Origin of the sequence: Sphingopyxis granuli NBRC 100800 (assembly GCF_001591045.1) — a bacterium.
GTDB lineage: Bacteria > Pseudomonadota > Alphaproteobacteria > Sphingomonadales > Sphingomonadaceae > Sphingopyxis > Sphingopyxis granuli.
In genome coordinates this window covers 1-40966 of sequence record NZ_BCUA01000032.1, presented here as the reverse complement: position 1 = coordinate 40966, position 40966 = coordinate 1, and the positions used below count along the sequence as shown (strand labels likewise).

General features: G+C 68.1%; 37 protein-coding genes. 16 read left to right on the top strand and 21 right to left on the bottom strand.

The window, feature by feature from the left end; all coding sequences use genetic code 11:
* The first annotated feature begins 222 nt into the window (after positions 1–222).
* From nhaA to SGR02S_RS09555, 3 genes are all read left to right on the top strand, one after another.
* Positions 223–1500, top strand: a complete 1278-nt coding sequence (gene nhaA / locus SGR02S_RS09565; protein WP_067108503.1) for a Na+/H+ antiporter NhaA — start codon at positions 223–225, stop codon at positions 1498–1500.
* Positions 1501–1774: 274 nt separating this feature from the next.
* Positions 1775–2542, top strand: coding sequence for a tryptophan 2,3-dioxygenase family protein (locus SGR02S_RS09560; RefSeq protein WP_067108501.1), 768 nt, complete (start codon positions 1775–1777; stop codon positions 2540–2542).
* Positions 2539–3666: an aminotransferase class V-fold PLP-dependent enzyme gene (locus SGR02S_RS09555; RefSeq protein WP_067108499.1), complete on the top strand. Its 1128-nt coding sequence runs from the start codon at positions 2539–2541 to the stop codon at positions 3664–3666. The genes SGR02S_RS09560 and SGR02S_RS09555 overlap by 4 nt, the downstream gene beginning before the upstream one ends.
* A 5-nt stretch (positions 3667–3671) precedes the next feature.
* On the opposite strand, the gene SGR02S_RS09550 is transcribed toward SGR02S_RS09555, so the two are convergent.
* Positions 3672–5420: an N-acyl-D-amino-acid deacylase family protein gene (locus SGR02S_RS09550; RefSeq protein ID WP_067108497.1), complete on the bottom strand. Its 1749-nt coding sequence runs from the start codon at positions 5418–5420 to the stop codon at positions 3672–3674.
* Positions 5421–5689: 269 nt separating this feature from the next.
* Between SGR02S_RS09550 and SGR02S_RS09545 the strand changes: the two genes are divergently transcribed.
* Positions 5690–6001 (top strand): alkylphosphonate utilization protein, encoded by a 312-nt coding sequence (locus tag SGR02S_RS09545; protein WP_067108495.1) that lies wholly within the window; start codon positions 5690–5692, stop codon positions 5999–6001.
* 103 nt (positions 6002–6104) lie between these two features.
* Here SGR02S_RS09545 and SGR02S_RS09540 read toward each other — a convergent pair whose 3' ends face one another.
* The 11 genes from SGR02S_RS09540 to SGR02S_RS09490 form a co-directional block, all read right to left on the bottom strand.
* Entirely contained in the window at positions 6105–7400 is a 1296-nt protein-coding gene (locus SGR02S_RS09540; protein ID WP_067108493.1) for an acyl-CoA dehydrogenase family protein, read from the bottom strand.
* Between the two features lie 141 nt (positions 7401–7541).
* On the bottom strand, positions 7542–8873 hold the full coding sequence (locus SGR02S_RS09535) for a phosphotransferase family protein (protein ID WP_067108491.1): 1332 nt from the start codon (positions 8871–8873) through the stop codon (positions 7542–7544).
* A 53-nt stretch (positions 8874–8926) separates the two neighbouring features.
* A complete protein-coding gene (locus tag SGR02S_RS09530; protein ID WP_067108519.1) occupies positions 8927–9709 on the bottom strand; it encodes an enoyl-CoA hydratase in 783 nt (260 codons plus the stop codon).
* Between the two features lie 72 nt (positions 9710–9781).
* Positions 9782–10711, bottom strand: coding sequence for an electron transfer flavoprotein subunit alpha/FixB family protein (locus SGR02S_RS09525; RefSeq protein WP_067108489.1), 930 nt, complete (start codon positions 10709–10711; stop codon positions 9782–9784).
* A gap of 28 nt (positions 10712–10739) precedes the next feature.
* A complete protein-coding gene (locus tag SGR02S_RS09520) occupies positions 10740–11489 on the bottom strand; it encodes an electron transfer flavoprotein subunit beta/FixA family protein (RefSeq protein ID WP_067108486.1) in 750 nt (249 codons plus the stop codon).
* Positions 11490–11719: 230 nt separating this feature from the next.
* Entirely contained in the window at positions 11720–12928 is a 1209-nt protein-coding gene (sucC, locus tag SGR02S_RS09515; RefSeq protein ID WP_067108485.1) for an ADP-forming succinate--CoA ligase subunit beta, read from the bottom strand.
* A gap of 125 nt (positions 12929–13053) precedes the next feature.
* Positions 13054–13368 carry a hypothetical protein gene (locus SGR02S_RS09510; RefSeq protein ID WP_067108483.1) on the bottom strand — a complete coding sequence of 105 codons (315 nt, stop codon included), beginning with the start codon at positions 13366–13368 and terminating at the stop codon, positions 13054–13056.
* Positions 13369–13471: 103 nt separating this feature from the next.
* The gene (bla, locus tag SGR02S_RS09505; RefSeq protein ID WP_255211438.1) at positions 13472–14581 is read right to left on the bottom strand and encodes a class A beta-lactamase; all 1110 of its coding nucleotides are present in this window, start codon (positions 14579–14581) and stop codon (positions 13472–13474) included.
* 528 nt (positions 14582–15109) lie between these two features.
* Complete coding sequence (locus SGR02S_RS09500; RefSeq protein ID WP_067108479.1) at positions 15110–16321, bottom strand: pyridoxal phosphate-dependent aminotransferase; 1212 nt, start codon at positions 16319–16321, stop codon at positions 15110–15112.
* Positions 16322–16453: 132 nt separating this feature from the next.
* Entirely contained in the window at positions 16454–18289 is a 1836-nt protein-coding gene (pabB, locus tag SGR02S_RS09495; protein WP_174521646.1) for an aminodeoxychorismate synthase component I, read from the bottom strand.
* 35 nt (positions 18290–18324) lie between these two features.
* Complete coding sequence (locus SGR02S_RS09490; RefSeq protein ID WP_067108477.1) at positions 18325–18861, bottom strand: hypothetical protein; 537 nt, start codon at positions 18859–18861, stop codon at positions 18325–18327.
* Between the two features lie 128 nt (positions 18862–18989).
* On the opposite strand from SGR02S_RS09490, the gene SGR02S_RS09485 reads away from it, so the two are divergent.
* The 4 genes from SGR02S_RS09485 to SGR02S_RS09470 all read left to right on the top strand — a co-directional run bounded on the left by SGR02S_RS09485 (position 18990) and on the right by SGR02S_RS09470 (position 23714).
* Positions 18990–20657 (top strand): long-chain-fatty-acid--CoA ligase, encoded by a 1668-nt coding sequence (locus tag SGR02S_RS09485; RefSeq protein ID WP_067108475.1) that lies wholly within the window; start codon positions 18990–18992, stop codon positions 20655–20657.
* Positions 20658–20856: 199 nt separating this feature from the next.
* Positions 20857–21288, top strand: coding sequence for a MerC domain-containing protein (locus SGR02S_RS09480; RefSeq protein ID WP_234002460.1), 432 nt, complete (start codon positions 20857–20859; stop codon positions 21286–21288).
* Positions 21289–21372: 84 nt separating this feature from the next.
* The gene (locus SGR02S_RS09475; RefSeq protein ID WP_067108473.1) at positions 21373–21837 is read left to right on the top strand and encodes a Fur family transcriptional regulator; all 465 of its coding nucleotides are present in this window, start codon (positions 21373–21375) and stop codon (positions 21835–21837) included.
* Between the two features lie 353 nt (positions 21838–22190).
* On the top strand, positions 22191–23714 hold the full coding sequence (locus tag SGR02S_RS09470) for a fumarate hydratase (RefSeq protein WP_067108471.1): 1524 nt from the start codon (positions 22191–22193) through the stop codon (positions 23712–23714).
* Between the two features lie 32 nt (positions 23715–23746).
* Here SGR02S_RS09470 and SGR02S_RS09465 read toward each other — a convergent pair whose 3' ends face one another.
* Together SGR02S_RS09465 and SGR02S_RS09460 are read right to left on the bottom strand one after the other, a co-directional pair.
* Positions 23747–24610: an MBL fold metallo-hydrolase gene (locus tag SGR02S_RS09465; protein WP_169799664.1), complete on the bottom strand. Its 864-nt coding sequence runs from the start codon at positions 24608–24610 to the stop codon at positions 23747–23749.
* Positions 24607–24924, bottom strand: coding sequence for a cupin domain-containing protein (locus SGR02S_RS09460; protein ID WP_067108468.1), 318 nt, complete (start codon positions 24922–24924; stop codon positions 24607–24609). Before SGR02S_RS09460 ends, SGR02S_RS09465 begins: the two co-directional genes overlap by 4 nt.
* A gap of 104 nt (positions 24925–25028) precedes the next feature.
* Here SGR02S_RS09460 and SGR02S_RS09455 point away from each other — a divergent pair, with 104 nt between their 5' ends.
* The 3 genes from SGR02S_RS09455 (at position 25029) to SGR02S_RS09445 (ending at position 28072) form a co-directional block, all read left to right on the top strand.
* Positions 25029–25982, top strand: coding sequence for a LysR substrate-binding domain-containing protein (locus tag SGR02S_RS09455; RefSeq protein ID WP_156483032.1), 954 nt, complete (start codon positions 25029–25031; stop codon positions 25980–25982).
* Positions 25983–26070: 88 nt separating this feature from the next.
* Entirely contained in the window at positions 26071–27606 is a 1536-nt protein-coding gene (locus SGR02S_RS09450) for a M20/M25/M40 family metallo-hydrolase (protein WP_067108465.1), read from the top strand.
* A 10-nt stretch (positions 27607–27616) separates the two neighbouring features.
* A complete protein-coding gene (locus SGR02S_RS09445; protein ID WP_067108462.1) occupies positions 27617–28072 on the top strand; it encodes a VOC family protein in 456 nt (151 codons plus the stop codon).
* 9 nt (positions 28073–28081) lie between these two features.
* Here the strand turns inward: SGR02S_RS09445 and SGR02S_RS09440 are convergent, their stop codons facing one another.
* The gene (locus tag SGR02S_RS09440) at positions 28082–29251 is read right to left on the bottom strand and encodes a DUF481 domain-containing protein (RefSeq protein ID WP_255211437.1); all 1170 of its coding nucleotides are present in this window, start codon (positions 29249–29251) and stop codon (positions 28082–28084) included.
* Positions 29252–29378: 127 nt separating this feature from the next.
* Between SGR02S_RS09440 and SGR02S_RS09430 the strand changes: the two genes are divergently transcribed.
* On the top strand, positions 29379–29657 hold the full coding sequence (locus SGR02S_RS09430) for a hypothetical protein (RefSeq protein ID WP_067108458.1): 279 nt from the start codon (positions 29379–29381) through the stop codon (positions 29655–29657).
* A 344-nt stretch (positions 29658–30001) separates the two neighbouring features.
* Here the strand turns inward: SGR02S_RS09430 and SGR02S_RS09425 are convergent, their stop codons facing one another.
* From SGR02S_RS09425 to SGR02S_RS09405, 5 genes are all read right to left on the bottom strand, one after another.
* A complete protein-coding gene (locus SGR02S_RS09425) occupies positions 30002–31156 on the bottom strand; it encodes an MBL fold metallo-hydrolase (protein ID WP_255211436.1) in 1155 nt (384 codons plus the stop codon).
* 114 nt (positions 31157–31270) lie between these two features.
* Positions 31271–31936 (bottom strand): DUF1013 domain-containing protein, encoded by a 666-nt coding sequence (locus SGR02S_RS09420; RefSeq protein WP_174521645.1) that lies wholly within the window; start codon positions 31934–31936, stop codon positions 31271–31273.
* 169 nt (positions 31937–32105) lie between these two features.
* Positions 32106–33497: an SPOR domain-containing protein gene (locus SGR02S_RS09415; protein ID WP_067108451.1), complete on the bottom strand. Its 1392-nt coding sequence runs from the start codon at positions 33495–33497 to the stop codon at positions 32106–32108.
* A gap of 26 nt (positions 33498–33523) precedes the next feature.
* Positions 33524–34174 carry a hypothetical protein gene (locus SGR02S_RS09410; protein WP_067108449.1) on the bottom strand — a complete coding sequence of 217 codons (651 nt, stop codon included), beginning with the start codon at positions 34172–34174 and terminating at the stop codon, positions 33524–33526.
* A 17-nt stretch (positions 34175–34191) separates the two neighbouring features.
* Positions 34192–34914: an AAA family ATPase gene (locus SGR02S_RS09405; protein ID WP_067108446.1), complete on the bottom strand. Its 723-nt coding sequence runs from the start codon at positions 34912–34914 to the stop codon at positions 34192–34194.
* 255 nt (positions 34915–35169) lie between these two features.
* Between SGR02S_RS09405 and SGR02S_RS09400 the strand changes: the two genes are divergently transcribed.
* Positions 35170–36534, top strand: a complete 1365-nt coding sequence (locus SGR02S_RS09400; protein ID WP_067108443.1) for an SPOR domain-containing protein — start codon at positions 35170–35172, stop codon at positions 36532–36534.
* A gap of 164 nt (positions 36535–36698) precedes the next feature.
* Here SGR02S_RS09400 and SGR02S_RS09395 read toward each other — a convergent pair whose 3' ends face one another.
* A complete protein-coding gene (locus SGR02S_RS09395; protein WP_067108440.1) occupies positions 36699–36896 on the bottom strand; it encodes a DUF1192 domain-containing protein in 198 nt (65 codons plus the stop codon).
* Between the two features lie 211 nt (positions 36897–37107).
* Between SGR02S_RS09395 and SGR02S_RS09390 the strand changes: the two genes are divergently transcribed.
* The 3 genes from SGR02S_RS09390 to SGR02S_RS20055 all read left to right on the top strand — a co-directional run bounded on the left by SGR02S_RS09390 (position 37108) and on the right by SGR02S_RS20055 (position 40915).
* Positions 37108–38106 (top strand): NAD(P)H-quinone oxidoreductase, encoded by a 999-nt coding sequence (locus SGR02S_RS09390; RefSeq protein WP_082797073.1) that lies wholly within the window; start codon positions 37108–37110, stop codon positions 38104–38106.
* A 299-nt stretch (positions 38107–38405) separates the two neighbouring features.
* The gene (gene clpA / locus SGR02S_RS09385; protein ID WP_067108433.1) at positions 38406–40742 is read left to right on the top strand and encodes an ATP-dependent Clp protease ATP-binding subunit ClpA; all 2337 of its coding nucleotides are present in this window, start codon (positions 38406–38408) and stop codon (positions 40740–40742) included.
* Positions 40742–40915 carry a hypothetical protein gene (locus SGR02S_RS20055; RefSeq protein ID WP_156483031.1) on the top strand — a complete coding sequence of 58 codons (174 nt, stop codon included), beginning with the start codon at positions 40742–40744 and terminating at the stop codon, positions 40913–40915. Before clpA ends, SGR02S_RS20055 begins: the two co-directional genes overlap by 1 nt.
* Positions 40916–40966: the final 51 nt, after the last annotated feature.

Genomic DNA, 40966 nt, shown 5'->3' with positions numbered 1-40966 from the left:
ATCCGGGGTGACGAGATAGGAAATTGCTCCTTCCAAATCCGGACCGAGTCACTACCGAATGCGGGCGGCATAGTCCGCCGGCGTAAACCCACGACGCCTGCCCTCCCTTCCCGCAAGCGGGAGAAGAGCGGCGACGTTGGCTTCGATTTGATCCGCGCACACCGAGCGGGCATAGGGATGGCCACCCTCCCGCCAACGCCGACCCGACAGGATATTCCCCGCATGCCGCCTCACTCGACGCCCCGTTCCGTCCTGCGCGCCTTTCTGGCGAGCGAGAGCGCCGGCGGGATGCTGCTGATCGTCGCGGCGGCGCTGGCGATGCTGGTCGCCAACTCGTCCTTCGGTCCGGCTTACCATCACGCGATCCATGCCGTGACCGGGCCCGTGCTGGCCGACGCGATCGGCCCGATGACGGTGCATCTGTGGATCAACGACGGGCTGATGGCGGTCTTTTTTCTGCTCGTCGGACTGGAGATCAAGCGCGAGTTCGTCGACGGGCGGCTCGCCAGCTGGGACCGGCGGCGCCTGCCGATGATCGCCGCAGCGGCGGGGATGGCGGTGCCGGCGCTGCTCTATACACTGGTCGCGGCCGGCACCCCCGGGCTCGCGCGGGGCTGGGCGATCCCGGCGGCGACCGACATCGCCTTTGCGATCGGCGTGCTGGCGCTGCTCGGACGCCGCGCGCCGACTTCGCTCAAGCTGTTCCTCGTCACCGTCGCGATCGTCGACGACATGGGCGCGGTGGCGATCATCGCGCTCTTCTACACCGCGCAGATCGACCTTGCGGCGCTGGGCGCGGCGGCGGCGGTGCTCGCGGTCATGGCCGCGTGCAACCGCGCGGGCGTCCGGCGCCTTTCGGTCTATGTCCCGCTGTTCGGCCTGCTCTGGTACGCGATGCTGCTGTCGGGGGTGCATGCGACGATCGCCGGGGTGCTCGCCGCGACCGCCATCCCCTTCGAGCGCACCCCCGATGCGCCCGACAGCGCGACCTCGCCGCTCCACCGGCTCGAACATGCGCTGCATCCGTGGGTCGCGTTCGCGATCGTTCCGCTGTTCGGCTTCGCCAATGCGGGGGTCGACATCGGCGGGCTGACCGCCGCGCAGATATTCTCGCCGCTGCCGCTCGGCATCGCGGCGGGGCTGTTCCTGGGCAAGCAGGTCGGCATCTTCGGCAGCGTCTGGCTGTCGGTGAAGCTCGGCATCGCGGGGCCGCTGCGCGGCGCGACCTGGTGGCAGGTCTATGGCGTCGCGCTGCTGTGCGGCATCGGCTTCACGATGAGCCTGTTCATCGGCGGCCTCGCCTTCCCCGGCGAACCGCTGCTGGTCGAGGAGGCGAAGATCGGGATATTGATGGGGTCGCTGGCCGCGGCGCTCGCGGGCTTCGTCGTGCTGCGTATCGCGCCGCTGCACCCGCGGCACGACGCGATCGAACGCGAAGCGCACGCCGAGATCGACGCCGACGGCGATGTCCGCGACACGTCGGACGCGGCGACGAATTAGGCTGGCGACGGCGCGGCGCGCCATGCTATCGATCAGGGCGTGACGCTATCAGGCATCCCGGCTGGCGATCGCGGCTCCGCACGGCGGGGCGGCGAATCCCGCGCGCACGTAGCGCGCGCTTCCGCCGGCCGGAGGCGCCGCGCCGGCATGCCGCTCTGGCTCGGCCAGGCCGGATCGCCGCGCCACCCCCCTGCGGGCGTGACGCCGCGCGGCTGAGCGACCGGCGCGGACCCGCGCCCCGTCCATTCGTGCCATTTTCGCAAGGGGATGCCCCATGCTCGACAAGATCGAAGTCCACAACCGTATCGAAACGCCCGAGATGAAGGATTACGGCGTCTATCTCTCGGTCGACCGCCTGCTCCAGTGCCAGAAGCGGCTCGCCGACCTGTCCACGCCCGACGAATTGCAGTTCCAGATCGTCCATCAGGTCGAGGAGCTGTGGATGAAGCTGATGGCCTTCACGCTCGCCGAGATCGACGGGCACATGGCGGCGCGCGAGACGATGCGCGTCCTGACGCTGTTCGGCCGCGTCCACCGCATCATGCGGCTGATGACCGACCAGCTTGCGCTGCTCGAGACGATGAGCCCGTTCGACTATCAGGCGATCCGGCTGTTGCTCGGCAACGGATCGGGACAGGAAAGTCCCGGTTTCCAATTGCTGCTGACGCTGCCGCAGCCATTATGGGCGCGCTACAAGGCGGTCTATCTCGACGCGGCCGGGCGCAGCGTCGCCGACGTCTATGACACCGGCTATCGCCACGACGACGCCTATATGGTCGCCGAGGCGATGGTCGAGTTCGACGAGCTATTCCAGCTGTTCCGCGCGCACCATATCCAGCTGATCCACCGGTCGATCGGCATGGGGTCGAAATCGTTGAAAGGGCGCCCCGTCGAGCTGCTCAACGCGGGCATGCGACACCGTTTCTTCCCCGAGCTGTGGGACGTCCGCTGCGAGATGACCGACCGCTGGGGCGCCGAATATGGCGTGAAGCGGGCGAGCATCAGCGGCGCGTCGGCGGCGGGCCACGGCAGCGGGCTGTGACCGGCTCGCTGCTGTCGGAAGCGGTCGCGGACCGCTTCCACCTGCCCCCCGGCGCCGTCTACCTCAAGAGCCACAGCGTCGGCTGCCAGCCGCGCGCCGCCGAGGGGCTGCTGCGCGACCGGATGCTGGCGCCGTGGCGCGACACCGGCGAGGCGTGGCCCGACTGGCTGGCCGCGATCGACGCCTGGCGCGCCGCGCTGGCGGGCCTGATCGGCGTCGAGGCCCGCGACCTGTGCCCCGCGACCAACGTCAGCGCCGGCCTGTCGCGCTATCTTTCGGCGCTGGGCACCGCGACCGGACGGCGGACGATCCTGCTCGCGCCGAGCGCCTTTCCGACCATCGGCTATGTCGCCGGCGGGCTGGCGGCGGCGGGGTGGACGGTGCGTTACCTGCCCGACGATGCCGACGTGCGCGACGCCGCGAACTGGATCGCGGCGCTCGACGACGATGTCGCGCTGGCGGTCCCGATGCACGTCAGTTCGAACAGCGGCGCGCTGACTGACATTACGGCGGTCGCGGCGGCCGCGCACGCCGCGGGCGCGCGCTGCATCGCCGATTGCGCGCAATCGGTCGGCGTCGTGCCCGTCGCCCCCGCCGCATGGGGCGTCGACGCGGTGCTGGGCACCAGCGTCAAATGGCTGTGCGGCGGCCCCGGCGGCGGCTGGTTGTGGGTCGCTCCGCACGACCGCACCGCACTCTACCCCAGCGAGCGGGGCTGGTGGAGCCACGCCGATCCCTTCGAAATGGCGATCGGCGACTTCCGCTACGCCCCCGACGCGCGCCGCTGGTGGGGCGGCACCCCCGACGTCGCACCTTTTGTCCTGTCCACCGCCGGGATCGCGGAGATCGCGGCGATCGGCGTGGACCGGATTGCGGCGCACAACCGCGCGCTGCAGGCGATGCTGCGCGACGCGCTGGAGGCCGCGACGCCGCAATGGCGCTGGCCCGAGGGCGCGATCGGCGGGACGCTGTGCATCGACACCGGCGCCGACCGGCCGCGCGTCGCGGCGCTGCTGGACCGGCACGGCCTGCACGCCGATTTTCGCGGTACCGTTCTGCGGCTGTCCTTCCACGCCTATAATGGCGCGGCGGACGTGGAGACAGCGGTGGCGGCGCTGGCCTGAGAAGCCTACTCGGCCGCCATCGCCAGTTCGACGCGCTGCGGGCCGCGGATGACGGTGCCGGGATAGGCGCCCTGCCCCTCGCCGCCGCGGAAGGTCACCACCCCCGACTTGATCGTCGCGTCATAGCCGTCCGCCTTTTGCAGCAGGCGCTTGCCACCCGCGGGCAGGTCGAAAGCAAGCCAGGGCTTGCCGAGCCGAATCCGATCCATGTCGACGACGTTGATGTCGGCGAGATAGCCGGGGGCGATCAGGCCGCGATCCTCCAGCCCATAAAGAAGCGCGGTGTCGCGGCACTGACGCTTGATCGCGCGTTCGAGCGGAATGCGACCGCCACGCTTGCGGTCGCGCACCCAATGCTGGAGCATGAAGGTCGGCGACGCGGCGTCGCAGATCGTCCCGCAATGCGCGCCGCCGTCGGACAGGCTGTTCACCGTGTCGTCGGCGTCCTGCAACGCTTCGAGGAAATCGAGATTGCCGTCGGCATAGTTGAGGATCGGCAGATAGGCGAAGCCGGCCCCGTCGTCGCGGCAGAGCAGGTCGTAGGCATAGGCCGCGGGATCGATCCCCGCCGCCGCGGCGCGCGCCGCGATGCTGGCCTCCGGCCCCGGCTCATAGTCGAAATCCTCGTCCATCTCGAACTGCATCGTCCAGCCGCCGGCGACGACCATCAGCAGCCCCATGATGTCCTTGGGCACCTCGCTGAAATCATTCTCCTCCGCCAGCAGCCGCGCCCGGAAGGCCGGGTCGAGCAGCTTCGCCTTCTGCTCGTCCCACGACAGCGCCTCGATCGCGCGCCACGACGGGCGGAAGCGGAAGGGATGCACGGTGCCGCGCCACGCCATGATGATGCCGTTGCCGCGCAGCGCGATCTGCGCGACGATGTTCGCGCCCTTCGCATTTTCGGCGCGCATCGTTTCGATCTGCTCGTCGAGCGGCAGCTCCTTGGCGATCGACTGGAGCGCGGCGAAGGTCACGGGCAGGCCGGTTTCGCGGCTGAGCTTGCCCATCCAGTCGAACTCGTTCCATTCGCGGTTGAGGTCGCTCGCCATCTCGAACACGCCGTAGCCGACGCGCCCCATCGCGCGGCCGATTTCGATCAGTTCCTCCGCCGTCGCGGTGGTGCCGGGGACGACCTCTCCATCGACCGACTTGTGGATCACCGTGCGGCTGGTCGAAAAGCCGAGCGCGCCCGCGCGCACGCCTTCCTCGACGATATGCGACATCTCCGCGATGTCCTCGGCGGTCGGCACCGCGCCCGGCTTTTCCCGGTCGCCGAGCACATAGGCGCGCACCGCACCGTGCGGAACGTGGCAGGCGACGTCGATCGTGCGCGGCAGCTTTTCGAGCGCGTCCATATATTCGGGAAAGGTTTCCCAGTCCCACGACATCCCCTCGGCCAGCGCGGTGCCGGGAATATCCTCGACCCCTTCCATCAGGCCGATCAGCCAGTCGTGGCGATCGGGACGCGCGGGGGCGAAGCCGACGCCGCAATTGCCCATGACGACAGTGGTGACGCCGTGCCAGCTCGACGGGGCCATTTCCCGGTCCCACGTCGCCTGCCCGTCATAATGGGTGTGGACGTCGACGAAGCCGGGAGTGACGATCCGGCCGCGCGCGTCGATCTCCTCGCGGCCCGCGCCGACGTCAGCGCCGACCGCGACGATGCGGTCGCCGTCGATCGCGACATCGGCGACAAAGGGCTGCGCGCCCGAACCATCGACGACCGTGCCGCCGCGAATCACCAGATCATGCATGTCCGCTCTCCCGATTATTTGGCTCTGTTTTTCGTTTCAGGGAGAAACCTATCATGGATTGCCGAGATGCCAAGGGCTTTGGGACCGAGCCTTGAAGCCACAAAAGTCACGCATGCGCGCATCGTTTTGTGTCCTTTGTGGCTTGAGAGCATCGTGCGTCAAATCTGCATCACCCTTTCTGCCGGGGAGCGGCAGGGGCGCTGCCGACTGCCGCCCTTCCCTCGCAATGGCGATTCCCATCGGCGCCGTCCTGCTCTAAGAGCGGCGCCATGACCAGCGACGATGATGACTATGTCTATGACAAGGCGAGCGGCGAATGGCTGCCCGCGAACGAAGCGCGCGCGCGGGCCGAAGCCGCCGCCGCAGGCCCCGAGGTGCGCGACGCGGTCGGCAACCTGCTGAACGACGGCGATTCGGTGGTGCTGGTCAAGGACCTGACGGTGAAGGGCGCGGGCCAGACGCTGAAAGTCGGCACGGTCATCAAGTCGATCCGCCTGACCGGCGACGCGCAGGAGATCGACTGCCGGCACGAGGGGATCAAGGGACTGGTGCTGCGCGCCGAATTCGTGCGGAAGCGCTGACGCCCTTCACTTTTTCGTGTTCCCCCGCGAAGGCGGGGGTCCATCAGCATGGACCGGAGATGGGTCCCCGCCTTCGCGGGGACACACGGTCTTTATATGATCCTCAGATCTTCCCCAGCGTCTCCTTGCGCGGCCCCATGAAGCCGAACAGATAGGCCGCGACCTTGCGCATCTGGATTTCCTCCGCACCCTCGGTGATGCGGTAGCGGCGGTGGTGGCGATAGATGTGCTCGAAGGGCTTGTGCCGCGAATAGCCGATGCCGCCGTGCACCTGCATCGCACGGTCGGCGGCCTGACAGACGAGGCGGTTCGCCCAATAGTTGCACATGCTGACCTTGTCGGACAGCCGGCGCTCGATCTCCTTGTGCGGCATGTTGTCCATCTCCCACGCCGTCTTGCGGATCAGCAGGCGCAGCATCTCCGCCTGCGTCGCCAGTTCGACCAGCGGGAACTGGATCGCCTGATTCTTCGCCAGCGCCTCGCCGAACGGCTTGCGCTCGCGCGCGTAGCGCACGCTTTCCTCGATGCAGTAGACCGCCGCACCCAGCGACGAGGCCGCCTGGCGGATGCGGTTCTGGTGGACGAAGCTCTGCGCGATGGCGAGCCCGCCGTCGACCGGGCCGAGCCGCGCGCTGTCGGGCACCCACACGTCGGTGAAGCTGACGCGCGGATGGTCGGTCGGCATGTTGAAGGTCCACAGATATTCCTCGATGACGAGGCCCGGCGACGGGTTGGGGACGAGCAGGCAGGTGATGCCCTTCGCGCTGCCGTCCTCGCCGCTGGTGCGGCAGAAGGTCGCGCAGTGGGTCGCGACATGCATCCCCGTCGTCCACATCTTCTCGCCGTTGATCAGCCAGCCGTCGACGCCGTCGCGCGTCTCGCGCACCGCGCGCGTTTCCATATGCGTCGCGTCGCTGCCATGGTCGGGTTCGGTCAGGCCGAAGGCGGCACGGCGCTTGCCCTCAAAGCCGCCGAGGATGAATTCCTGCTTCTGTTCGTCGCTGGTCGCGAACTGTTCGAACATCGCGACGAAGGGGAAGTTGCCGACGATGCTGTGCTCGTTCTGCAGGTCGTTGTGGAGGCCGAGCCCCTTCGCCGCGAAATGCTCGCGGATCACCGCCATCCACAGGTTCGACCCGTCCTTGCCGCCATATTGGCTGGGCGCCGAGAAGCGCCAGTGCCCCGCCGCGTCGGCACGCCGCGTCGCCTGCTTCAGCAGCGCCTCCCATTCATGCCGCGGCAGGCCCTGATTGTCCCAGTCGGTGCGGCTGTGCTCGCGCCGGTGGTCGAAGAAGCGGATATTGTCGTCCGCCTCCTCGAGCGGCTTGATCTCGGCTTCGATGAACGCGTCGAGTTCGTCCAGATAGGCCTGCAGGTCGGGTGCAATCGCGAAATCCATCATCCTCTCCCTTTCAATTCTGACCCGTCACCCGCTCCGTTCGTGCTGAGCTTGTCGAAGGGCTGTTCTTTCTATCGATCTTGAAGGAAAGAACGGTGCTTCGACAAGCTCAGCACGAACGGAGAGGAGTATGCGGATCCCCTAGCCGTCCCACTGCTCCCGCGCCTGCGCGAGCGCGGCATATTTCGGGCTGTCGACGGCGCATTTGTCGAGCACGGCACGGCGCAGCCGGGCGAGCAGGCCGGGTTCGGCGAGCGTCGTCGCCCCCGACAGCAAGGCCTCCGCCAGCGCGCGATCCTCGGCGCGAACCCCAGCTTCGAGGTCGCGCATCACGATGCCGAGCGCGTTCATCGCGACCACCACCTGAAACTTGCCGTGCCCCTCGGCGCCGGGCTTGATCGCCTCGCCCAGCCAGTCGCGCACCGCCTGCACCATCTCGCGCGTCGTCGGCTCGCCGACCGGGGGCGCCGGCGGGGCGGACGACGGCGGCAGCGGACGCGACTGCTCGGCCGCGGGCGCCTCGTCGCCGAGCAGCAGCAGCAGGTCGAGTTCCTGCTCGGCGGTGCGGCGCCCGACGACGACGCGCTCGACCGTGGTGTCGGCGCCGCTGCGCCACGCCTGCCCCATCTGCAGGCAGCCGAGCGCCCACCAGAGCGTGCGGTAGACCAGCCAGAAGCGAAATCTCTCGCGATCGACCTGGCGCCCGCCCGCCGCTTCATAAGCCGCGAAATAATCCTTGAGACTGCCGACCCCGAAAGCCGGCCGGTCGAGTCGGCCGAAGCGCCACACCGTCATGCAGCCGAACGCCAGATCCTCGTGCGGGTCGCCGAGATGGGCGAGTTCCCAATCGAGCACCGCGGCCAGCCCGTCCGCGTCGACCATCACATTGCCCATGCGATAATCGCCATGGACCAGCACCGGATCGGCGGGCGCGGGCAGATGCGCCTCGCACCAGCGGACGGCGAGCGCGATCACCGGCCGGTCGCCGCCATAGGCGAGGAAGCGCGCCTTGAGCTCGGCAAGCGCCTCGGCGGTGTCCATCACCTTTATGCCATCGGGGATCGCCGTGCGCGGCAGCGCGTGGATCAGCGCGAGTTCGCGCCCGAGATCGGCGACGAGCGACGGCGGCGGATCGGCCAATATCTTCGCCGGGCTGACCTCCGCGACCACCCGGCGCATGACATAGCCGGTGCCCATGCCGTCGGCGTCCGCCAGCACCCCGACCACCTCGGGCGCCTTCACTCCGCCCGCGTGCGCCGCCCGGACCAGTGCCGCCTCGACCGCGTGGCTGTAGGGGCGCCCTTCCATATATTCGGCCGAGGGCGCGCGGCGCAGGACATAGGCGCGCCCCGCCCAGTCGAACGCCCAGCTTTCCATGTTGGCGCCGCCCGACAGGCGCGACAGGCCCGAAAGCTCGCCGGGGCCGGCGATGCGCGTCATGAAAGCGGAAAGCGGTTGCACGAGATCGGTCATTACTTAACCTTGCTAAGGATTTTTGCGGTGGGCAAGCGCGAATCGCCCGCGGATCAGCCGGCGCGTTCGCGCCCGCGCTTCATCACCGCCAGGCGCCGCGCCTCGACCGCGTCGGCGCTGACCGTGCGGTTCGCCGCCGACGAGCGCGCATGTTCGAGCGCCAGCGCCTCGCCGTAGGGCAGCGCATAGCCGTCGTCGATCAGCGCCCTGTAGGCGCGCACCATCGCGGGGTCGGCGCTCGCGATGTCGCGTGCGAGCGCCTGCGCGGCGGGCAGCAGGTCCGCGGGCGCGACGACGCGGTTCACCAGACCCCAGTCGCGCGCCGCCTCCGCCCCCAGGAAATTGCCGGTGAGCGACAGTTCCTTGGCGCGGCCGAGGCCGATCAGGCGCGACAGCTTCTGCGACAGGCCCCAGCCCGGCATCACCCCGACGCGCGCGTGGGTGTCGGCGAAGCGCGCGTTGGTCGAGGCGATCAACATGTCGCAGGCGAGCGCCACCTCGAACCCGCCGGTGATCGCGACCCCGTTGATCGCGCCGATCACCGGCTGCGGGCACAGTTCGATCGCCTTCACGGGATTTTCGTCGGCGCCTTCGGCGTTGGCGGCGCCGAGGTTACCGGTGTCGGCACCCAGTTCCTTGAGGTCGAGCCCCGCGGTGAACGCCCGCTCGCCCGCGCCGGTCAGCACGATCGCGCGGATGCCGTCATCGGCGGCAAGCCCGCGCATCGCGGCGGCGAACTCGGCTCGCAGCGCTCGCGACAGTGCATTCATCGCCTCGGGCCGGTTGAGCGTGACGGTGGCGACGGCATCGTCGCGGGTGACGAGGACGAGGGACATCATCTTCTCCCAAAAAGAAAGGGCGGCCGTTTGCGGGCCGCCCTTTTTCCGTTCATGCCATGCGATCTGAATTCAGATCTTGCCGGTGAGTTCGGGCACGGCGTTGAAGAGGTCGGCGACGAGGCCGAGGTCGGCGATCTGGAAGATCGGGGCGTCCTCGTCCTTGTTGATCGCGACGATGGTCTTGCTGTCCTTCATGCCGGCGAGGTGCTGGATCGCGCCCGAGATGCCGATCGCGAAATAGACCTCCGGCGCGACGATCTTGCCGGTCTGGCCGACCTGATAGTCGTTGGGGACATAGCCCGCATCGACCGCGGCGCGGCTGGCGCCGAGCGCGGCGCCGAGCTTGTCGGCGAGCGGGACGATCACTTCCTGATATTTCTCGCTCGACCCCAGCGCGCGGCCGCCCGAGACGATGATCTTCGCCGAGGTGAGCTCGGGGCGATCCTGCTTGGCGATCTCGGCGCCGACGAAGCTCGACAGGCCGGCGTCGCCGCCCGCCGAGACGGCTTCCACCGTGCCCGAACCGCCGGTCGCGGCGGCCTTTTCGAAGGCGGTGCCGCGGACGGTGACGACCAGCTTCGCATCCGACGATTCGACGGTCGCGATGGCGTTGCCGGCGTAGATCGGACGGGTGAAGGTCTTCGGCCCTTCGACCGACAGCACTTCCGAAATCTGCATCACGTCGAGCAGCGCGGCGACGCGCGGCGCGATATTCTTGCCGGTGGTCGTCGCGGGGACGACGAACGCGTCGTGGTTCGCCATCAACTCGGCGACGAGCGGCGCGACATTTTCGGGCAGGTTGTGCGCGAAGGCGGCGTTGTCGGCGACATGCACCTTCTGCACGCCCGCGATTTCGGCCGCCGCCTTGGCAACGCCATCGACGCCTTCGCCCGCGACGAGCAGGTGGACTTCGCCGAGCTTCGAAGCGGCGGTCACGGCCGCGAGCGTGGCGTCCTTGACCGACGAACCGTCATGTTCGACCCAAACCAGAGTTTTCATCTCTTGCGTTCCTTCTGATCCGTGGGTGTTAGCTGTGGACGCCCATGGCCTTGAGCTTGGCGACCAGTTCGTCGACGTCGGCGACCTTGACGCCGGCCGAGCGGACGGGCGGTTCGGAGACCTTGACCGTCTTGACGCGCGGCGCGGTGTCGACGCCGTAATCGGCGGGCGACTTGGTATCGAGCGGCTTCGACTTCGCCTTCATGATGTTCGGCAGCGACGCATAGCGCGGCTCGTTCAGACGAAGGTCGGTGGTGACGATCGCGGGGAGCTTCAGCTTCACCGTCTCGAGACCGCCGTCGACTTCGCGCGTCACGCTGACATGATCGCCCTCGACGTTGACCGCGCTGGCAAAGGTGCCCTGCGCCCAGCCGGTGAGCGCGGCGAGCATCTGCCCGGTCTGGTTGTTGTCGCCGTCGATCGCCTGCTTGCCGAGGATCACGAGACCCGGCTGTTCGGCATCGGCGATCGCCTTGAAAATCTTGGCGAGCGCGAGCGGTTCGACCTCGTCGTCGGTCTGCACCAGGATCGCGCGGTCGGCGCCCATCGCGAGCGCGGTGCGCAGCGTTTCCTGCGCCTTCGCCGGGCCGACGCTGACGGCGATGATCTCGGTCGCGACGCCCTTTTCCTTGAGGCGGATCGCTTCCTCGACCCCGATCTCGTCGAACGGGTTCATCGACATCTTCACATTCGCCAGGTCAACGCCCGTGCCGTCGGCCTTCACCCGCGGCTTCACGTTGTAATCGAGCACCCGCTTCACGGGGACGAGGATCTTCATCGCTTTCCAGCTCCTCTCAAAAATTGTGCACCGCGCCATAATTGGCGTTTACGTAAACGTCAATGTCTTCCCCTCTCCCCTTGGGGGAGAGGGTTGCGCAGACTTGGCAGCTTGCTGCCTAGTCGTAGCTGGGTGAGGGCATGAAAGCTCGCGGACCCTCTCCAAGTCCGACTAGGTCCTGACGGACCAAGTCTCCCTATCCTCTCCCCCAAGGGGAGAGGATTTCGGCGTCACGCCGCCTTGGCGACCTCGGCGACGATCTTCTTCGCCGCGTCGCCCAGGTCGTTCGCGGGAACGATCGGCAGGCCGCTGGTCGCAAGGATTTCCTTGCCCTTCTCGACGTTCGTGCCTTCGAGGCGGACGACGAGGGGAACGGAAAGATTCACTTCCTTCGCCGCGGCGACGATGCCGTCGGCGATGATGTCGCACTTCATGATGCCGCCGAAGATGTTGACGAGGATGCCCTGCACCGCCGGGTCCTTGAGGATGATCTTGAACGCCGCGGTCACCTTTTCCTTGCTGGCGCCGCCGCCGACGTCGAGGAAGTTGGCCGGGAAAGCGCCGTTGAGCTTGATGATGTCCATCGTCGCCATCGCGAGCCCGGCGCCGTTGACCATGCAGCCGATGTTGCCGTCGAGCTTGATGTAGGCGAGGTCATATTCGCTCGCCTCGACCTCGGCCGGGTCTTCCTCGGTCAGGTCGCGCAGCTCGGCGAGGTCCTTGTGGCGGAACATCGCGTTCGAATCGAAGCCGACCTTGGCATCGAGGACATAGAGCTTGTCGCCATCGGCGGTCGGGCAGATGGCGAGCGGGTTGATCTCGATCTGCGAAGCGTCGGTGCCGAGGAAGGCCGCATAGAGGCCTTCAAGAATCTTCGCCGCCTGCTTGGCGAGGTCGCCGGTCAGGTTCAGCGCCTTGGCGACCGCGCGGCCGTGGTGCGGCATCAGCCCGGTGGCGGGGTCGATGGTGATGGTGTGGATTTTCTCGGGGGCCGAATGGGCGACTTCCTCGATATCCATGCCGCCCTCGGTCGAGGCGACGACCGCGATGCGGCTGGTCGCGCGATCGACGAGCAGCGCGAGGTAGAATTCCTTGCCGATATCGACGCCGTCGGTGATGTAGAGGCGGTTGACCTGCTTGCCCGCCTCGCCCGTCTGGACAGTGACGAGCGTGTTGCCGAGCATGTCCCTGGCATGCGCCTCGACCTCTTCGATCGTCTTGGCGAGACGAACGCCGCCCTTCGCGTCGGGGCCGAGTTCCTTGAACTTGCCCTTGCCGCGTCCGCCGGCATGAATCTGCGCCTTCACGACATAGAGCGGCCCCGGAAGCTGCTTCGCCGCCGCGACGGCTTCTTCGACGCTCATCGCGGGGATGCCCGCGGGAACCGCGACACCAAATTTCGCGAGCAGCTCTTTTGCCTGATATTCGTGGATGTTCATGGGATCTGCCGGCCCTTTCGACTCTGGAAGAGGAGATGATCGCGGCCGCATAAGCACAAGTTGCGCGGCAAGGCTACCCCTGCCACGTCCAGAAATTCTTGGCGCACCGAAAGCGGGCCGGGTCGTCAGCGCAGCGCGCAGACCGCCGCCGAGCTGGTCGTCACCGCCAGTATCTCGGCATCCTTCAGCGCGCGCACCTTGTGCAGGAACTGGTCGAGCGACAGGTCGGTCACGCGCTTGTCGCGGAGGCTGCCGAGGGCGGACAGGCGGCGAAGCTGGACCAGCGACAGCCGGTCGACCATGCGGTCGGCCATGCACATCGCCATCGCCTGCGACAGACCCGCGTCGCGCAGCCCGGTGCGCAGCCGCGTCTCGGGCGTCGCGCAGCCCGCGAGCGCCAGCGACAGGACGAGAAGGGGAAGGACGGAGCAGCTTTTCATGCGCGGCCCATAGTCGAAAATTCCCGCCGCCCAAACGCTATTCGCACGCCCCCCCCGGCATCGTGCGCCTGTCCGGTCCGTCCCCCGCTCGTATCGAGCGGAGCTATCGTCCGTGGAATTCGGCGACGGCGCCCGACACCGCCTGCATCAGCGCCATGCGCGCGGGGATCGATGCGGTGGTGTTGCCCAACATCACGACGATCGCATAGCGCGTGCCGTCGGGGGCCGTCGCGATGCCGATGTCGTTGTAACCGGCGGTCATGCCGTTCAGGTCCTGCCCAGTCCCCGTCTTGTGCAGGAACTGCCAGCCGTCCGGCAACCCCGCCTTCAACCGTTTCGGGCCGCTGCGGGTGCGGCTCATCACGCCGAGCAGATATTCGGTCGAGGCCGGCGACAGCAAGGTCCCGCGCGCGAGCCGCGTCAGCGCGCTGGCGATCGCGGCGGGGCTGGCGCCGTCGATCGGGTCGGCCAGATAATTGTCCATCGCCGTCCGGCGCTTCGCGGCCGGCAGCGCCGAGCGCGCGGCCTGGAAATTGCGGCCGACCGAATAGCTCTGCTGCCAGCTCAGCCCGGCGGTCGCGCTCTGCAACAGCCGTTCGCCGGGGCCGAAGCGGATCGCGCCCAGCCCCTTGTCGGCGATGAAGGCGCGCACCGCCTTCGGCCCGCCGACGGTGCGCAGCAGGCTATCGTTCGCGGTATTGTCGCTGTGCGTGATCGCGGTTTCGATGAGATCGCGCACGCTCATCGTCACCGCCCCCTCGGCGCGGACGCGCGCGGCGAGCGGCTGATGGAACAGGGTCAGGTCCTCGGGCCCGATGCGGACCATCTGGTCGAGGCTGATCCGGCCGGCGTCGACCGCATCGAGCACCGTCAGCGCCACCCACAGCTTCGACACGCTCTGTTGCGGGAACAGGTCGCCGCCGCGCTGCGCCAGCGCCCATTCGCCGTCGACGCGCTGGATCGCAATCCCCGTCTTGCCGGGAAAGGCACGCCACAGCGAGGCGATGCGATCGTCGAGACCGGGCGGCGGGCGGCGGAAACCGGGATCGAGCGTGCCGCGCGGCGGCGGCGGCGCGGTCGACGGGCGGACCGGCGGACCGATCGGGACGGTGACGGCGCCCGCTTCGCCGTGCGCGGCCGGCTGCTGACGCGGCGGCGGCACCAGCGCGGTGCTGCTCACGCATCCGGCAAGCAGGACCGAGCCGATTGTCATGCCGAGCAGCGACCTGCCCGAAAACTGAACCTTCATTCAAACCCCGCGACTGCGACCCTCTATCGTCCCGACCCGTTGGCCGGGACCGTTCGTCCCGCACGGGCGCCGGACTGGCCAGCGATTTGCGACGAACGATTCGTCTGCCGCGACAAGCGGCGGAACCCGTCCGATCTGGGGAGTGGGGATCGCCCGCACAAGAGCGGCGGGACCAATTCCAGTGCCGCAGGGGTGCGGCGGCGCGGCGTCAGAGCGCGAAGGCCAGCGCCGGTTGCTGGAACATCACGTAAAGCCCGCCGACCGTGAATCCGGCCATCAGCTTCAGGAACCAGTCGGAGCGGAGAATCGAAATCATGGGAGCCTCTTTGTCTTGTTTCGTCGTCGGTCTGTTCTTCGTTGTTTCACCGACGTTATGGTGCGCCCCCGGCCAGCCGTGCAGTGACGGGCGTCACCCTAGCGCGACAAGGTTAGCAAGGCGTGAACCGGCCATTCGTCCGCGGTTCACGGCCGAGTGCGCCGGCGCGGCGCGGGTCAGCTCAGCGCGGCGCAGGCCTGCTGGATGCGGACGCACGCCTCCTTGAGCACCGCCTCCGACGTCGCATAGGAGACGCGGAACGCCGGTGACAGGCCGAACGCGCCGCCATGCACCGCCGCAACGCGCGCGCTGTCGAGGAAATAGTCGATCAGCGCCTCGTCGCTGTCGATCACATGGCCCGAGGGCGTCTTCTTGCCGATGCAGCCGCTCGCGTCGGGATAGACATAGAAGGCGCCGTCGGGGACCGGGCAGTTCAGCCCCGGCGCGTCGTTGAGCATCGCGACCACCATGTCGCGGCGCTTGCGGAAGGCGGCGTTGCGGTCGTCGAGGAACTGCTGCGGCCCGCCGAGCGCTGCCGTTGCCGCCGCCTGCGCGATCGAACAGGGGTTCGACGTCGATTGCGACTGCAGCTTGCCGATCGCCTTGACCAGCCAGGCGGGACCGCCCGCGAACCCGATGCGCCAGCCGGTCATCGCATAGGCCTTCGAACAGCCGTTGACGGTCAGGATGCGGTCGATCAGGTCGGGGCAGCGCTGCGCCAGCGTCGAGAAGGCGAAATCGGCGTACCAGACATGCTCGTACATGTCGTCGCACATCACCATCACCTGCGGGTGGCGGCGGATCACCTCGCCGATCGCGTCGAGTTCCTCGGGCGAATAGGCGGCGCCCGACGGGTTCGACGGCGAGTTGAAGATGACCCAGCGCGTCTTCGGCGTGATCGCCTGATCGAGCTGCGCGGGGGTGATCTTGTAATGCTGCGCCGCCGACGCCGCGATGAACACCGGCGTGCCGCCGGCGAAGGCGACGATGTCGGGATAGCTGACCCAGTAAGGCGCGGGGATCACCACCTCGTCGCCCGCATCGACCGTCGCGACGAGCGCGTTGAACAGCGTATGCTTGCCGCCGACGTTGACCGTGATCTGGTCGAGCCCATAGTCGAGGCCGTTGTCGCGGCGGAACTTGCCGCGGATCGCCTCCTTGAGCGCGACGGTGCCGTCGACCAGCGTATATTTGGTCTGGCCCGCCCGGATCGCGGCGATCGCCGCCTCCTTGACGAAGTCGGGCGTGTCGAAATCGGGCTCGCCCGCCGACAGGCCGATCACGTCGACACCCTCGGCTTTCAGCCGGGTCACGCGCGCGGTCATCGCGAGCGTGGCCGAAGGCTGGATGCGGCCCAGGGCGGCGGAAAGATGCGGCTTCAGCGTCATGAAAACACGTCCTCGAACAGCGCGGGAAACAGGGCGAAGGAACAGGAAATGCGCGGGGCCGCGCCTAAAGCCTTCGCCCGCAATGCGCAAGCCGGGAGCCGGATAATTTCCCTATGCCGGGCGAAGCCGCGGCTATCGACGATCCGCCGCCGCGGCCAGCCGCGCCGGGACCAGCCCGCGCAGCGAATTGCCGAGGAAAAAGCCGCCTTCGAGGTCGGCGGCGCGCAGGTGCGATTCGACCGCCCGCCCTTTTTCGATCAGCTCGGCGCGCAGCACCCCGGGGAGCAGCCCGAGCGCCAGCGGCGGCGTCAGCAGCACGCCGTCGCGCTCGACGAAGACGTTGCTCCAGCTCCCCTCGGTGACGAAACCGGGTTCGTCGACGAACACCACCTCGGCCGCGCCGCTGTCGCGGCGCGCCTCGTCATAGGGCGCGCGAAGGCTGGTCTTGTGCGCGAGGCGGAAATCGTCCGCCGCCAGCGGCGCGGGCCGCAGCGCGACCGGCACCGGCAGTTCGGCGAGTCGAGGCAGCGACGTCACCTCGATCGCGAGCGCGCCCGACACCGCGAGGCGCATCCGCACCCGCGCCGCGTGGCGCAGGCGAAAGGTCGCCGATTGCAGGCTGTTGCGCGCGCCGTGCCGGTCGAAGCGGAACCCCAGCGCCTCGGCGCTCGCCTTCAGCCGCGCGAGGTGCCCCTCGAGCCGCTGGACGCCGTCGACCGGATCGAACTGCATGGTTTCCAGAAGATCGAAACTGTCCCCCGCTGCGGCCACAAATTCCCCCTTGGCCAGACATTCGCGCCACTCCTCCGGCGCGCGACTGTCGGCGACGATTCCCGATCCCAGCCCCAGCGTGGCGCACATGGCGCCCGCGCGCAACCCGTCCGCGGGCGGAAAGACCAGCGTGCGGATCGCGACGTTGAAGGCGGCATCGCCGCCAGGCTCGATGAAGCCGAGCGACCCGGTATAGACCCCGCGCGCGTCGCTTTCCAGCGCGTCGATGATCTCCATCGCCCGAACCTTCGGCGCGCCGGTGATCGACCCGCAGGGAAAGGCCGCGCGCAGCACGTCGGTCGCGCCGACACCGTCGGGCAGCCGCGCGGCGACGTCGGAGACGAGCTGGTGGATCGTCGGAAAGCTTTCGACCCGGAACAGGTCGGGCACCGCGACCGATCCCGGCGCGGCGACGCGCGACAGGTCGTTGCGGATCAGATCGACGATCATCAGATTTTCGGCGCGCTGCTTCGGATCCTCCGCTAGGTCGCGGCGCGCGCGCGCGTCGGCGTCCGCATCGGGGCGGCGCGCGGCCGTGCCCTTCATCGGACGCGCCATCACCTGCCCGCCGCGCAGCGCGAAGAACAGTTCGGGCGACAGCGACGCGATCGCCTGCTCGCCGGTCCAGACGAAACCGCCATAGCCGGCGCGCGCAGAGCGGCGCAGCCGGGCGTATGCGGCGAGCGGGTTGCCGTGCACCGGCACGTCGGCGCGAAAGGTCAGATTGGCCTGATAGATGTCGCCGGCACGGATGAAGTCGAGCACGCGCCGGGCCGCGGCCAGATAGGCTTCGCGCGACAGCCGCGGCACGGGCGGACCGACCCAGCTGGCGCCGGGATCGGGAAGCAGCGCCGGCACCGCGTCGGCGTCGATCCGCTCGACCCGCTCGAAAAGCCCGAACCAGCCGAGCGGCCGGTCGCCGGCGGTTTCGCCCACCGCGCCGCGCCACGCCGGCGCCAGTCCGCGCCCGGCCTCATAAGCGAGATAACCCGCCGCGAACAAACCGCGCGCCCGCGCGTCGTCGAGCGCGTCGAGCAGTGCCGGAACCGCCTCCGCCCGGTGCACGACGAGCAGGTCGACCGGATCGCGGAACAATCGCGCCGCCGCTGCACCCGCGACGCGCGCATCGTCGAGCAGCACGAAGGGCGCGCAGCCCGCAGACGGCACCGGAATGTCCGGCACGGAAATCGCCGCCATTGCCGTCAACCTGCCGTCGCGACCCGTCGGCGCGATCAGCGGTCGCGTTTCATACGGATCATGCGGCCGCCGTTGACGGTGGCGAAATAGCTGCCCATCGACGCGGCCTTGATCTTCACCTTCTGTCCCGGCTTGGGATCGCGGCCCAGGCTGGCGGTATCGATCTGCGTCCACACGGCATCGTCGTCCATCACCAGCGTATATTTGCCCGATCGGTCGACGCTGACCGATCGGATCGTCGTTTCGATTTCCTTGATCTGATCCTCGTCGCCGCCGAAGATGCCGCCCAGCGCCGGAAGGTGAAAACCGAACAGGCCGCGCCGCGTCTCCTTCATCGTCGCCTTGTCGGCGAAGGTGATGTCGCGGTTGGCGTCGGCGGCGGCGAGCCCGCTGACCTCGCGGTCGAAACAGGCCAGTCGCTCGGTCGGATCGGCTATCGCCCGGCAGCCGAACAGCGCATCGATCTGCGCTGGGCGCGGCGGCGGCGCCTTGTCCTTGGCGGCGGCCGGCGTGGCCGCGGCGAGGCCGATAGCGGCGATCAGCGCGGCGAGATGCGACGACGGGTGCGGCATGACGATCCTCTGACGATGGCGATGCTCCTGCCTAGCCGCCGCGCCGCCGCGCCGCAAGATTGCGATGGCGCGTCTTTGCTGCTTAAAGCAATGTCAGTAACCGGCGAGAGAGAGGATGACGCGGCCCGATGAATACCCCCTTTGACTGGTCGCAAGCCTATCGTCACCCGACCGACTGGAACCAGAGCTTTCCGCCGCTTTCGCTGCCCGCGATGCTCGCCGAAAGCGTCGCGCGCAGGGGCGATGCGCCGATGCTCGATTTCATGGGGCGCCGGTTCAGCTATGCCGAGGTGGCGCGCGGCGTCGCCCGCGTCGCGCGCGGCCTGCAACAGCGCGGGATCGGCAAGGGCAGCCGCGTCGGCCTGTTCCTGCCCAATGTCCCGCACTATGTCGCTGCCTATTACGGCGCGCTCGCGGCGGGCGCGACGGTGGTCAATTTCTCCCCGCTCTACACCGTCGCCGAACTGGAAGCGCAGGTCGAGGATTCGGCGACCGACACGCTGTTCACCGTCAGCGCTGCGGCGCTGCTGCCGACCGCGCTCGCGGTGCTCGACGGATCGAGCCTCAAGCGACTGGTCGTCGGATCGGTGGCGGGCGGGCTGCCCGCCGCCAAGTCGGTGCTCTATCGGCTGTTCCGGCGGCGGGAGACCGCGCCGCTGCCGGACGACCCGCGCGTGATCCGCTTTTCCGCCCTCGTCGACAACGACGGGCGCGCCGACCCGGCGACGATCGACCCCGAACAGGATATCGCGCTGATCCAATATACCGGCGGCACCACCGGCACGCCCAAGGGCGCGATGCTGACGCACCAGAATTTGACCGCCAACGCGCGGCAGGTGAACAGCATCGACCCCGACCGCGACGCCGACGACCGCATTCTGGGCGTGCTGCCCTTCTTCCATGTCTTCGCCAACACCGCAGTGCTGAACCGCACTGTACTCAACGGCGGGATGATCGCGATGCTGCCGCGCTTCGACGCCAAGCAGACGTTGCAGGCGATCACGCGGACGAAAGCGACCGCGCTGCCCGGCGTGCCGACGATGTACCAGGCGCTGCTCGACCATCCCGACCTGACGAAGACCGACTTTTCATCGTTGCGCGTCTGCATCTCCGGCGGCGCGCCGATGCCGGCCGAACTCCGGGACAAGTTCGTCGCCGCGACCGGCGCGTCGCTGGTCGAAGGCTATGGCCTCACCGAAAGCTCCGGCGTCGTCTCGACCAACCCCTATGAAGGCCCGGTCAAGGCCGGCACCATCGGTCAGCCGATCCCCGCGACGCACATCCGCCTGCTCGACAAGGAGGACCCGACGCGCGACGCCCCTGCGGACGAGCCGGGCGAACTCGCGGTCAAGGGGCCGCAGATCATGCGCGGCTACTGGAACCGGCCCGACGCCGACAAGGACAGCTTCACGGCCGACGGCTGGCTGCGCACCGGCGACGTCGCGACGATCGACGCCGACGGCTATATCCGCATCGTCGACCGGCTGAAGGACATGATCGCGGTCGGCGGCTTCAAGGTTTATCCCAGCGAGATCGAGCACAAGCTCTATCAGCATCCCGCAGTCAAGGAGGCGATCGTGCTCGGGGTGCCCGACGCCTATCGCGGCGAGGTGCCCAAGGCGTTCGTGACGCTGGAGGACGGATATGAGGCATCGGGCGACGCGCTCGCCGCCTGGCTCAACCCCCAGCTCGGCAAGCATGAGCGGGTAAGCGCGGTCGAGGTGCGCGAGAGCCTGCCCAAGACGATGATTGGCAAGCTCGACAGGAAGGCGCTGCGCGCCGAGGCCATGGGGTGAAACGCGGCCGAGGTGCCGTGGCGCGGGGAGGATCAGCACCTGTTTTGCACCTCCGTCATGCTGGGCTTGTTTCGGCATGACGAACGATGAGGGACGGCGGCGTTCACGGACTGCGCGACGGGCGCCCTGCAATGTTATGTTGTAACCTCCTTCATGTTATGCCATATCCCCGCTGCACGCTTGACCAACGGAGAATCGGGTGACGGACGTCGCCAGCCATGCCCCCCTGCTGATGCGCCTCGGCGCCATCGTTCGGGCTGCGCGCGATTCGCGGCCGTTGACCTCGCTTTCGGGCGACCAGTTGGCGATGGGCCTGTCGGGGCTCTGTCTCGTCCATTGTCTGGCGAGCACCATCGTCTTCGCTTCGATCGCCTCGGTCAGCGGGGTACTCGAGAATCATCTGTTCCACGAAATCGGGCTGATCGTCGCGATCGGCTTCGCGCTGGTCACGCTCGTCGCCGGGGTGCTCAGCCACGGTTATATGATGCCGTTCGCGGTGGGCAGCTTCGGGCTCGGCATGATGGCGGGCGCGCTTTCGCGGCCGCACGACGGCAGCGAGATACTGGCGACGATGGCGGGCGTCGCGATCGTCGCGCTCGGCCACGACCTCAACCGCCGCGCGACCCACTGACGCCGCCCACGGCTTGCGACCTCTCCCCTAAAGGCCTACATTGCAAAGGCGCGGCGGACCGAGGCCGCGCGCCGAGGACAAGCGATGGGCAAGCATGATCACGCGCATATCGAGGCGAGCGGCGTTCCGCTCGCGCAGGCGGCCCGCGACGCGCTCGAAAAGGCGGGCGAGGCGTGGACCGACATGCGCGCGCAGATCTTCGATGCGGTCGCCGAAATCGGCAAGCCCGCGAGCGCCTATGAAATCGCCGACATCGTCTCGCAGAAGCGTGGGCGCCGGGTGGCACCGAACAGCGTCTATCGCATCCTCGACCTGTTCGTCGCCAACAACCTCGTCCGCCGCGTCGAAAGCGCCAACGCCTTCGTCGCGAACAGCCATCCCGGCTGCCTGCACGATTGCATCTTCCTGATCTGCGACCAGTGCGGCGCCGCGGTGCACGTCGACAACGACCGGCTGTCGGACGAAGTGCGCGCCGCCGCGGAGGCGACGGGCTTCGCCGCCGAACGCCCGGTAATCGAGGTGCGCGGCAAGTGCGCCGAGTGCCAGTGACGGGACGCTGATCGGGCGCAGACCGCTTGCGCCGTCACCCCCGGCTTGATCGGCGATTATCCCTTTTCGACAAGTAACCGCTCCCCGGCGAAAGCCGGGGTCTACGCGGAGTAGTGCTGTGCCATCTGGACCCCGGCTTTCGCCGGGGAACAACTCCTTACTTGCCTGCAGCAAATATATGCCGACTTGATCCGGGGTGACGGGGAATACCGCAAAGCCGATATACGCCCCCGCCCGGAGAGCTTCCCGACGCTCCGTGTCCCTCCTTCGCGGGGACACGCATGTTGCAATTCCGGCCGATCGCGCCTTAGGGAGACCGCGAATCCGAAACACGGACAAGAAGGCTGCACCGAATGAACACCGTGATCATCCGCGAGGACGACCTGATCGAGACGATCGCCGACGCGCTCCAGTACATCAGCTATTTCCACCCGATGGACTATATCCGCGCGCTCGGCGCGGCTTATCAGCGCGAGGTGTCGCCGGCCGCCAAGGACGCGATGGCGCAGATTCTGTCGAACAGCCGGATGTGCGCCGAGGGGCATCGACCGATCTGCCAGGACACCGGCATCGTCACCGTGTTCATCAAATGGGGCATGGACTGCCGTCTCGAGTCCCCACGCAGCCTGCAGCAGGTGGTCGATGAGGGGGTGCGCCGCGCCTATCTGCATCCCGACAACAAGCTGCGCGCCTCGATCCTCGCCGACCCGGCGTTCAGCCGCGTCAACACCAAGGACAACACGCCGTCGGTCCTGAACGTCGAGATGGTGCCGGGCGACAAGGTCCACATCGACGTCGCGGCGAAGGGCGGCGGCAGCGAGAACAAGTCGAAGTTCAAGATGCTGAACCCCAGCGACTCGATCGTCGACTGGGTGCTCGACATGGTGCCGCAGATGGGCGCCGGCTGGTGCCCGCCCGGCATGCTGGGCATCGGGATCGGCGGCACCGCCGAAAAGGCGATGCTGCTCGCCAAACAGTCGCTGATGGACCCGATCGACATGACCGAACTGCTCGCACGCGGGCCGTCGTCGCCGATCGAGGAGCTGCGCGTCGAGCTGTATGAAAAGGTCAATGCGCTCGGTATCGGCGCGCAGGGACTCGGCGGCCTCGCCACCGTGCTCGACGTCAAGATCAGGGACTGGCCGACCCACGCAGCATCGAAACCGATCGCGATGATCCCCAATTGCGCCGCGACGCGCCACGCGCATGTGACGCTCGACGGCAGCGGCCCGGCCTTCCTCGAACCGCCGGTGCTCGCCGATTATCCGCAGATCGATTGGGCGCCCGACAGCGCGGCGAAGCGCGTCGACCTCGACACGCTGACGCCCGAAGTCGTCGCGAGCTGGAAGCAGGGCGACCGCATCCTGCTCAATGGCAAGATGCTCACCGGCCGCGATGCCGCCCACAAGCGCATCGCCGATATGCTGGCGAAGGGCGAGGAACTGCCGGTCGAGTTCAAGGGCCGCGTCATCTATTATGTCGGCCCGGTCGATCCGGTCGGCGAAGAGATCGTCGGCCCCGCCGGCCCGACGACCGCGACGCGCATGGACAAGTTCATGGACATGATGCTCGAACAGGGCCTGCTCGCCTGCGTCGGCAAGGCCGAGCGCGGCCCCGCCGCGACGAATGCGATCGCGAAGCACAGGAGCGCCTATCTGATGGCGGTCGGCGGCGCCGCCTATCTCGTTTCGCGCGCGATCAAGGGCAGCAAGGTCGTCGGCTTCGGCGACCTCGGCATGGAGGCGATCTACGAATTCGAGGTCAAGGATTTCCCCGTCACCGTCGCGGTCGACAGCGAGGGCCAGAACGTCCACGTCAACGCGCCGCTGGTGTGGCAGAAGCGGATCAAGGACGAGCGATTGCTGGAAAAGGCCTAGGGCAGCAGCCCCTCCCGCGCCCGTAGCGGCGCTCAGCCTTGCCAGTCGAGCCATTCGCCCGGTTTCAGGATCGCCACGCGCGGTCCGCCGCGCTTGCTGGCGCCGCGCAGCGAGTCGAGAAGGTCGGGCATCTCGGCATAGCCTTCGGCACCGGCGATGCCGTAATGGATCGGAACGATCCGCTCCGCGCCTAGAATGGTGGCCGCGGCGATCGCCTGTTTCGGCGTCAGGACCGCAGGCTCGTCGGTCGCCGGCTGCCGAAAGGAAAAGGCCGCGCCGTTCACCGGCAGGAACGCGGCGTCGAACCGGCCGAACTGCCGTCCCACGCGCCACCAGCCGCCGTGCATCATCGTGTCACCGCCGTGGAATATCCGGCGGCCGCCGCCTGAAACGACCCACGACACCTGCAGATCGCCATAGCCGTCGGAGGCCGGGACCGGCGTCGCGGTGAAATCGCCCAGCAACTGCGGTTCCCACAGGGGACAGGGCCGCTGGCGCACATGATCGGGCAGGCCGTCGAAAGGCGGCGTGCCGGTGGCATAGGCGAGCGTGCCGCCATGAGCGAGGGCGGCGGCGATGGCGGCCGGGTCGGCATGGTCCGAATGGCGATGGGTGACGAGAACGACGCTGTCGCCGACCGCATCGTCGACGCCGATCAGTTCGTCGGGCAGCGCGGAACCCCAGACCGCGGGGTCGATCAGCGGATCGACGAACAGCGTCGCCTTCGGAAGCTGGAGACGGATGCCCGCCCACGCCAGACGGCGGATTCGCAGCGTCGGCGCCGCCCCGGCGCGCGCCGCTTTGCCGCTCACCAGCGCGACTGCCGCCGCCGCGATGCCGCCGCCGAGCACTTGCCTGCGGCTCGCACCGCCCGCGTGGAAAAGAAGCCGCGTCACAGGAGGTTGAATCCGATCAGGCGGACGCCCGTTTCGGTTCGGGGTCGATGCCGGCTGTCGGGATCGAAATGAAGATAGGTGCCGACGCCGAATCGCTTGGCGCCTTCGATGACTTCGCCGTCGAGGACGAAGACATCCTCGCCGCCTTCCCCATGACGGTCGACGCGCGGCCATTCGCTACCCGGGGCCATTTCGACGATCCAGACACGCACGCCGGGACGCGACGGCAGGTCGCGACGGGTGCAGCCCGGACCGATGGCGATGGCTTCGCAACTTTCGAAGGACACGGGCGTGAGCCCCGTCGGCTGGAACATGGCATTTCTCCTGCAATCGCGAAGCTGCTATGGCAGGGAGGCTCGACGAGCCAGATCGCCGATCGCCATGCTCCCTTGCGTGAAAATCACATATCCTTCCTTTCGTGCCGGACCGATCCTTGCTCAACATCCCCTCTTCCGAAGCGCTCATCGCCGCGATCGAGGCCGCCCGAACGGGGTCGATGGCCGCCGCCGCCGAACGGCTCGGACTGACCCACGGCGCCGTCAGCCGCCGGATCCAGTCGCTCGAACAATGGCTCGGCGCACCGGTTTTCGAGCGGCGGGGCCGGGGGGTCGTTCCCACCGCGCAGGGAACGATATTCCTGCGTCGTGCCGAACGGTCGCTGGCCGCGATCGAGGCGCTGCGATCCGAATTGATCAGCCGCCGCGACCGGGGCGCGCTGCGCATTTCCGCGCTGCCGTCGATGGTGCGGCTGTGGCTGATGCCGCGCCTGCGGCATCTGGAAGCCGTCGTCCCCGGCCGGCATGTCGAGCTGCTTCCCGAATATCGCCTGGCGCAGGTCGAGGCCCGCGACATGGATATCGCCGTGCGGTACGGGCTGGGGTCCTGGCCCGGCGTCGATGTCCATCCGCTCTTTCCCGACCTTGTGGTTCCGGCCGCCGCGCCCGATCTGGCGGCCGAACTGACGGGCATCGCTGCCCGCGACCTGATGCAGCAACCGCTGCTGATCGACGGCGACGGCGCCGACTGGCGGAGATGGAGCCGACTGGTCGGCGCGCCGCAGGCCGCCATGGGCCCCAGACGGCAGTTTCTGGACCATGACGTGGCGGTCGAGGCGGCGCGCCAGGGGTTCGGCGTCATCCTGCTGCGGGTCCCGATGGCGGCGGATGCCCTCCATGACGGGAGCCTGCGCGCCCTGCCGGTCCCGATGATGCAGAGCGCGCGCGGGCATTATCTGGCGGTCCGCGCCGGGGAGAGCCGCCCCGACATCCTGACGCTGGTCGATGCGATCGGGGCGCTGGGCGCGGAGGCGCTATCGCGGTTCGAGACGCTGCTTCCCGACGTCGCCGCCAACAGGATCGCTGAAAGCGAATGACGCGGTCGAAGCGCGGGAGCGCGCGGCCTTGCCATGCAAGCCGATTTGCCCAACACTCCGCCCTGCAACGGAAAGCAGGGGACGCATCATGGATTTTCACGCCACCGAAGGATGGAATCGTCGCGAGCTGATTCGCGGCACCGCGATGCTCGGCGCGGGGGCGATGCTGATGCGGCCGCTGCCGATGCTCGCCGCCGACGGCCCGATGGCGGCGATCCGCAAGGCGGCCGAGGCGGGCAAGGAAGCGTCGGTCCAGCGGCTGCGCGAGTGGATCGCCCTGCCCTCGATCGCGGCCGAGAACCGCAACATGCCGGAAGGCGCGGCCTATATGGCCGAGCTGGCGAAGGACGCAGGCTTCACCAATGTCGAGATCGTCCCGACCGACGGCCAGCCCGGCGTGTTCGGCACCATCGACGTCGGCGCGCCGCGTACGCTCGGCATCTATTTCATGTACGACGTCAAGCAGTTCGACCCCGCCGAATGGACCTCGCCGCCGCTCGAGGGCAAGTTGGTCGACAAGCCGGGTTTCGGCCTGTCGATGGTCGGGCGCGGCGCCACGAACCAGAAGGGGCCGGAGGCGACCTTCCTCGCCGCGCTCCACGCGATCCGCGCCGCCAAGGCGAAGCTGCCGGTCAATATCGTCCTCGTCTGCGAAGGCGAGGAGGAGATCGGCTCGCCGCATTTCCGCCAGATCGCGACCCGGCCCAACATCCTCGCTGCGCTGCGCAAATGCGACGGCATCTTCATCCCGGCGAGCTGGCAGGACCGGAACGGCAATGTCGCGGTCAATCTGGGGTCGAAGGGGGTGATCGAACTCGAACTGGTCGCGAGCGGCGAAAAATGGGGGCGCGGGCCGAAGGGCGACGTGCATTCGAGCCTGAAGGCGATGGTCGATTCGCCGGCATGGCGGCTGGTCGCGGCGCTCAACACCCTCGTCACGCCCGACGGCAACACCCCGGCGATCGAAGGGTGGTTCGAGAATGTCCGTCCGCTCACCGAACGCGAGAAATCGCTGATCCGCGAAGCGGCGAAGCATCTCGACGAAGCGCAGCAGAAGCAGATGCTCGGCGTTCAGCACTGGATCGACGACCTGCCTTATGAGGATGCGCTGATCCGCCTTGCGCAGGAGCCGACGGTCAATATCGAGGGGCTGGTCGCGGGTTATACCGGGCCGGGCGGCAAGACGATCCTGCCGGGGCGCGCAGTCGCCAAGCTGGACCTGCGCCTCGTCCCCGACCAGACGCGCGCCGAGGCCGAGAAGAAGCTGCGCGCGCACCTCGACAAGCATGGATTCGGCGATGTCGAGATGAATGTTTCGGGCGGCTACGACCCGACCGAGACCGACGAGAACAGCAGGCTGATCCGCGCCGAACTCGCGACCTACAAGCGATTGGGGGTGCAGGCGAACATCAATGCGCGGCTGGCGGGAAGCTGGCCAGGCGCGACCTTCACCGCGCCGCCGGTGTCGATCCCCGCCGGGCATTTCGGCATCGGTCACGGATCGGGTGCGCATGCGCCGGACGAATATTATCTGATCGATTCGACCAACCCCAAGGTCGCCGGGATCGTCGATGCCGCGATCGGCTATGCCGAGTTCCTCTACACGCTCGCCGCGATCGGATAGGCCCGCCGCCATGTCCGACCTCAACGGTGTCGCTCACGTCATCCTGACCGCGGGCGACTTCGCGCGCTCGACGGCGTTCTGGCGCGACCTGATCCGCTATCTGGAACTCAAGCTGGTGCTCGACAGCGACGCGATGCTCTATGGCGTCGGCGGGCGCACCGCGATCGGGATCCGCGCCGGCAGCGCCGAACATGCCGGCCGGCGCTTCGACCAGAGCGCGCCGGGGCTGCACCACGCCTGCTTCCGGATGCGCGACCGCGATGCGGTCGACCGCCTCCACGGCTTCCTGAAGGATCGCGGCGACATCGTCATCGTCCACGAGCCGCAGGAGGAGCCCTGGGCCCCGGGCTATTATTCGATCCTGTTCGAGGACCCCGACGGCATCCGCATCGAGTTCAACCATGTCCCCGGCGCCGGCCTGCTCGAAGACGGAAGCCGGATCGGCGGGACTTCGGTGTTCGACTGACCCCTCGCCTCAAAACCCATAGACGAGGGTGAAGCGGGTCAGCGTGTCGACTTCGCGGACGCCGGCCGGCGGGTGGGTGTCGATATCCGCCGAATAGGCGATGCGCGCCGATAGCGCGCCGGTCAGCTTGGCGTTGAGCGCGGTGAGCGAGCTGGTCGTCACGGTATTGCTGCCGACGACCGTCGAAGCGGTCTGCGTCAGGCGCAGCGTCGGCGACATCTGCCAGCCGAAATCGAGCCCCGCGAGCCCCGTGAGTTCGCTGTCGCGAAGGCCGCTGACGAAATCGACCTCGCGCCACGCCGGGCCGCCCTTCATGCTCAGCGACAGCGTCTTGCGGTCGACCAGCTTGTAACCGAGCCCGGCCGACAGGTTCCAGCGCGTGTCATAGCCGAGGATGCGATCCTGTTCCCAGCGGCCGAGCCCGTAGGCGAAGGCCCGGTTGCTGACGCGATACTGCGGCTCCACCTCGACGAGGAAGCGTTCGACCGAGGTTCGGCCGTTGGTGCGCTGATAATCGGCCTGGGCGCGGAACTTGTGGTTCCAGTCGATCCCCTTGCGCGCCAGCGCCACCCCGGCGCTGAGCCCCTTCGAGCGCGTGTTGCCGGTGGCGATGGTGGCGCCGATCTGTCCCTCGCCCTTCCAGTTTTCCCAGAATTTCGCGGCCGCGAGCTTGGCGCGCGCCGCGTCGGCCGCCGCTTTCTTTTCCGCGGCGCGGCGGGCGCGATAGTCGGTCAGCAGCGCGTCGATCTCGCCCTCCTTCTGGGGGCTGGTCGCCTTGGCGAGCTTGCCGACCGCCTCGACGTCGCCGTCCTTCTTGCTCGCCATCGCGGCAGCCAGCATCTCGCGCACCGGGTCGGGGTCGGCCTGCAACCCCCCGCTCCGCCGCGCCTCATAGGCGGCGAGGATCGCGTCGATGTCGCCGATCGAACGCGGGTTGGTCGCCTTGGCGAGCGACACCACCGTCTCCACCTCGCTTTTCTTGCCGCCTTCCAGCGCCGCCTCGATCATCGCGCGGATCGGATCGGGCAGCGGCTTGGGTATGATTTCGGGAACCAGGGCCGGCAAGCCGGCAGGGATGAACAAGGGCGACGCCGCCGATCCGGACGTCTGGGCGCAGACAGGCGCGGCGCCCGATGCGATCAGCACCGTGAAAGCCGACAAGCGCGCAATTTTCATCATCGAACAGAACCTTCGCCACGGGGAGGTGAGAATTTTCGGCCGGATCGAGGGGCTTCGTCCCGATCCAAGGCGGTCATAAACGCAAAGCCGCTGGCATTTCCACCCCGCCTGCCCCATCTGCATTCCCATGCTGATCGCGATCATCGCCATTTTCTGCGCCGGCGTCGGCAATTTCGCCATGCATCGCGCCTTCATGGAAAGCGACGATCCGCTGGTGCGGCAGATGGTGCGGCCGCTCGCCGAGAAGGTGGGGCCGCACGTCACCTATGTCTTCGAATTCCTGCTGCTCGTCGGCGCACTGGCGATCACGACGCGCAACTGGTTCACCGGGCTGCTGCTCTATGGCCTCTATACCATCTTCAATGCGATGGCCTTCAGCTGGGTAATGCACCGGCCGGGGGAATGATGCCGCACGTCCGCGAAAGGCGAAGGCGACCAGTTGAAAAGCGGCGCGTGACTCTCCCTGCCTCGTCACCCCGGGCTTGATCCGGGATCCCGCTCGAGCATCGTGCGTTAAAAATCCGAATCGTTTGCCCTGAGCTTGTCGAAGGGCTGTCCTTTCTTTTTACGCCGGAAAAAAAGGACGGTGCTTCGACAGGCTCAGCACGAACGGCAGAAAGGATGATGCAGATTGAAGGCGCAATGCCCTATCGCCTGTCCCGTTCAGGTTGAAGCGGCACATAAGCTCATCCCCTTCGTATCATTGTGTGAGACGCTTATCTTTTCGCGTCTCCGCGCGGGATCAGCGCGTCACGCCACGCCGTGATACCACCAGACGCCGTCGCGATCTTCCTTGCGCACCCGGCCTTCGACCTCGAGCCGCTTGAGATGCGCGAGCGCCTCGCCGGTCGCGAGGCCCAGATTATGCTCGCCGATCGGCCGGCTGAACAGCAGCGGAAAGGTTTCGACCGCGCGCATCGGCCGTTCGGACACCGCCTCCGCGACCTTGTAGAGCCGCATGCGATGTTCGTCGCGCAGCGCCGTCAGGCGGACGTGCAGGCCCTTGAACGGCTCGCCGTGCGCCGGGCAGGTGATCACGTCGGGCGGCACCACGCGCAGCAGCTTGTCGATCGACGCGAGCCATTCGCCGAGCGGATCGGCGTCGGGTTCGGTGATGTTGACCGACACGTTCGAACTGATCCGCGGCAGCACCTGGTCGCCCGACACCAATATGCCCTCGCGCTCGTTCCACAGGCAGGCATGTTCGGGGCTGTGGCCCGATCCGGTCACGACGCGCCACTGGTGCGCGCCCATGGCGATGCGGTCGCCGTCCTCGATCCGCATATAGCCGCGCGGCAGCGGAAAGATCATGCGCTGGAACATGTTCCAGCCGCGCGTGCGCTGCGCCTCGATCGCCGCGTCGTCCCAGCCCGCGGCGCGCGACTGGACGAGCAGTTCCTCGGGCGCGGTATCGCTCGAATCGGCGATGATCGCGCGCGCGGTCAGCATCTCGCCGCGCGTCATCCACAGCTTCACCCCGCGCTTCTTCGCGATCCAGCCCGCGAGCCCGATATGGTCGGGATGGAGGTGAGTGCCGAAGACGCGCGTGATGCGCACGTCCGCGAGCGCGCCGGCATAGAGCGCCTTCCACGCGTCCGAGCACATCGTCAGGCAGATGCCGGTATCGACCACCGCGACGCCCTCGCCATCCTCGTCGGCGTCGTCGAGCAGCCAGCTGTTGATGTGGCCGAGCGACCCCGGCATCGGGATGCGCGCCCAGCTGATGCCGTTCGCGATGCGGATCGTCTCGCCCGCGGCCGGCGCGGCGTCGCCCCACGGATAGGCGAGCCCCGCATGGCTGGTGACGGTGAAATTATCGTCCTGGGTCAGCGACGCATCGGGCGAGCCGCTGGTCGCCGGAATATCGTCTTCCTCGCCGTTCGCCATGTTCCTATTCCCCGTCATTGCGACCCCGGACCTGATCCGGGGGAAGCAATCCAGAGCGGTTTGCGCAGCTCCGGATTGCCGCGTCCCCCTCGGCTCCCCGCAATGACGAGGATGGAAACTTCATCGCCGACGTCAGGCTTCGCCGCCGGCTTCGTCGATTTCCTCCGCGGCGCGCGCTTCGGCGGCGGCGGTGCGTTCGGCGCGCAGTTCCTCGAGCAGCGCCTCACGGTCGCCTTCGAGACGGTTGTCTTCGGGCGCCTTGATCCCCGCTTTCTTCGCCGCCTTCGCGACGAGCGCGTCGAGTTCGCGCTGCGAGCAGAGGCCGAGCGTCACCGGGTCCTTGGGAACGATGTTCGCGCTGTTCCAGTGGCTGCGCTCGCGGATCGCGTTGATCGTGTTGCGCGTCGTGCCGATCAGCTTGCCGATCGCGCCGTCCGACACCTCGGGGTGGTTCTTGAGGATCCAGGCAATGCCGTCGGGCTTGTCCTGGCGCTTGCTGACCGGGGTGTAGCGCGGGCCGCGCGTGCGGCGGATCGTGTCCTGCGACTGCACCGTCATCTTCAACCGGTAGCCGGGGTCCTTCTGCCCCTTCTCGATCTCTTCCATCGACAGTTCGTTGGCGCGGACGGGGTCGCGGCCGGTATATTTGGTCGCCGCGGTCTCGTCGGCGATCGCCTGCACTTCCAGCACGTGGATGCCGCAATATTCGGCGATCTGGGCAAAGGTCAGGCCGGTGTTGTCGACCAGCCAGGCGGCGGTCGCGTGCGGCATCAGCGGGGTCGGATCGGCATGGGCCATGGCGCTTCTTCTCCAAGCGGAAATAATAAGGGCCGCCCCTCGCGGGGCGGCCGGACATTGGCGGTCGCTCTATACCGGATTGGGCATGGCGGCAAGGCCCCGCAAGCGAAGGGGCGCGGTTTTCCACCGCGCCCCCTGCCGTTTCACTCCCCCCGGAGTGCCGAAAAACTCAGCGCGACGCCATCCGCACCGGGCTGGCCTTCGCCGCCCACTGGATGCTTTCGCTGCCGCCCATCTGGCGGATGAAGCATTGCTGCCCCTGCGCCTTCAACTGGCGGCAGAGCTCGGTCGCGTCGCCGCGGCTCGCAAGGCCGTTGACCGTCAGGCGATGGAAGGTACGTCCCTTGACCACCGCGCTGTGGCTCGATGCGGGGAACTGGCCCAGCATCGCGTTGCGGCGTTTGAGCACGCCCCATTTTTCCTGCGCGATCGCCAGGCTGTCATAGGCGCCGAGTTGCACCGCCCATCCCGACGGCTTCTTCGAGTCGAAGCCCATCGCGCGCGGAACGATCCGGGTCGCGATGTCGAGCGCTTCGCGCTGCATCGGACGCAGCCGTTCGCCGTCGATGCGCGGCGCGTGGCGATAGGGCGCCGCATCGGCGAGGATCACCGGCGCTTCGGCCTTCGGCGGTGCCGGCAGGTCGCTGACCGGCACGACGCCGTGGGCATCGCGCGCGGGCATCGGCAGTTCGACGGCGCGGATCGCTTCGCTGGCGTCGGCAACGACGGGCGGCGGCGGCGCAAAGCGCTCGACCGGCGCCGGGTCGGCGGCAGCCATCGGCGCCAGAACATCGGCCGCAGCCATCCGGGCGTCGGTGCTGGCCTGCAGCGCGAGACGGGCCGGCATACCGCCGTCGGCGCGCATGCTGGTGCCGATCAGGGTCGCGATGCGGACCCCGGGGTTCGGCTGTTCGGCCAGTTTCGTCCATTCGGCCATGCGGCCCTCGACCTTGTCGAGCGACAGGTCCTGCGCGGCGAGGATGCGCGCCTGCGCCCAGCGTCCCGAAAGCGCGAGGGCGAGCGCGAGATTCTGGCGCGTGCGCGCATCGGCGCCGGGCGCCCGTGCGGCTTCGCCGAGCGTATAGAGCGACGCCTCGCTGTTGCCGACGAGTGCGAGCGCCAGCCCCGCGTCGGATGCCGGCACCGTGTCGTCGTGCGCGCGCAGCAATTCCACTGCCTCCGCATTCTTGCCCTGCGCGATATAGGCGAGCGTCAGGGCGATCACCGTGTTGCTGTCGGTCGCGCCCAGTTCCATCGCCTCGGTCAGCGCGGTGCTCGCCGAAACGAAGCGCCCGTCGTTCAGATAGGCCTGGCCGAGCAACGTGCGATAACCGGCGTCGCGCGGGCTTCCCGCGACCGCCGCCTCGGCGAGCGCGACGGCCTTGGCGGCCTTGCCCTTTTCGAGCGCGCTGCGCGCCTTGTCGGCCTGTTTCGCGGCGGCGTCGGCGTCGGCGGTGCGCGCCGGTTCGGTCGCCGCCGAGCCTGCGCTTGCGCAGCCCGCCGTGCCCGCCCCCAGGACGAATCCCGAAATCGCGAGCTTGATCAGCATCTTGCGGTTCATCTTTACAGTCCCCCCAAACTTGGGTCTTAGCGCTGCCGCGCCCGGCGCGCCGGACGCGCCGCCGGCAGGCGGCTCGCCATTGCGTCGATCTCGGGCAGCGACGAGAGATAATCGTCGAGCAAATCGGTCAAAATGCCCTGCGCCGAGCGGTTCGTCACCGCGCTCGCAAGGCGCAGGCGCAGATGGCGTTCGGCATCGAGGCGCAGCGTGAAGGCCGCCTTGTCGCGGGCACGCGGCGCGCGTGCCGGCCCTTCGGGCGCCTTCGCTTCAGGGCGCCGTTCGACCTTGCGCGCCACAGCGGCGACGCGGTCGAGCAGCGATTCCTGCTGACGCACGACCTCTGGAATCGTGGGCAGATTCGCGGGTGCCTCGGCTTCGGGCGCCGCGAGCGGCGCGTCGGGAACCGCGCTGTCCTCGACCGCCTGTTCGGCCTCGCTGTTGTGCTGCAGCACCGATCCGGCGAGCAGCGGCTTCAGGTCGACCATATGCGCCGGTTCGGACGACTGCTGCGGATCGACGTCATAGCCCATGTCGTTCCAGCCAAGATCGTCATAGCCCGGCTGGACGAGCGGCGCGGGGCCGCTGCCGAGCGGCTGACGGCGCATCGCGGGGCGCGCCGCGCCCTTGCGGGCGAGCAGGCCGGCGCTCAGCGAGGCAAGTGGTTTGGGTTCGCCCATGAGTTCCGCTCCCCCGCTCACTGGCCCGCGATGCGGCGGCCGAAGCCCCCGCCCAGCGGACGCACCGCGCCGTAACCCGCCTGCGCGGGCATCGGCGCCGAAAAGACGGTGCGGCGGAAATTCTTCTCCAGCCGGTCGTTGATATAGGTCCACAGCTGGCGGACCTCCTCGGCCGAGCGGCCGTTCGGATCGACCTCCATCACCGTGCGGCCGTCGATCATCGAAGCGGCATAGTCGGTGCGGTGGTGCAGCGTCACCGGCGCGACGGTGCCGTGCTGCGACAGCGCGACCGCGGCCTCGCTGGTAATCTTCGCCTTGGGCGTCGCGGCGTTGACGACGAACACCAGCGGCTTGCCCGCGCGCTCGCACAGGTCGACGGTGGCGCCGACGGCGCGCAGGTCGTGCGGGCTGGGACGCGTCGGGACGACGATCAGCTCGGCGACCGAAATCACGCTCTGGATCGCCATGGTGATCGCCGGCGGCGTGTCGATGACCGCGAGCTTGAAGCCCTGCTGGCGCAATATCTCCAGATCGGAGGCGAGCCGCGCGACCGTGGTCTGGGCGAAGGCCGGAAGGTCGGTTTCGCGCTCGTTCCACCAGTCGGCGAGCGAGCCCTGCGGATCGATGTCGATGAGAACGACGGGACCGGCGCCGGCAAGCTGCGCCTGCACCGCGAGATGCCCGGACAGGGTGGTCTTGCCCGATCCGCCTTTTTGTGAAGCCAATGCCAGAACGCGCACGACTGTCCCCCTGGATATCCTCGAATTGGCGACGGGATGCCACGCGGGAGCCTAAAATTGGGTTAACGATGCCGAAAAGATGGTGAACGATCGGTTCGCGCTCATGGTCAACAAGAGCTTAAGAGGCGTTTGTGCCATTTCGGATCAAAAGCCGCGACCCCGCGTTTTTCGCTAACGGGGTGTTAGCCATTTGGGATTAGGACGGCGGGCGGAACTGCTCGCTCGTCAAGTGACGCCGTTCATTGGAGATTGCCGATGCGTTCATACCGCACCCTCTTGCTGGCCGCGCCGCTGATCCCGGCCGTGCTGCTCGCCGCGCCCGCGCTGGCCGCGACCAAGGCCGCGCCTCCGGCAGCGGCGGCAGCGCCCGACGTCAAGGCCGGCGTCGATGCCTGGGAAGCGGGCAACTATGCGAAGGCAGTGGCCGTGTGGCGCCCGCTCGCGATCGCCGGCGATCCCGACGCCCAATTCAACCTCGGCCAGGCCTACAAGCTCGGCCGCGGCGTGCCCGCCGACCTGAGCCAGGCCGAGGGCTGGTATCGCCGCGCCGCGAAACAGGGGCATTTGCAGGCCGAAGACAATCTGGGCCTCGTGCTCTTCACCGCCAATCGCCGCGACGAGGCGATGCCCTTCATCACCCGGTCGGCCGAGCGCGGCGAACCGCGCGCGCAATATGTCCTGGGCACAGCGATGTTCAACGGCGACCTCGCGGCGAAGGACTGGCCGCGCGCCTATGCGCTGACCAAGCGCGCGAGCGATGCCGGACTCGGTATCGCCTCGGCGCGCCTCGCGCAGCTCGACCGGCTGATCCCGCTCGACCAGCGGCAGCGGGGCCTCGCGCTGCTGCCCGAAATGGAGAAGAACGAGCAGCGCGCACGGCTCGCCGCGGTGAACGCCGCCGCGCCCGAAGCGCCGAAATCCGCGCCATCGCCGGTACAGACCGCGAGCCTGCCCGCCTCGGTCCCCGGCACGCTCTACACGCCGCCGCCCGTTCTTGCGCCGGCACCGGCCCCCGCCCCGACCCCTGCCCCGACCCCCAGGCCCGCGGCGCCGCTGTCGCCGGCCGCGCAGCACGCCGCCGCCGCGGCGGCCGAGGCTGCGGCCAACGCCGATGTGGCAACCGCGGCCGCGAAGGAAGCTCCAGCCGACACCGTCCAGACGGCGCCCGGCGCGATCCGCGTCGTCACGCCGCCGCCGTCGCAGCCCGCGGCGCCGGGCACCAGCTATGCCGCGCCGCCCGAAAAGGGACCGTTGCCGCCCGCCGAAACGCCCGCGCCGCCACCGACTCCGGCACCGATACCCACGCCCGCGCCCGCTCCCGTGCAGGAGAAGGTGGTCGTCGCCACGCCGAAAGCGGTGGCGCCCGCCCCCGCTCCCACCGCCGGCAAGAGCCCGTGGCGCGCGCAACTCGGCGCCTTCGGCGTCGAGGCGAATGCGCGGAGCCTCTGGCGGACGGTCGAGAAAGCCTATCCCGCGGCGGCCGCACGCCAGCCCTATCTGGTCAAGAGCGGCAAGCTCACCCGCCTTCAGGTCGGCGATTTCGCGAGCAAAGCCGACGCCGAATCCTTCTGCTCGGCGGTGAAGAAGGACGGCCGTCCCTGTCTGGTGGTCGACCGCTAGAGGGCGTCGCCCTGGTCACCTGAATCCGAAGTTCGCTTCCTTGATTTCGCCATCCCGGGCTGGACCCGGAATCCCGCTTTTCCTCGGTCCGTGTGCGAAAGGAAGCGGGGCCCCGGGTCCAGCCCGGGGGTGACGATGATGACAAGAACCTTGATTCCACCATATTAGCCTTTGCGGAACAACGCCTCCGCGTTTGCCTTGAAGCTGCCCGCGGCGGCGGCGTGCTTTCTGGTGCGTTCGATTTCGGCTTCGAGCACGGCGATGCGGTCGGCGAGTTCGTCGACCGACAGCGGGTCGAGCGGCTGGCGAATCAGCGCGGCGAGCAGGTCGTCGCGGCGGCGGGGAAGATCGTCGTCGTCCATGGCGTTTCCTTTCGCGCCGGTCGCGGCCGATGGCGCGCGACTGTTGACCCGTGCCGTCCCTCTGTCAATAAGGCGGGCCACAAGGATGACGCCTCGCCCTTTCCGCCGTCGCCCCGGACACGATCCGCATCCGCCTGCCCGAACTACGGGCGCTGGCGGATCGGGACCGGCGGCGCGGAGAGCGGGTGGAGCTAGTGGGGGATTTCAGAGCGTGACCAGCTTGCCAGCGAGCATGACCGCCATCGCGATCCGCGAACCGGGCGGACCCGAGGTTCTGGTGCCGGAGACGCGGCCGGTGCCGCAGCCGGGACCCGACGAAGTGCTGATCCGCGTCGCCGCGGCGGGGGTGAACCGCCCCGACGTGCTGCAGCGCATGGGCTTTTATCCGCCGCCGCCGGGCGCCTCGGACCTGCCGGGGCTGGAGGTTGCGGGGACGGTCGCCGCGATCGGACCGGGCGGCGACCCGGAGATGTTGGGACAGGCGGTATGCGCGCTCGTCGCGGGCGGCGGCTATGCCGAATATTGCGTCGCGCCGGCGGGAAGCTGCCTGCCGGTGCCCGCGGGATTCTCGATGGAAGAGGCGGCGGCGCTGCCCGAAACCGTCTTCACCGTCTGGCACAATCTGTTCGAACGGGGCTGGGTCAAGGACGGCGAGACGGTGCTCGTCCACGGCGGCACCAGCGGCATCGGCACCACCGCGATCGGGCTGTGCAAGCTGTTCGACATCCGGATCGCGGTAACGTGCGGCAGCGCGGACAAATGCGCCGCGGCGCGCGCGCTCGGCGCCGACCTCGCGATCGACTATTCGACCGAGGACTATGTCGAGGCGGTCAAGGCGTTCACCGACGGCAAGGGCGTCGACGTTGTGCTCGACATGGTCGGGGGCGACTATGTGCCGCGCAACCTCGCCTGCCTCGCCGACGACGGGCGGCACGTCAGCATCGCCTTCCAGCGCGGCGCGACGGCACAGGTCGACATATCGAGTCTGATGCGGCGGCGGCAGACGATGACCGGGTCGACGCTGCGCGCGCGCAGCGCCTCGTTCAAGGCGGCGCTGGCCGACGAAATCCACCGGACGCTGTGGCCGCAGCTTGCCGAGGGCGGCTGGAAGCCGGCGATGGACCGGCGCTTCGCGCTGGCCGAAGCCGCCGCCGCGCACGCCCGCATGCAGGCGGGCGAGCATGTCGGAAAGATCGTGCTGACAGTTTAGGATTTCCGGAACTATTCTCGTGTCCCCGCGCAGGCGGGGACCCGGGGCGTCCTGACGCCGACGCTCGCCTGCGTCGCTCTGGACTCCCGCCTTCGCGGGAGCACAGGGCACTTCGTTCAAAACCAGGATTTCGGCGTTCGCCGCCGTCCTTTCCCAAGGCTTTGTTAACCATGAAGCAAGGCTGTGGCTCTAATTTGACCGTGGCTTCCGCTTTTCCCTTGCGGTGAAGCGGCGGCATCGCCACCTTGTGGTCCCAGGGGTCCGCCTCTCCCCGGCGGGTCTCGCAAGGAGAACGACCCATGCCGTCCTTTTCGGAATCGCTCGAAAAGACCCTGCACAACGCGTTGAAGGCCGCGTCGGAGCGGCACCATGAATATGCAACGCTGGAGCATCTGCTCTATGCGCTGATCGACGACGAGCACGCCGCCGAGGTGATGCGCGCCTGCGGCGTCGCATTGGGCGACCTGCAATCGGCGGTGGTCCACTATCTCGACACCGAACTCGACAGCCTGAAGGTCGAGGGGCACAGCGACCCCAGCCCCACCAGCGGTTTCCAGCGCGTCGTCCAGCGCGCGATCCTGCACGTCCAGTCGTCGGGCAAGGACGAGGTGACGGGCGCCAACGTCCTCGTCGCGCTGTTTTCGGAGCGCGAATCCTATGCCGTCTATTTCCTCCAGCAGCAGGACCTGACGCGGCTCGACGCGGTTTCCTACCTCAGCCACGGCGTCGGCAAGGGCGGCAAGCCCGCCGCACAGGCCGAGCCAGAGGAGAAGGAAGAAGCGAAGGACAAGGGCGAGGCGAAGAACAAGAAGGAAACCGCGCTCGACCAGTTCACCGTCAACCTGAACGAGAAGGCGAAGGGCGGCAAGGTCGACCCGCTGATCGGCCGCGGCGCCGAGGTCGACCGCACGATTCAGATCCTGTGCCGCCGCAGCAAGAACAACCCGCTCTATGTCGGCGATCCCGGCGTCGGCAAGACCGCGATCGCCGAAGGGCTCGCGCGCAAGATCGTCGAGGGCGACGTGCCCGACGTGCTCAAGGAAGCGGTGATCTATTCGCTCGACATGGGCGCGCTGCTCGCCGGCACGCGCTATCGCGGCGACTTCGAGGAGCGGCTGAAGCAGGTCGTCTCCGAACTCGAGGGCCTGCCGCACGCGATCCTGTTCATCGACGAGATTCACACGGTGATCGGCGCCGGCGCGACGAGCGGCGGCGCGATGGACGCATCGAACCTGCTCAAGCCCGCGCTGTCGGGCGGCGTCATCCGCTGCATCGGATCGACGACCTACAAGGAGTTCCGCAACCACTTCGAGAAGGACCGCGCGCTGCTGCGCCGGTTCCAGAAGATCGACGTGATCGAGCCGAGCCTCGAGGATACCAAGAAGATCCTCGCCGGGCTGCGCGAGGCGTTCGAGAGCCACCATAACGTCAAATATACTGCCGACGCGATCAACGCGGCGGTCGAGCTGTCGGCACGCTATATCAACGACCGCAAGCTGCCCGACAAGGCGATCGACGTGATCGACGAGGTCGGCGCGATGCAGATGCTGGTGCCGCCGTCGAAGCGGCGCAAGACGATCACCCCCAAGGAGATCGAGGCGGTGATCGCGACGATGGCGCGCATTCCGCCCAAATCGGTGTCGAGCGACGACAAGAAGGTGCTCGAAAGCCTCGAGACCGACCTCAAGCGCGTGGTGTTCGGGCAGAACACCGCGATCGAGGTGCTGGCGTCGGCGATCAAGCTGTCGCGCGCTGGGCTGCGCGATCCCGAAAAGCCGATCGGCAACTATCTGTTCAGCGGCCCGACCGGCGTCGGCAAGACCGAGGTGGCGAAGCAGCTCGCGGCGCTGCTCGGCATTCCGCTCCAGCGCTTCGACATGTCGGAATATATGGAGCGCCATTCGGTGAGCCGCCTGATCGGCGCGCCGCCGGGCTATGTCGGATACGACCAGGGCGGCCTGCTGACCGATGCGATCGACCAGAATCCGCACTGCGTGCTGCTGCTCGACGAGATCGAGAAGGCGCATCCCGACCTGTTCAACATCCTGCTGCAGGTGATGGACAACGGCCGCCTGACCGACCACCACGGCAAGACGGTCGATTTCCGCAACGTCATCCTGATCATGACGACCAATGCGGGCGCCAGCGACATGACCCGCGAATCGATCGGCTTCGGCAACGCGACGCGCGAGGATGTGCAGGAAGAGGCGGTGAAGCGCATGTTCACCCCCGAATTCCGCAACCGCCTCGATGCGATCGTGCCCTTCGGCTATCTGCCGCCAGAGGTGGTGGCGCGCGTCGTCGACAAGTTCATCCTGCAGCTCGAACTGCAGCTTGCCGACCGCAACGTCCACATCCAGCTCGACGAGGCGGCGCGCAAGTGGCTGACCGACAAGGGCTATGACAAGCTCTATGGCGCGCGTCCGATGGGCCGCCTGATCCAGGAGAAGATCAAGCAGCCGCTCGCCGAGGAGCTGCTGTTCGGCAAGCTGGTCCACGGCGGCGAGGTCAAGGTGAGGATGAAGCAGGGCGAGGACGCCAAGGTCGGCAACCCGCTCGCCTTCGAAATCACCCCCGCCCCGCCCAAGGCCGGCAAGGGCAAGGCGAAAGGCAAGGCCGAGAAGGCGGCGGAGTGATGGACAAGGAGTCGAAGCGCCAGATGCGCGTTGCCGAGGCCATTATGACCGAGGATCGCGAAATCTTGCGCGCCTTGGCATCCAACGAATTGGATGAGCAGCTGGCGGTCGCACGGGCCGTTATGAAGAAGCGACAGTCTGCGCTTAAAAAAGCTGTCCGAACAATAACATAATTAATTCCCTCCCCTCCAGGGGAGGGACGGCGAGGCTTAGAGTATCGAGCA

What these genes read in the sequence shown, in the direction of transcription:
- SGR02S_RS09445 (WP_067108462.1), top strand. Translation starts at nt 27,617, where the DNA reads ATGTCCGACCTCAACGGTGTCGCTCACGTCATCCTGACCGCGGGCGAC.
- SGR02S_RS09430 (WP_067108458.1), top strand. Translation starts at nt 29,379, where the DNA reads ATGCTGATCGCGATCATCGCCATTTTCTGCGCCGGCGTCGGCAATTTC.
- SGR02S_RS09425 (WP_255211436.1), bottom strand. Translation starts at nt 31,156, where the DNA reads ATGACGGGGAATAGGAACATGGCGAACGGCGAGGAAGACGATATTCCG.
- SGR02S_RS09535 (WP_067108491.1), bottom strand. Translation starts at nt 8,873, where the DNA reads ATGACCGATCTCGTGCAACCGCTTTCCGCTTTCATGACGCGCATCGCC.
- SGR02S_RS09410 (WP_067108449.1), bottom strand. Translation starts at nt 34,174, where the DNA reads ATGGGCGAACCCAAACCACTTGCCTCGCTGAGCGCCGGCCTGCTCGCC.
- SGR02S_RS09510 (WP_067108483.1), bottom strand. Translation starts at nt 13,368, where the DNA reads ATGAAAAGCTGCTCCGTCCTTCCCCTTCTCGTCCTGTCGCTGGCGCTC.
- clpA (WP_067108433.1), top strand. Translation starts at nt 38,406, where the DNA reads ATGCCGTCCTTTTCGGAATCGCTCGAAAAGACCCTGCACAACGCGTTG.
- SGR02S_RS09460 (WP_067108468.1), bottom strand. Translation starts at nt 24,924, where the DNA reads ATGTTCCAGCCGACGGGGCTCACGCCCGTGTCCTTCGAAAGTTGCGAA.
- SGR02S_RS09415 (WP_067108451.1), bottom strand. Translation starts at nt 33,497, where the DNA reads ATGAACCGCAAGATGCTGATCAAGCTCGCGATTTCGGGATTCGTCCTG.
- SGR02S_RS09540 (WP_067108493.1), bottom strand. Translation starts at nt 7,400, where the DNA reads ATGGATTTCGCGATTGCACCCGACCTGCAGGCCTATCTGGACGAACTC.
- SGR02S_RS09420 (WP_174521645.1), bottom strand. Translation starts at nt 31,936, where the DNA reads ATGGCCCATGCCGATCCGACCCCGCTGATGCCGCACGCGACCGCCGCC.
- SGR02S_RS09525 (WP_067108489.1), bottom strand. Translation starts at nt 10,711, where the DNA reads ATGAAAACTCTGGTTTGGGTCGAACATGACGGTTCGTCGGTCAAGGAC.
- SGR02S_RS09440 (WP_255211437.1), bottom strand. Translation starts at nt 29,251, where the DNA reads ATGATGAAAATTGCGCGCTTGTCGGCTTTCACGGTGCTGATCGCATCG.
- sucC (WP_067108485.1), bottom strand. Translation starts at nt 12,928, where the DNA reads ATGAACATCCACGAATATCAGGCAAAAGAGCTGCTCGCGAAATTTGGT.
- SGR02S_RS09550 (WP_067108497.1), bottom strand. Translation starts at nt 5,420, where the DNA reads ATGCATGATCTGGTGATTCGCGGCGGCACGGTCGTCGATGGTTCGGGC.
- bla (WP_255211438.1), bottom strand. Translation starts at nt 14,581, where the DNA reads ATGACAATCGGCTCGGTCCTGCTTGCCGGATGCGTGAGCAGCACCGCG.
- SGR02S_RS09530 (WP_067108519.1), bottom strand. Translation starts at nt 9,709, where the DNA reads ATGTCCCTCGTCCTCGTCACCCGCGACGATGCCGTCGCCACCGTCACG.
- pabB (WP_174521646.1), bottom strand. Translation starts at nt 18,289, where the DNA reads ATGGCGGCGATTTCCGTGCCGGACATTCCGGTGCCGTCTGCGGGCTGC.
- nhaA (WP_067108503.1), top strand. Translation starts at nt 223, where the DNA reads ATGCCGCCTCACTCGACGCCCCGTTCCGTCCTGCGCGCCTTTCTGGCG.
- SGR02S_RS09490 (WP_067108477.1), bottom strand. Translation starts at nt 18,861, where the DNA reads ATGCCGCACCCGTCGTCGCATCTCGCCGCGCTGATCGCCGCTATCGGC.
- SGR02S_RS09400 (WP_067108443.1), top strand. Translation starts at nt 35,170, where the DNA reads ATGCGTTCATACCGCACCCTCTTGCTGGCCGCGCCGCTGATCCCGGCC.
- SGR02S_RS09395 (WP_067108440.1), bottom strand. Translation starts at nt 36,896, where the DNA reads ATGGACGACGACGATCTTCCCCGCCGCCGCGACGACCTGCTCGCCGCG.
- SGR02S_RS09500 (WP_067108479.1), bottom strand. Translation starts at nt 16,321, where the DNA reads ATGACGCTGAAGCCGCATCTTTCCGCCGCCCTGGGCCGCATCCAGCCT.
- SGR02S_RS20055 (WP_156483031.1), top strand. Translation starts at nt 40,742, where the DNA reads ATGGACAAGGAGTCGAAGCGCCAGATGCGCGTTGCCGAGGCCATTATG.
- SGR02S_RS09520 (WP_067108486.1), bottom strand. Translation starts at nt 11,489, where the DNA reads ATGAAGATCCTCGTCCCCGTGAAGCGGGTGCTCGATTACAACGTGAAG.
- SGR02S_RS09470 (WP_067108471.1), top strand. Translation starts at nt 22,191, where the DNA reads ATGAACACCGTGATCATCCGCGAGGACGACCTGATCGAGACGATCGCC.
- SGR02S_RS09475 (WP_067108473.1), top strand. Translation starts at nt 21,373, where the DNA reads ATGGGCAAGCATGATCACGCGCATATCGAGGCGAGCGGCGTTCCGCTC.
- SGR02S_RS09545 (WP_067108495.1), top strand. Translation starts at nt 5,690, where the DNA reads ATGACCAGCGACGATGATGACTATGTCTATGACAAGGCGAGCGGCGAA.
- SGR02S_RS09485 (WP_067108475.1), top strand. Translation starts at nt 18,990, where the DNA reads ATGAATACCCCCTTTGACTGGTCGCAAGCCTATCGTCACCCGACCGAC.
- SGR02S_RS09450 (WP_067108465.1), top strand. Translation starts at nt 26,071, where the DNA reads ATGGATTTTCACGCCACCGAAGGATGGAATCGTCGCGAGCTGATTCGC.
- SGR02S_RS09560 (WP_067108501.1), top strand. Translation starts at nt 1,775, where the DNA reads ATGCTCGACAAGATCGAAGTCCACAACCGTATCGAAACGCCCGAGATG.